This window comes from Xanthomonas sp. 3793 (assembly GCF_024806835.1).
Classification (GTDB): domain Bacteria; phylum Pseudomonadota; class Gammaproteobacteria; order Xanthomonadales; family Xanthomonadaceae; genus Xanthomonas; species Xanthomonas arboricola_F.
Window position 1 is genome coordinate 632430 of record NZ_JANTYU010000001.1, and the last position, 57671, is coordinate 690100.

At 66.8% G+C, this 57671-nt stretch carries 44 protein-coding genes, 1 tRNA gene and 1 pseudogene (2 of these 46 cut by a window edge); 17 read left to right on the plus strand and 29 right to left on the minus strand.

Going from position 1 to position 57671, the window contains the following annotated elements; translation table 11 throughout:
- From FHY18_RS02610 to FHY18_RS02630, 5 genes are all read right to left on the minus strand, one after another.
- Positions 1-320: the beginning of a S9 family peptidase gene (locus tag FHY18_RS02610; protein ID WP_259150815.1), read on the minus strand. It extends 1975 nt beyond the left edge of the window; only the first 320 of its 2295 coding nucleotides appear in the window; it begins with the start codon at positions 318-320; the stop codon falls past the left edge of the window.
- A 169-nt stretch (positions 321-489) separates the two neighbouring features.
- Positions 490-2073 (minus strand): family 43 glycosylhydrolase, encoded by a 1584-nt coding sequence (locus FHY18_RS02615; RefSeq protein ID WP_259150816.1) that lies wholly within the window; start codon positions 2071-2073, stop codon positions 490-492.
- On the minus strand, positions 2070-6431 hold the full coding sequence (locus FHY18_RS02620; protein ID WP_259152463.1) for an Ig-like domain-containing protein: 4362 nt from the start codon (positions 6429-6431) through the stop codon (positions 2070-2072). Before FHY18_RS02620 ends, FHY18_RS02615 begins: the two co-directional genes overlap by 4 nt.
- A 325-nt stretch (positions 6432-6756) precedes the next feature.
- Complete coding sequence (locus FHY18_RS02625; protein WP_259150819.1) at positions 6757-9576, minus strand: TonB-dependent receptor; 2820 nt, start codon at positions 9574-9576, stop codon at positions 6757-6759.
- 534 nt (positions 9577-10110) lie between these two features.
- The gene (locus tag FHY18_RS02630; protein ID WP_259150820.1) at positions 10111-12468 is read right to left on the minus strand and encodes a Tat pathway signal protein; all 2358 of its coding nucleotides are present in this window, start codon (positions 12466-12468) and stop codon (positions 10111-10113) included.
- Between the two features lie 708 nt (positions 12469-13176).
- Here FHY18_RS02630 and FHY18_RS02635 point away from each other — a divergent pair.
- Complete coding sequence (locus FHY18_RS02635) at positions 13177-14274, plus strand: DUF5694 domain-containing protein (protein WP_259150822.1); 1098 nt, start codon at positions 13177-13179, stop codon at positions 14272-14274.
- Between the two features lie 251 nt (positions 14275-14525).
- Here the strand turns inward: FHY18_RS02635 and FHY18_RS02640 are convergent.
- The 14 genes and pseudogenes from FHY18_RS02640 to FHY18_RS02705 all read right to left on the minus strand — a co-directional run bounded on the left by FHY18_RS02640 (position 14526) and on the right by FHY18_RS02705 (position 32611).
- Positions 14526-14778 (minus strand): annotated as a pseudogene (locus FHY18_RS02640) (hypothetical protein).
- A 280-nt stretch (positions 14779-15058) separates the two neighbouring features.
- Positions 15059-15355, minus strand: a complete 297-nt coding sequence (locus FHY18_RS02645; RefSeq protein WP_259150823.1) for a hypothetical protein — start codon at positions 15353-15355, stop codon at positions 15059-15061.
- Between the two features lie 116 nt (positions 15356-15471).
- A complete protein-coding gene (locus tag FHY18_RS02650; protein WP_259152464.1) occupies positions 15472-17112 on the minus strand; it encodes a DUF5597 domain-containing protein in 1641 nt (546 codons plus the stop codon).
- Positions 17109-19457, minus strand: coding sequence for a S9 family peptidase (locus tag FHY18_RS02655; protein WP_259150826.1), 2349 nt, complete (start codon positions 19455-19457; stop codon positions 17109-17111). Before FHY18_RS02655 ends, FHY18_RS02650 begins: the two co-directional genes overlap by 4 nt.
- The gene (locus tag FHY18_RS02660; protein ID WP_259150829.1) at positions 19447-21033 is read right to left on the minus strand and encodes an APC family permease; all 1587 of its coding nucleotides are present in this window, start codon (positions 21031-21033) and stop codon (positions 19447-19449) included. Before FHY18_RS02660 ends, FHY18_RS02655 begins: the two co-directional genes overlap by 11 nt.
- A 181-nt stretch (positions 21034-21214) precedes the next feature.
- Positions 21215-23080, minus strand: a complete 1866-nt coding sequence (locus FHY18_RS02665) for a DUF885 family protein (RefSeq protein ID WP_259150833.1) — start codon at positions 23078-23080, stop codon at positions 21215-21217.
- Complete coding sequence (locus FHY18_RS02670) at positions 23077-24894, minus strand: DUF885 family protein (RefSeq protein ID WP_259150834.1); 1818 nt, start codon at positions 24892-24894, stop codon at positions 23077-23079. Before FHY18_RS02670 ends, FHY18_RS02665 begins: the two co-directional genes overlap by 4 nt.
- A gap of 117 nt (positions 24895-25011) precedes the next feature.
- A complete protein-coding gene (locus tag FHY18_RS02675; protein ID WP_259150837.1) occupies positions 25012-26211 on the minus strand; it encodes a Xaa-Pro peptidase family protein in 1200 nt (399 codons plus the stop codon).
- Positions 26208-27803, minus strand: a complete 1596-nt coding sequence (locus FHY18_RS02680) for an aldehyde dehydrogenase family protein (protein WP_259150838.1) — start codon at positions 27801-27803, stop codon at positions 26208-26210. The genes FHY18_RS02675 and FHY18_RS02680 overlap by 4 nt, the downstream gene beginning before the upstream one ends.
- Positions 27804-27993: 190 nt before the next feature.
- Positions 27994-28902, minus strand: coding sequence for a dihydrodipicolinate synthase family protein (locus FHY18_RS02685; protein ID WP_259150839.1), 909 nt, complete (start codon positions 28900-28902; stop codon positions 27994-27996).
- Complete coding sequence (locus tag FHY18_RS02690; protein WP_259150840.1) at positions 28899-30212, minus strand: FAD/NAD(P)-binding oxidoreductase; 1314 nt, start codon at positions 30210-30212, stop codon at positions 28899-28901. The genes FHY18_RS02685 and FHY18_RS02690 overlap by 4 nt, the downstream gene beginning before the upstream one ends.
- Complete coding sequence (locus FHY18_RS02695) at positions 30205-30450, minus strand: (2Fe-2S)-binding protein (RefSeq protein ID WP_259150842.1); 246 nt, start codon at positions 30448-30450, stop codon at positions 30205-30207. Before FHY18_RS02695 ends, FHY18_RS02690 begins: the two co-directional genes overlap by 8 nt.
- Positions 30447-31673: an FAD-dependent oxidoreductase gene (locus FHY18_RS02700; protein WP_259150843.1), complete on the minus strand. Its 1227-nt coding sequence runs from the start codon at positions 31671-31673 to the stop codon at positions 30447-30449. The genes FHY18_RS02695 and FHY18_RS02700 overlap by 4 nt, the downstream gene beginning before the upstream one ends.
- Entirely contained in the window at positions 31673-32611 is a 939-nt protein-coding gene (locus tag FHY18_RS02705) for a proline racemase family protein (protein WP_259150849.1), read from the minus strand. The genes FHY18_RS02700 and FHY18_RS02705 overlap by 1 nt, the downstream gene beginning before the upstream one ends.
- 160 nt (positions 32612-32771) lie before the next feature.
- Here FHY18_RS02705 and FHY18_RS02710 point away from each other — a divergent pair, with 160 nt between their 5' ends.
- The 8 genes from FHY18_RS02710 (at position 32772) to FHY18_RS02745 (ending at position 38986) form a co-directional block, all read left to right on the plus strand.
- Positions 32772-33488, plus strand: coding sequence for an AraC family transcriptional regulator (locus tag FHY18_RS02710; protein ID WP_259150850.1), 717 nt, complete (start codon positions 32772-32774; stop codon positions 33486-33488).
- A 184-nt stretch (positions 33489-33672) separates the two neighbouring features.
- The gene (gene ftsY / locus FHY18_RS02715) at positions 33673-35292 is read left to right on the plus strand and encodes a signal recognition particle-docking protein FtsY (RefSeq protein ID WP_259150851.1); all 1620 of its coding nucleotides are present in this window, start codon (positions 33673-33675) and stop codon (positions 35290-35292) included.
- Between the two features lie 326 nt (positions 35293-35618).
- Positions 35619-36692, plus strand: a complete 1074-nt coding sequence (gene mutY / locus FHY18_RS02720) for an A/G-specific adenine glycosylase (RefSeq protein WP_259150852.1) — start codon at positions 35619-35621, stop codon at positions 36690-36692.
- 21 nt (positions 36693-36713) lie between these two features.
- On the plus strand, positions 36714-36992 hold the full coding sequence (locus FHY18_RS02725; RefSeq protein ID WP_259150854.1) for an oxidative damage protection protein: 279 nt from the start codon (positions 36714-36716) through the stop codon (positions 36990-36992).
- A 120-nt stretch (positions 36993-37112) separates the two neighbouring features.
- Positions 37113-37388, plus strand: a complete 276-nt coding sequence (locus tag FHY18_RS02730) for a DUF3658 domain-containing protein (protein ID WP_259150856.1) — start codon at positions 37113-37115, stop codon at positions 37386-37388.
- 380 nt (positions 37389-37768) lie between these two features.
- A complete protein-coding gene (locus FHY18_RS02735) occupies positions 37769-38125 on the plus strand; it encodes a metalloregulator ArsR/SmtB family transcription factor (RefSeq protein WP_259150857.1) in 357 nt (118 codons plus the stop codon).
- Between the two features lies 1 nt (position 38126).
- Positions 38127-38564, plus strand: a complete 438-nt coding sequence (locus FHY18_RS02740; RefSeq protein WP_259150858.1) for a YeeE/YedE thiosulfate transporter family protein — start codon at positions 38127-38129, stop codon at positions 38562-38564.
- Positions 38564-38986: a DUF6691 family protein gene (locus FHY18_RS02745; protein ID WP_259150860.1), complete on the plus strand. Its 423-nt coding sequence runs from the start codon at positions 38564-38566 to the stop codon at positions 38984-38986. Before FHY18_RS02740 ends, FHY18_RS02745 begins: the two co-directional genes overlap by 1 nt.
- 241 nt (positions 38987-39227) lie before the next feature.
- Here FHY18_RS02745 and FHY18_RS02750 read toward each other — a convergent pair whose 3' ends face one another.
- Entirely contained in the window at positions 39228-40853 is a 1626-nt protein-coding gene (locus tag FHY18_RS02750; protein WP_259150861.1) for a hybrid sensor histidine kinase/response regulator, read from the minus strand.
- A gap of 325 nt (positions 40854-41178) precedes the next feature.
- On the opposite strand from FHY18_RS02750, the gene FHY18_RS02755 reads away from it, so the two are divergent.
- Positions 41179-41838 carry a methyltransferase domain-containing protein gene (locus FHY18_RS02755; RefSeq protein WP_259150862.1) on the plus strand — a complete coding sequence of 220 codons (660 nt, stop codon included), beginning with the start codon at positions 41179-41181 and terminating at the stop codon, positions 41836-41838.
- A 25-nt stretch (positions 41839-41863) separates the two neighbouring features.
- On the opposite strand, the gene FHY18_RS02760 is transcribed toward FHY18_RS02755, so the two are convergent.
- On the minus strand, positions 41864-42463 hold the full coding sequence (locus FHY18_RS02760) for a hypothetical protein (protein WP_259150866.1): 600 nt from the start codon (positions 42461-42463) through the stop codon (positions 41864-41866).
- 372 nt (positions 42464-42835) lie between these two features.
- Between FHY18_RS02760 and FHY18_RS02765 the strand changes: the two genes are divergently transcribed.
- On the plus strand, positions 42836-44299 hold the full coding sequence (locus FHY18_RS02765) for a S41 family peptidase (RefSeq protein WP_259150868.1): 1464 nt from the start codon (positions 42836-42838) through the stop codon (positions 44297-44299).
- Between the two features lie 394 nt (positions 44300-44693).
- A complete protein-coding gene (locus FHY18_RS02770; RefSeq protein WP_259150870.1) occupies positions 44694-44846 on the plus strand; it encodes a hypothetical protein in 153 nt (50 codons plus the stop codon).
- Between the two features lie 64 nt (positions 44847-44910).
- Here FHY18_RS02770 and FHY18_RS02775 read toward each other — a convergent pair whose 3' ends face one another.
- Positions 44911-45186: a hypothetical protein gene (locus tag FHY18_RS02775; protein WP_259150871.1), complete on the minus strand. Its 276-nt coding sequence runs from the start codon at positions 45184-45186 to the stop codon at positions 44911-44913.
- Between the two features lie 270 nt (positions 45187-45456).
- Positions 45457-45532 (minus strand) — tRNA-Phe (locus tag FHY18_RS02780).
- Between the two features lie 180 nt (positions 45533-45712).
- Between FHY18_RS02780 and FHY18_RS02785 the strand changes: the two genes are divergently transcribed.
- The 5 genes from FHY18_RS02785 (at position 45713) to dxs (ending at position 52375) form a co-directional block, all read left to right on the plus strand.
- Positions 45713-46249: a lipocalin family protein gene (locus FHY18_RS02785; protein WP_259150872.1), complete on the plus strand. Its 537-nt coding sequence runs from the start codon at positions 45713-45715 to the stop codon at positions 46247-46249.
- A 108-nt stretch (positions 46250-46357) separates the two neighbouring features.
- On the plus strand, positions 46358-46831 hold the full coding sequence (locus FHY18_RS02790) for an LEA type 2 family protein (protein WP_259150874.1): 474 nt from the start codon (positions 46358-46360) through the stop codon (positions 46829-46831).
- Positions 46832-46869: 38 nt separating this feature from the next.
- Positions 46870-48663, plus strand: a complete 1794-nt coding sequence (locus tag FHY18_RS02795; RefSeq protein WP_259150876.1) for an acyl-CoA dehydrogenase C-terminal domain-containing protein — start codon at positions 46870-46872, stop codon at positions 48661-48663.
- Positions 48664-49321: 658 nt separating this feature from the next.
- Positions 49322-49978: an HNH endonuclease gene (locus FHY18_RS02800; RefSeq protein ID WP_259150877.1), complete on the plus strand. Its 657-nt coding sequence runs from the start codon at positions 49322-49324 to the stop codon at positions 49976-49978.
- A gap of 480 nt (positions 49979-50458) precedes the next feature.
- The gene (dxs, locus tag FHY18_RS02805; protein ID WP_259152465.1) at positions 50459-52375 is read left to right on the plus strand and encodes a 1-deoxy-D-xylulose-5-phosphate synthase; all 1917 of its coding nucleotides are present in this window, start codon (positions 50459-50461) and stop codon (positions 52373-52375) included.
- A 375-nt stretch (positions 52376-52750) separates the two neighbouring features.
- Here dxs and FHY18_RS02810 read toward each other — a convergent pair whose 3' ends face one another.
- The 6 genes in view from FHY18_RS02810 to FHY18_RS02835 are tightly spaced (each overlapping or abutting the next) and all read right to left on the minus strand, a layout consistent with a single transcriptional unit that may run on beyond the window.
- Complete coding sequence (locus FHY18_RS02810) at positions 52751-54025, minus strand: glycosyltransferase (RefSeq protein WP_259150878.1); 1275 nt, start codon at positions 54023-54025, stop codon at positions 52751-52753.
- A complete protein-coding gene (locus FHY18_RS02815) occupies positions 54015-54626 on the minus strand; it encodes a hypothetical protein (RefSeq protein WP_259150879.1) in 612 nt (203 codons plus the stop codon). Before FHY18_RS02815 ends, FHY18_RS02810 begins: the two co-directional genes overlap by 11 nt.
- A complete protein-coding gene (locus FHY18_RS02820) occupies positions 54604-55758 on the minus strand; it encodes a glycosyltransferase (protein ID WP_259150889.1) in 1155 nt (384 codons plus the stop codon). Before FHY18_RS02820 ends, FHY18_RS02815 begins: the two co-directional genes overlap by 23 nt.
- The gene (locus FHY18_RS02825) at positions 55749-56708 is read right to left on the minus strand and encodes an NAD(P)-dependent oxidoreductase (RefSeq protein WP_259150890.1); all 960 of its coding nucleotides are present in this window, start codon (positions 56706-56708) and stop codon (positions 55749-55751) included. Before FHY18_RS02825 ends, FHY18_RS02820 begins: the two co-directional genes overlap by 10 nt.
- On the minus strand, positions 56705-57553 hold the full coding sequence (locus FHY18_RS02830; protein WP_259150892.1) for an MBL fold metallo-hydrolase: 849 nt from the start codon (positions 57551-57553) through the stop codon (positions 56705-56707). Before FHY18_RS02830 ends, FHY18_RS02825 begins: the two co-directional genes overlap by 4 nt.
- On the minus strand, positions 57553-57671 hold the end of the coding sequence (locus FHY18_RS02835) for a 3-oxoacyl-[acyl-carrier-protein] synthase III C-terminal domain-containing protein (RefSeq protein WP_259152467.1). It continues 913 nt past the right edge of the window; only the last 119 of its 1032 coding nucleotides appear in the window; its start codon lies off the right edge, out of view — the gene reads right to left on this strand; it ends in the stop codon at positions 57553-57555. The genes FHY18_RS02830 and FHY18_RS02835 overlap by 1 nt, the downstream gene beginning before the upstream one ends.

Below are 57671 nucleotides of genomic sequence, written 5' to 3' on the forward strand. Positions count from 1 at the left end.
AGCGCTGCCGCATCCACCTTCTGCGCGCCGGCCTGGGTCAGTGCCGCCGCCAGGCGTGCATGGTCGAAGGCCAGCGTATTGCGGCCGCTGGCGGCCTCCACCATGCGGTACTCGATGGCCGGCGGCCGACCGCTGCGCGCAACCCCGCGCCTATAGAGGAAGCGCCCGGCATCGACCCAGGTCGGCGCACTGGGCGCATGCTCGACCAGCGCGGCGTAGTGCTGCGACAGGCCGAGCGCACGCGTGTAGTCCGCGGCAGTGGGAGCCGCTGCGGCTGAGGAGGTGGGACTGGCCGTCGACGTCGCTGCGGCAGCGGGCATCGCTGCGGATGCAGGCGCGGATGTTGCAGCCGCCGGCATGACCGATGCGGCAGCCAACGCCAACTGCAACGGCCAGCGCACGACGACAAGCCGCAACAGCGCGCGGCAACGGAGGGACAACGCGGGGATCGTACGCACGACATGCCTCATTCTGGTTGGGTCACTACGCTCACGGCGCATCGCAGCGGCTGCTGTCGGTGTCGCCGGCAGCCGGCAAAGGTTGCGGGTGCGGTGCCAGCACTTCCCACTCCTGCACGGCCAGCGCGGCGTAACTGCCGGGTTGACCGGAGGCATCCATCAGCAGGCGCACGCAACGTGTGCTGACTGCCGCAAACGACACCGCCTCGTAGCGATCGGTGCGGGTGCCGTAGCGCTCGCGCGTCTGCACCGGATGCCATTGCCCGCCCTGGCGGTATTCCAGGTGCCAGCGCGCCGGCGGCGCCACACCGACCTGCGCGCCGGCCGGGTGATCGGCCCAGAACATCACGCGGCTGCTGTCCAGCGTGACCGGCTGCGCCCAGCTGTACTGGAGCCAGTGCCGTGGCGGATTGTCGGGCGTCCAGCTGCCCCACAGCTGCGGCGGCAGCGGATTGGCCTTGACCACCCCATCGTTGAGCGCGGCCATCCAGTACTGCAGCGGAATATCCGGGCCGTTGGACGCGGTGGCCACGGCTGAGGGCGCCTGATTGCGCTGTGGCGGCAGCGCTGGCTGCGCGCGCCGGCTCGGAGTGACGGTGCGGATGCCGGCCGGCTGGGTGCTGTCGTCCCACTGCAGCGGATCGATCGCCACGCTGCGGCGGAAATGCCCGCCGCCACGCGCATCGGCGGTGTGATAGACCAGATACCACTGCCCCTTGAAGGCGACGATGCCCGGATGCGAGGTGGTCGAGGACACCGGCGGCAGCACGATGCCGCGATAGGTCCACGGCCCCAGCGGCGTGGGTGCGCTCGCATAGGCGATGCACGCGTGATACAGCGTGGGCGTACACGCCGACTCGCGGCCGGCAGTGTTGGCCGCGTAGGCCAGGTAATAGACACCGTTGCGCTTGAACAGCCATGGCGCTTCGAAATAGCCCTTGAGCGTGTCCACCGCGACAGGCGTGCCCTTGAAGCTCACCATGTCGCGCTCCAGCTCCACCCCGAACAACGCGCCGAAGGTGCCCCAGTACAGATACACGCGGCCATCGTCATCGACCAGCACCGTGGGGTCGATGTTCTGGATGGTGTTGCGGTTGGGCACCGACTGCGACACCACCGGCCCTTGCGGATGCGCATCGGTCCACGGGCCGAGCGGGCTGTCGGCCACCGCCACGCCGATCGCGAAGGGATCCGGACTGGATGCGTTGCGCTGCTGCACCGGCGCATACAGGTAATAGCGGCCATCCGGCCCGCGCACGATCTGCGCTGCGTAGGCATGGCGCTGGTCGGCCCAGGCGAACACCTGTTGCGGGCGCAGCAGATCACGGTAATGCGTCCACTGGCCGCTGGCCGGGTCGCTGCTGACGAACATCTGCCAGCCAGGCATGACGAAGGCGTTGCGATCCGGTGGCGCGGTGTCGCGCCCGGCCAGGATGTACAGCTTGCCATCGGCCACCAACGGCGCTGGGTCGGCCGAATAGGTGCTGCCATCGGCGAGGATCGGGTTGCCCGGCGCATGCAGCGGCACACCCCGCGGCGGCACCGCATAGGCGGCCAATGCGGCCAACCACAACGCGCCGGCCAGCGCCAAGGTGCGCGCCAGGCTGCCGATCACCGGGTCGATCCCTGGCGCCGGGTCGGCGTGCTGGCTGGCTTGATCTGCACGTTGAGGGGAACCGACACCGCCCCGGTGGGCGCACGCCCCTGCGCGGTGCCGGTCAGGCCGATCTGCCCGGGTTGCGCGTAACGCGCCGGCGCCAGCGCCGGCCATTGCACCGGCAGGCGCTCGCGCGAGCCGTCGTTGTATTGCACGCTCACAAAGCCCGGCAGCGTGGGCGCCTGCCCGGCCACTGCGCTCACCTCGGGCAAGGCCTGTACGGTGTTGATCTGCCCCGGCGGAGTGGCGCGTACCCAGACCATGGCCTTGACCGGAGCCACGCCCTCCACCAGCCCCTGCACCTCCACCGCACCCTCGCTGCCCAACCGCTCGACCGCCAACTCCGGCCACTGCACCGCCACCGGCAGCACGCTGCCATCGGCAAAGAAGGCATCGACCTGCGGCGGGAACACCGGCAGCTGGCCGGGCGCGGTACGCAGGTCGATCGCTTCCACGCGCGTGGGTAACTCCGAGTGCACCTGCCATTCGTCTACGCCGATGGGCATGCGCCCGTCGGCGCCGGGCTGGGTGGCGAGCACCGCACGCACCGCGGTGGCGACCACCGGCGCAAAGCGGGCGGTGCTGGCGGCACCGCTGGCAGCGGCGGCAATCGGGTAGCCGCCGTCGGCGACGATGTCCTGCCAGCGGCCGTCGTGCAGTGCCTGCAATGTCCAGCTGGCGGGCGCGGCCACCCCGCCGCGGGGCTGGTCGTTCCAGAAGTACAGCGTGCTGGACGACAGCCGCACCGGCCGCGGCCACTGGTACTGCAGCCAGAGCGTGGCCGGTTGTTCGCTCCCGTAACTGCCCCAGCGCCGGCTGCCCTTCGGCTGGCTGCCCGCTGCGGGAACGAACCCGTCGTTGAGCGCCTGCACGCGGTACTGCGAGCCGGTCAGTTGCGCGCTGACCGTGGCCAGCGCGTGCAGGGGCACGCTCTGCAGCACTGGCGCGGCGGGCGCGAGCAGTTGCACGTCGGCATGACCGTCCAATGCACCGTCGTTGGCCGCTAGCCGCACCGTGTACGCACCCGGACGCGTGAAGCGTACCGTCGTATGCACTGCGGCAGGATCTTCGAACACCGCATCGCCACCCTGCGGGCCTTGCAGCATCTGCCAGCGCACCTGCAACGCGCCGTTGGGCAAGCCGTCATCGCCCACCCGGCCGTTCACCATCACCGCGCCATCGGCACCGGGATCGTCCAGCTGCCATGCCTGCACCTGCGGCGGCGCATTGCCGGCAACCGCAGGCGCGGCCAGGCCACTGTCGAAGACCTGGAGTTCCTTGATGCCGGTGCGTGCACTGCCGGCATGGGTCACCACCACGCGCAGCGCCTGCGCACGCAGCGCCGGAAAGCGCACCCGGTTGCGGTTGCCCACGGCGATCGCCGCATCGCGCACCTGCCCGGGAACGGTCTTCCAGTTGCCGGCGCCGTCCTGGTATTGCACGGTATAGATCCACGGCGCGGCGTAGCCGGGATGGGTGCCCGACGGAAAACCATGCTGCACGCCTGCCGGGGCCGAGCTGCGATAGAAATACAGCACCACCTGATCCACCTGCCGCGGCTGGCCCAGGTCCAGCGCGATCCAGTCGCTGGCAGACGGCGAGCCGGCGGTGCCCCAGAACGGGGTATTCGCGGTACTGCCATCCACCGCCGCAGTGGCGGCAAACCCCGGCGTGGCAAAACTGGCGGTGACCTGTGCGCCTTCTGCGAGATTCGTGGTGGCGGTGGCCGGCAGCGTCGCATCCACGCCGGCCTTGCCCAGCAGTTGGGCAAGGCGCGAATCGGCAGCGATCGGCACCTGCGCCATCGACGCCAGTTGCGCCGGATGCGCCTCCAGCACCTGCGCCGCGCCGTTGCCATTGACCGCGTCCGGCGCTGCGCTCACCTGCCCGCTGGCCGGGTCGTAGATCACATGCGCAAGCCTGTCCACGCGAAACGCCAGCGTGCCATCCAGATACACGCTATAGCCCTGCGCGGCCCTGCCGTTGTAATGGCGCCCGTCGCGGTCCCAGACGATGCTCAGATTGCGATCGCGGTAGCGCAGGTTGTCGGCGGCGAAATGGTCCCAGCCGATGTCGATGGGATACAGCTCGATCCTGTCGTCGTTGCGTGGGCGCAGGCCCATCGCGTCCTCGATCATCGTGAAGTTGGTCGCCCCCAGCTGGGTGTGGTGAATCCACGAGCGGTACCCGATCTTGCCGCCATCGCCGGCACTGCCCCTGGCCCAGAATTCGTTCTGGTCGGGGTAGCGGTTGTCGCCGTCGATATAGGGCGCCCATGCATTCCAGTACAGCAGCTTGCGGTAGCTGCGCGCGCTCAGGAACGGGCTGGGGTAATCGCGCAGCGCCTCGCCGAACAGGCGGAACGCCACGGTGGCGTTGATGGTGGAAAAGTTGTTACTGCCCGAATCGGCGCCGCTGCCGCGCGCCTGCAGATCGACCTGATTGGCGGTATAGAACGGAAACAGCGGGTAATGCGCCGCATCGGCGAACAGCCGCAATGCGCGGACATACTTGGGGTCGTAGTCCGGCTCCCCCTGCTTGGGCATCAGGCCCACGCTGAAAGGGTAATAGTTGTTGGTTTCCTTCCAGTCCACCGGCAGGCGCGGCCCTTTGGCCTGGCGATGCTTGAGCAGCTCGCCGTGCAAGCCCACCGAGTCGGCGCTGTCGCTGTGGTCCTGCCACAACACGTCCAGCACCGCCTGGCGGATGCGTTGTGCGGTCGCCTGCATGCGCTGCGCGGTTGCGCTGTCGCCGGCCAGTTGCGCTGCCTGCGCCGCGGCCTGCGCATTGGCGTACACATAGGCGCTTTCGGTGCGATCCATGCGGATTTCGCCGTGCTTGGCCGCCCAGTCGAACGACACCGCATCGGCATCGTTGCCGGTCATCGCTGCCCAGTCGTATTCGATCAGGCCGTTGTGGTTGAGATCGTAGGCAGCCAGTACGCCGTCCACATCGCCGCTGCCGTAGCGGGCCAGTTTTGCGGCCAGTGCGCGCGGGCCTCCATGCAGCTGCATCGAGCGCCAGGCAGCGGCGGTGATGTATTGCGCGTAGGAGTTGGACCAGTTTTCCGGCGAACCGGGGTTGTCGGTGTACTTGCCGCCGCCCGCGGTCTCGCCTGCGCTGAGCCAGCTGCCGTAGGCGTAGCTCGGGTCGCGCAGGTATTTCAGATCGTCCAGGAACATCCCGGTGGTCAGCACGATGGCGTTGTTGTAGCCCAGCACGCCCTCGATGGCGACCGGAAACTGGTAGTCGTTGCCCGGCACGTTGGCATCGAGAAAGTTGAAGCGCAGCACCCACCAGCGATAGAACAGGCTCTTGGTGATGTTCTGCTCTGGCGTGTCCAGATACGGCACGTTGTCCACCCACCAGCGGTTGTAGCTGGCGACGTGCTGCCGGTAGGCCTGTTGCGGCGACTGCGCGGCGATGCGGGTGTACTCGGCCTGCGCCTGCGGCAGTTCGTGCGTGAGCAGGCCCAATTGCAGCTTCAGCGCTGGCGCCTGGCCGCTGGCAGGCACCGCCACCTCGCGTACCAGCTGGTTGCCGTCCACCCGGAAGCCATTGCCGGACAGGCGCGCAAACACCGTGGTGATGGCGTTGTAGGCATCGAACGCGCCGGTCAGCTCCGTGCCATCGGCATGCGGGGCCAGCGGCGAGAGCGCCTGCACCGACAGCGTATGCGCCGCGCCGTCCAGGCTGGACAGCACAATGCTGGCCACCGCCACGTTCTGCTCGGTGATGTACTTGACCAGATGCATCCGTACGCCTGCCGCAGCATCCTCGAACACGGTGCTGAAATAGCTGGGCGTCTGGCGGCGCTGTTGCGGGCGCTCGGTCCATTGCACTGCACGGTCGCCTTGCTTGGAGAGGATGCGCAACAAGGCGTCGTAGTCGGTGGCATGCCAGTACGCCACCTGGCCGACGAAGCCGGGAATCTCGGGCTTGTGCGTGGCCAGAAAGGCCGCGCGGCCTCGGGTGAACAGCCAATCGTTCTTGTCATCGTAGCCGCCGCCGGTGCCTTCGCGGACCAGCATGCGGTCGATCCAGAAATCGTTGCCCGCAGCCTGCCCTGCCCCTCGCGCGAGATCGGCAGCGTAGATCCTGGCAAGTTGCCCACCGGGTGCGAAGGCCACGCCGCTGTCGGGCACCGGATGCGCCAGCCCACGGAAATGCGGGTAGCCGATGTCCGCATTGGCGACAGCCATGGGCGCGTCTTGTGCCGGCTTTGCGATCGCCACCGCCATCCCCACCACCGTGCCGGCCCAGAGCAACCCGGCCAAACCCGCACGCATGCCGCGCCCGTTGCGACACGGCGACATCAACACACGCAACGTGCGCATGCAATGGCTTCGTAGAAGGCGCTTGGCAACTGATTGGCCTGTCGTTGGGAACGCTGCGCTAACCACCACGCCCAGGCGATGACCACCTGCCCGACCCTGCTTGCGCAGGGTCCTGGGCACGCAACCTCAGGCCCGATCTGGCGACGACGGCCCCGGCTAAAGTCGCGCGTACTCCCACGCTGGCCGGATGTCGGGCGTGGCAGCCACAAGCGCTGGCCGCAGGGCCACTGCCTGCGCTCGGCCTTGCGCACCAAAGCAGCACTGCTCGCCTTCCAGCACGCTCGGGATGCAGCTCCCATCCGGCTCAAAATTCCACCCGCAGCCGCGCCCAGAACGAGCGTCCCAGGGTGTCGTAGGTCGTGGCATCGGTATTGGCGGCGTTGGAGTAGCTGTAGAACCGCGGCGGCGCGCGATTGCCCAGGTTGTCCACGCCCATCGCCAGCGTGCTGTGCAGGGTTTCCAGCTTTCGGCTCAGCGACGCATCGTGATAGACCACCGAGCCGATCGGGAAATAGCGGCAGCTGCCGTCGGCATTGGTATCCAGGCAGAAGTCTTCGTACTGGCTCCCGTTGACGGTGTGGCCCAGGTAACGGGTGCTCCAGCTCGCATGCCACGGCCCCTTGTCCCAGGCAAGATTGGCCACCGCGCGCCAGCGCGGCATGTTGCCCCAGCTGGAATTTTCGCCGACGTAATTGTGCGTATCGCCAGCGAAGCGATAATCGGAAAAGAACGTCGCATCCAGACCGGCAGCGAAACTGCCCCACGCCGTGCCGGGCAGCGTGTAGTGGATGCCGGCATCGTAGCCGCGAATATCGACCTTGCCGGTGTTATAGGCAAAGGGCACCGACACGCGCGTCAGCTGCCCGGTCGCATCGCGCTGGATCAGCGGACAAAACGCCGCTTCTCGCCCTTCGAAACAATCGCTGACCACTTGCTGCAGGCTCACGCCGGTCAGCATGTCCTCCAGCACCACGCGCCAGCTGTCCACGTTGAGCGACAGGCCGCGCACCTGGTCCGGGTCGTACACCGCCCCGACGTTGTAGGAGCGGCCACGCTCGGGCTTGAGCTGGAAGCCGACGTTGTTGGCGCCGGAAGTCACCACGTTGAACTGCGCAGTGTTGCTGAAGCTGCCATCGTTGGGCACGTTGGCGCAGGCCGGATTGGGTGCAGCGCCGGCATAGCCGTTGCAGGGGTCCTCGAAATCGCCGGTGGTGTCGATCACCGCGTTATAGGGCGAGCCGTACAGATCGCCCAGCGCGGGGGCGCGGAAGACCTGCGAGCCGGTGGCGCGCACCAGCAGATTGGCGATCGGCCGCCACTCGATCGCCACCTTGCTATTGGTCGTGTTGCCCCAGGCATCGTATTTGGAATAACGCGAGCCCAGATTGAGATTCAAGCTGCTGGCAAACGGCACGTCCTTGAGCAACGGCACCAACAATTCGGCGTAGGCCTCGCGCACCGATTCGTCGCGTCCTTGCTTGAGGATGCAGCCATCGTTGTAATCGCAGTTGCCATCGGCATCGGCGGCGGCCACCTCGCTGCTGGTGCCCTGCGCGAACTTGTTGCTGCGATAGACCAGACCCACCGCTGCCTGCACCGCGCCGGCAGGAAGCTTGAACAGATCGCCGTTGGCGCTGATGTCGACAAACCGCATCTGGCTCTCGTCGATCAGGTCCACCGGCCGCTGGGTGCCGCGCAGCGCGGCGATGGTGGCCGGGTCGTTGGGGTTGAAGATGTTGATCGGCGTGCAGCCGGCGATCACTGCGCCGGGCGTGCCGCACTTGACCACACCATCGCTGTCCAGGAACGAGGCACCGGTGGCGTTGTTCAATGCCGAGGTGATGGAGAAACCGGTCCGCACCAGCGTGTCCTTGTAGCGTGCATACCCCGCCGCCGCATCCCACTGCCAACTGGTGCCTTGCACGCGCCCACGCAGGCCGGCCACGATGTTGGTCTGGAACATCGTGGCGGTATAGACGCGCGTGTTGGCCTGGGTGGAGCGCAGCACGTAGCGGTCCAGCTGATCGCCGAACGGGTTGTAGTAATTGTCGACCGCCCCCTCCATCTCCATGCCGAACGCAGGCAGCTGCGAGGTGGTCTCGCTGCGCGTCCAGAACACGTCGGTGTATGCCTGGATGTCCGGGGTGATGTCGAAGCTGCCATGCAAGGACGCGTTGGTGCGCTTGATCGGCGTGATCAGATACTGCCCGTCGTAGGCGTTGTAGCTGTCGGTCGCCGGATCGTACGGGCGGAACGCGGTTTGGTCGACCGGACCGGGCGGCACCCCGTCGGCCGGCGTCACGCGACGCCCATCGTTGAGGAATGCACGGGTATTGCCGCCGCGGACCTCGCTGACCTGCCCGTTGAAGAACTCCACCAACCTGGCGGCGTAGCGGCGGTCGCCGTTGAACACCGGGTTCATCGAGTTTTGCGAGAGCCCCACGATCAGCCCGCCGCGGTCCCAGGTCTTGCCCCACTCCACGCCCAGCGTGCGGCTGTTGGCATCGCCGTGCGTGCTCTGCGCGTAATCGGCCGTCGCCGCAAAGCCGTCGTACTTGTCCTTGAGGATGATGTTGACCACCCCGCCGATCGCATCGGAGCCATACACCGACGAGGCACCGTCGGTGAGCACCTCCACCCGCTCCACCATCGCCACCGGGATCGCGTTGACATCCACGCCCGGTGCGGACGCCACGCTGCTGGCCGGCCCGGCCATGCGATGGCCGTTGACCAGCACCAGGGTGCGCTCGGGTCCCAGGTTGCGCAGCGACACCAGCGCGCGGCCATGGCTGAAGCCGGAGTTGAGCGCCGGGCCTGGCATAAAGCCGGACATCGCCGGGAGCTGCTGCAGCAACTGGCCGAGCGTGTTTTGCCCGCTGTCTTCGATGCGCTGGCGGTCGATCACGATGACCGGGCTGGCGGTTTCCGCATCCACGCGACGCAGGTGGGTGCCGGTGACATTGACGCGGTCCAGCGTCTGGGTGGCATCGTCGTCGGTCTGGCCGCCTTGCTGCGCGAACGCCGGCGCGGTAGCGATGGACAAGACCAGCACGATCGCATCGATCAACGGACGACGCCTGGAGACACGGCACTGCGACAACAGGGCGGAGCGGCGTGGCGACATCGGAATTCCTTGTGCTTTTAGGGGAAAACAGCAAACCTGCGCGCACGGTCACGCCGCACTGCAGCAGCGCAGGACCAGAGACGAATCACGACACGGACGACATCAGTGAATTGCCGCGCGACGCGGCAACCGGCAAGGCAGGACGACGATGCTGCTGCTCTCCCCCTGAGAGCACGTAACCAATGCAGCGCAAGCCACGCAAAAAAATCTTGCAGCAACGACGCGCCAGCGTCTTGACGAATTTATCCGGCACGCGTGCGGAAATTCACGTGCTTTTGCCACACTGTCGACATAAAGCGCGGCGACGCAGGGCAAGCGGTTGTCGCTTATAACCGACAACTGCCGGATCGACCATGCGCGCCTGATGGCAGCGCAGTGGCGGTATCGATCGCTACAGGGCGAGCGTTATGGCATGCCCCCTGCAGACACCATGAAAAGTAACCTTGTTACCGACCGCGCAGGATCCGGCATTCGATGCCGAGCGCCGCACTCAGCAAGCGCCGCGCCTGGATGTCGGCACGGCAACGCCGTGCATCACCCGTACCAGGCCTGCACCTGCACCTCTGCAGCGCTGTGCGACAACCCAACCCGATCCGCATGCGGGCCTTGCAGACGGGCTGGTTGGCCATCGACCAGCACGCGTTGCAGCCGCGTACCGGCTGGCGCGCGCAGCGTCAGCCAGGTGCGCTCCGGAGCGCGCTCGGGCAGTTGTACCTGGGCATCGATGCGGCGTGCGGCGGTATCGGTGCGCAAGCGCAGCGTGACGGCGCCCCAGCGTGTCGGTGCCGCCGTCATGCCGACCGCTTCGCCGCTAGCCAGCCATGCACGCGGCACGGCGCGCGCCAGAAACAATTGCTCGCCCGCGCTATCGTCGCTGACCAGCATCCAGCGCAACAGCAGCGGGATGGTCATCTGCGCCGGCATGCAGAACAGCGGCATGCCACCGGTGATACCGCTGACCTCGCCTGCCGTCCAACTGCCACGCGTATGCACCTGGTACCGGTGCGCGTAGACGAACAGCAGATACTCTTCGATGCGATCCAGGCGCAACAGCTGCTGCGCATACCCGTAGGAAATGAAGCCCAGCAGATCGCGGCTACCCGGCTCCGGTGGCGCGATGTTGGCCACCACGCCGATGCTGGTGCCGCCATGGCCACGCAGGCAGTCGATCACCAGGTGAGCCAGATCGTCGGGCAGCACATCGGCCTGCAGCAACTCGGCATAGGCGCGATGCGGCCACTGCTGCTCACTGGGTTTTTCCTGCAGCAACGATTGGCGAAACGTCAGTCGGGTGCCCGGCAGCGGGCCGACATACGGTGGCGACAGATCGCGGCGCACGTTGGCGCGCAGGCTGGCGTGCAGCCGTGTGCGCAGTTGCTTTGCGCGGCGCTGCCATTGCGTTGCCACCGCCGCATCGCCACCCAGCGTGCCCCAGACCTGCGCGATGTCCTCCCACCCGCGAATGGTCAGCGCGCTGTTGGCGTAGTACGGCTTCCACCATAGCGACGGATCGGGGAACAGGCAGGCATCGGATTCGTTCCAGCCATGCAACAAGCCGTGACCATGCGCGTTGCGCGGCAACGCCAAGGCCTGGTCGTGCAACGTGCACAATACCTGCGCAGTGGCCGCGATCTTGGGCAGCAATCGACGCAAGCGCGCCGCATCGCCGGTGTAGCGCAGGTAGCGCGCCAGCAGCGACAAGGTCAGGCCGAATTGCCCCACCTCCGGCCCCCGCATGTTCGGCATGCCGTCGTCCTGCACGAACGCATCGAAATAGTTGTCCAGCACCGCAGCGGCCTGGGCAAAACGGCCCCACTCCAGATTGGCGTAGAGCGAGCTGGTAAAGGTGTCCTGGAAGCCGTCGTACTCGTTGCCGTAATAGTCGCGCTCCACCGCACCGTACTTCGGGTAGTCGCCACCCGGGCGCACCACCAGTTCGCGCGCGAAGGCGAACTGCGCCATGGCGTTCCAGCTGGCATCGGGGAGTTGCGCCTGCACCGTGCCCTCCATGGTCTGCTGCCAATACGCGGCGAAATCGATCAACGCTGCGTAGAAGTGCTCGGCAGTGGCCGCGGTGCGCACGCCGCCGAATGCGGGATAGCTGTTCGTGTAGTGCACCGCCACGATCTGCCCGCTGCGGACCTGCATGGTGCGGTGCCAGGTCTGCACCACGAAGCGGTCGCTGGCACGCACATCGGCAAACACCAGCACGTCGTACCAGGCATCGGCCTCGCCTTCGCGACGCATCACCTTGCGCACCGCCGGCATCCAGCCGCCCAACATGCCTTCTTCGCGCCGTTTGATCAGCGCCTCTTCGCCAAGTTCGGTGAAGGCATGTTCCGGCCGCGAAGTACGGCTACGGCCGTTGGGCAGGATCGGCATCGTGTCCAGGCTTTCGCGCGTGCCGACGAAGGTGGTCCACGGCCAGCGGCCACCATTGTCCTTGGGATCGAGCAGCGAGGCCGGCGGCGGCGCGACATCGCGCACCTGCGCCTCGTCCGGGTCGCCATCGCGCAGCAAGCGATCGGCGAGCAGGTCGGCATCGGCCATCGCCACCTGTGCCAGCGGCATGCCGAAGTACGGGGCCGCTGCAGCCGGATAGGCGGCTTCGGTGTATTTGTCCAGGCGCAGCATGCCGCTATCGGTCCACAGCGTGAGCTGGCCCTGCGGGTCGTCGAGATGCTCGTAGACGCTCCACTGCTTCTGCAGGTGTTCAAAACTGCACAGCTTGCTGCCCACGTGCGCGGCTGAAGGCAAGGCCTCCAGCCGCGGTCGCAGTGCTGCGGGCGATGCGGCCACGTTGGCCGACACCGCATGACCCGCCAGCGCCGCGCCTGCACCCACGGCCGCGGTCGCTGCCATGCCCTGCCGCAGAAAGGTTCTCCGGTCCATCGTCGCGCCCTTGAATGGTCTTGACGCATCCTGCGCGCCCGTGCCCGCGACGTCTTGTGGCAGCGCTCCGACGCAGGTGCGGAAATCTGCATACCGACCAAGCCGTTGGCGGGTACCGGGGTGCCTGCTACGACCTTGCGGCATGCGGGCAACGTTGGCCTCAGTCACATGGTCTGAGGCGTGCATGGACGCCGCTGGACCGGCTGCGTTGATGGACTCACCGGCATCTCTCAATGCCGCACAGTCGCTGAGTTCATACCGCAGTGCATGGCGCATCGATCCTGCCTGCCGGCGATGGATGGACCTTGGCGGTCACTGCAAACAGCGTGCGCTGCGTTGCCATTCGCCCACATGCGCGCTGCACGACGCACTACCAGTCGGCACGTGGCTGGGAGCAAGTCATCAAGACTTGCCTGACGTAGCCACCGACCTGTTGCACGCGGTGCCTGAAGCGCGCCGCGGTGGATGCTCCGGCACCGGGCAGGCACGACCGAAGGATGCGCCCGCGCCATCCCTGCCATTTGGCTGCATGATTTTCCGGCCGGGTTCGGTGCGGCGGTATCGGCCACACTCGCTGCACTTTTACTGCCGCAGGGTGGGCCTGCGGCGGCGCAAATACGATTACCCGCAAGGACCGTCATGCAGCCCCGAGCACCCCGCAAGTCGAACCGCGTCGACGCGGCAGCGTCGCGTCCTGCTACAGCATCCATGTCGACCACGTTGCTGCACTCCCGCCGATTGTGCATCGCGTTGCTGGCGCTCATCGCACCCGGTATCGCGCAAGCGCAGGTGGACCTGTCGCAGCTGGATGCCGAGATGGCCGCGCCACGCACCCAGGTGCTGGTCCTCGGCAGCGTGCACCTGTCGCAGTTGCCCGCCGGTAGCGACATCAGTACAGCACGGCTGCAACCGGTGCTGGACCGGTTGGCGGCCTACAAGCCGACCATCATCACGACGGAGGATCTGTCGGGCGAAACCTGCGATTTGATGCGATGGCATCCTGCGGTGTATCTGCCCGAGGACACTGCAAGCTATTGCCCGGACACCAGCGAGGCAGCGCACGCGACCGGGCTGGATGCTCCCGCCGCCATCGGCAAGGTGCGTGCAATGCTCAAGACCTGGCCGCGCCTGCCCACAGCGGCGCAACGCCGACAACTCACCGCGCTGTTCCTGGCCTCGGGCGATCCGGCGTCTGCGTTGGTGCAGTGGTTGCAGCTTGCGCAGGCCGAGCAGCGGGCCGGCGACGGGTTGGATGTTGCGCTGGTGGCACAGCTGCGCAGCGCAGAGAAACGCCCAAACGAAAGTCAGCAGATTGCTGCACGCCTGGCGGCACGCCTTGGCCTGCAGCGCGTCTACCCGGTGGACGATCACACCGGCGACAACGTGGACCTGGGTGACCCTGTCGCCTATGGCAAGGCGATCCAGGCCGCGTGGGACAAAGCTGCGCCGCGTGCGCAGGCCATGCGTGAGCGCGAAGACCAACTTGCCAGCGAAGGCAAGTTGCTGGAGCTCTATCGCGCAATCAACCTGCCGGCCAGTCAGCAGTTGGCGATTGCGGTGGATTTTCGCGCCGCATTGAGCGAAAACTCGCCGCAACACTACGGCTATCGCTACGTATCCGGCTGGGAAATCCGCAACCTGCGCATGGTGTCGAATGTCCGCGCCAGCTTTGCCGAGCAACCCGATGCGCGCGTGCTGGCAGTCGTCGGCGCCATGCACAAGCCCTGGTTAGACAATCTGCTGGGGCAACTGCAGGGCGTGGATACTGTCGACGCGGAAAAGGTGCTGGGCACCGACGGGAAGTGACCGGCAGTGCGTACAACGACTTCAGCGTGACGCCCTGAATCAAGCACCTGGTCGGTCGAGTATGCGACGCCTTCGCCGTTTGCGGGAGCAGCGTGTCCCGTGACGGCGGGCGGGCAAGGGCCCGGCAGCCAAGCACCAGACCGACTGCTCTACCGCTGATCCATCCGCACTTCCAAGCCCTCGATACGCAACCCACAACGCAGTCGAGACCTGGAATGGTGGCGTTGTTTGGCCGCGCTCGGATGTTTGAATCAACAGCTCGGTGCGTCGAGGGCGCGGTGCCCTCGCCGCTTGCGGGACACGCCGTGAATCCGTCCGTGGAGGCTCGATGGCGGCATCCATGCCGCCAACGGTCCCGCAAGCGGCGAGCACACCGCGCCAGACAGTTTGCTGGCTGCTTTACTGAAAACCATGCACACCGACCCTCTCGACAGGTCCTTGCCCGCCCACCGTCGCGGGACCTTACGCGGCATGGATGCCGCGTAAGAGCCTCCATGGACGGATTCACGGCGTGTCCCGCGATGGTGGGCGGGCAAGGACCCTGCAGCCAAGTGACAGATCAGCCGCTCTACGTTTGCAGGCTATCCGCATAGTCCGTTCGTCCGCAGACAAGACAAGCGCACTATTGAGTCGCTTCTCGATACCCGCATCAGCAGCAGCCATCAATCTGCTGACTCAGACATGCAGAGCGTGCATCTACCCAGGTGTCACCAGGCGGGACTAGCTCGCCGGCCGTGTACCCCAAGCACCAGATCGACAACCGGCGTTTGTCCCATCCAGCTGCTCAGGTCAGCACGTCCAGCAAGCTGCCCAGCATCTGGTCCGAGCGCCGCAATACAGTGGCATTGGCCTGGAAATCGTTGCGCGCCGACAGCCCGTCGACCAGATCGGTGACCGGCGCCGACGGATCGGACGCGTCATCGACCAGGCTGGCCGCCACACCGCCATTGGCCTGCGTGCTGGCGGTCACGGACTGACGCGGGCTACCGTCCACCGGTTGGCGGGCGACGTTGCTGGCGGCCACCTGCTGACGCAGCGCGGCGACCTGCATTCCGGAACTGGCGATGCTGCTGATGCTCATGGTGGCTCCGTTACGCAAGTGAGTGAAGGACCGCGGGAAATTCAATGGAGTGAGGCACTGCGGGCAAGGGCATGCTGGCAAACCTACGGACGGAGTCGCCGCAGCGCCTGCATCCGTCAATAGGTTCCGACCCGCACCCGCAACACCACCGGTTCGGGACTGCTGGAACCCCCGCGGCCGAAGTTGAGCCCGTAGTCGGTCTGGTCGCCGTTGAGCTGTTTTTCCGCCTGCCAGCGCCCGTCCACATACCGCCCCTGCTCCACCCGCAACAGTTGCCCATGACGGGTATCGGCTGCCTCGCGGAAAAATTCAATGCGCGCGGCCATGCCGGTGACCAGAAACTCCTCCGGCCCCAGCTGCGCCACCAGCAGCCGCCCGGCGTGGTCGTCGTTGCCCGGCAGGATCGCCGGCGCATCGCCCCACATCGGCGCCCCGAACGACACCTTGGCCTGCCAATCGCCAAAGCGCAGCGTGCGCTGCGGCATGCCAGGCTGCTCGGCCACGCCTTGCAGGCGGCCTTCGAATGCGGCCTGCGCCAACACGCGCTGCAACGGCGCCAGCAACTGGAAGTTGGCCGCATGCGCGGCGGTGGCGGCCCGATTGGCCTCGCTGTCCGGGTTGCCATCCATGCCGAAGATCGAGAAGCCCACCCCGCCCTGCCCCAGTACATGAAACAGGTATGGCGCCGTCGCCGCCTCGAAGCCGGTCTCCGACACCCAGGCCGGATTGTCCGGCCGCGCGTACTGGCCGATGACCTTGGTGTATTCGTTGTAGTCGCTGGTGTAGATGTCGGTGCCGATGAAGTCGATCGACGGGGTTGCCGCACGCCAAAGCGCGAACACATTCACCGTGGCGCCGCCGGACGGGTAATCCATGCCCGGGTAACGCTTGCCCTTGTAGCGCAGCCAGGTGTTGACGTAGAGCGGCAGCGGATACGCACGCTTGCCGGCCGCGGCCACCTGTTCGATATACGCGGCGGTGGCATGCGCGTTGAAGGCTTCTGCCGCCTCGGCACCGAACACCTGCTGCCAGCTGCCCTGCGGCTTGCCCAGCGCCTGCGCGATCGCCGCGGGCACCGGTTGTGCGAACGCCGCCTCGCCGGCCTGGCCGTGGTCGCGTACCGTGCCGATGGCGCCAGGCTCGTTTTCCACCTGCACCAGGATCACCGTGTGGCGCTCGCCATCGACCTTGCGCAGATGCTGCATCAACGCGGTGAACGCACGCGCATCGGCCTGCACGTTGGCATCCACATGCGGCGACAGCACATCCACCGGCTCGCCATTGGCATCGCGCATGCGCGGGTAGGTGGCGTCGTCGCGCTTGATCCACTCCGGCACGTAATGCATCTGGCCGTTCTTCCAGCTGCCGAACCACAGCAAGGCCACGCGTAGGCCGCGCTTGCGTGCGCCGGCGATCAACGCATCCACATTGGTGGTGTCGAAGCGGCCTGGCGCCGGCTCGAACTGCTCCCAGTACACCGGCGCTTCCACGGTGTTGGCATGCAGCGCCACCACCTCGTCCAGCGCCTGCGGCAATACCGCCGGCCACGCGCTGGAGTTGTGCAGCTGCGCGGCCAGGATCGTGTACGGCGCTCCGTCGACGAAGACCGCGTGGCGGCCGTTCTGGCTGACGAAGCGCGGCATTTCTTCTGCGCACGCTGCCGGTGCCATCGCGGCTGTCAGCAACGACAGCACACACAGGCAGACAACCGCGCGGCCACGCCAGCGCAAGGCGAATAAACGGGAAAACAGCATCAGCGAGCCTCCGGGGCGGATGAATTCCAGTGCGGCGTGGGCTGCCCTAGCAGGTGGCGCACGAAGAAGTCGTACTGGCGACGCTGCACGTAGTCGATCGGCCCGCTGGAGCGGCCCACCGAATGTTCGCCGCCCGGCACATTGAGCAGGTCGAAGTCCTTGCCGGCCTTGACCAGGGCGTCCACCACCTGCGCGGTGGACGCCGGATCCACGTTGCTGTCCTGCTCGCCGACGATCAGCAGCAGGTCGCCCTGCAGCCTGGCCGCGTTCACCACTCCCGAGGCAGCGGCATAGCTGGCGTCCACCGGCCAGCCCATCCACTGCTCGTTCCAGCTGATCTTGTCCATGCGGTTGTCGTAGCACCCGGCAAACGCCACGCCCACCTTGTAGAAGTCCGGGTGACGTTCCAGCGCGCCCAAGGTGCTTTGCCCGCCAGCCGAGGCGCCGTAGATGCCGACCCGGCCGATGTCGTAGGACCGGTCCTTTGCGGCGAGCGCACGATGCCAGGCAATACGATCGGGAAAGCCGGAATCGCTCAGGTTCTTCCACGCCACGTCATGAAAGGCCTTGGAACGGTTGGCGGTGCCCATGCCGTCGATCATCACCACGATGAAACCCAGATCGGCCTGCGCCTGCATGCCGATCTGCTTGTCGCCGCCGGAGTGATAGCCGAACGGCCAGAACGTCTTCGGCACGAAGGAGTCGTGCGGGCCGGCGTAGATGTTTTCGATCACCGGATACTTTTTGCGCGGGTCGTAATCGCGTGGCCGCACCACCATGCCCCAGATGTCGGTGCTGCCGTCGCGGCCCTTGGCAACGAAGGTTTCCGGCGCACGCCAGCCGGCGGCAAGCAAGCGCTCGATGTTGCCGCGCTCCACCTGCTGCAACAGCCGGCCATCGATGGCATGCAGCTCCATCACCGGCGGCAGGTCCGGGCGCGAATAGACATCGACGTAATGCCGCCCATCGTCTGCAATGGCCACCTCGTGATCGGCATCGACGGCGGTCAATCGGTGAAGGTTCCGTCCATCGAAATCCACGCTGTAGAGCTGCCGGTAGTACGGGTCCTTGCCCGCATCCATGCCGCTGGCGGTGAACCAGATGCGGCGCTGTGCATCGTCGACCTTCAGCACATCGCGCACCACCCAGGCCCCGCGGGTGAGTTGGCGCCTGGGCTTGCCGCTGCGTCCATCGAACAGATACAGATGCCGCCAGCCATCGCGCTCGGAGATCCACACGATCTCGTTGCCATGCGCGTCCACCTCGTGACGAAAGCTGCGGTCCGCATAGACGAAGGTACGCGCGTCTTCGGCCACGGCCACATGCGCCCGCCCGCTGCGGGCATCCACCGCAATCACGCGCATGTGCTGAAAGCCGCGCTGCACATACTCAAAGCTCACGCTGCGCCCATCTGCCCGCCATTGCAGCGGCGACAACGAATACGGCGTGGCAAACAGCGCGTTGTCCACCACGCGCCGCGTGCCATCCACCGCCAGCAGCACCGGCCGTTCCACATCCACCGCATCGCCCGGCTTGGGATAAAGCTGGGTATGCACTACCGGCTGAAGGCGTCCGGCAGGCGCGGCCTCCACACGCGTCACCCGGCGCGCAGTGCCCGGCCGCACCCGATACACCGCCAGCTGTTGCGAATCGGGCGACCAGGCAATGCTGTCCGGATCGAAATAATCCTCGGCGCGGCCATCGTCGGTGCGCTGCACCAGCTGACCATCGGCCACCCGGCGCACGATCAGGTTCCAGCCATCGGCCAGCGCTTCCCATTGCCCGTCGGGCGAACGGCGCGGGGTGGTGTCGGCCGCCACCTCCGGGTCGCGCACCACGCCAAAGCCGCGCGGTCGCTGCTGCGACTGCGGCTGCCTGTCGCGGGCATCGGGCGCGCATTGATACGTGGTCAACGTACAGCGCCAGGGAGCATCGTCGATGGCGAACACGATCGCGCCGTCTTCGCGCGTTCCTTCCTGCGAGTACGCAAACCGCTCGAACGGCAACGTCAACGCCGCATAGGCGGTGCCGGTGGCGGCCTGCAGCGCCTGTGCCACGCGCGCCTGGTCGAAGGCCGGTTGCTTGTGCAGCGTGGCCACATCTACGCGGACGAAGGCAAATCCGCCGGGTACGGTCTTGCGGTAATAGAACGTGCCATCGTCCTGCCATTGCGCCGGCCAGGCGACGTTTTCGGTCAGCGTGCTCCAGTGCGCGCGCAGGCCAAGCGAACGCTGGTAATCGGCCACCCAGGGCGCCGCCTGCGCAGTGGCGGCGAGCAACAGGATGCAGGCGGCCATGGCGCGCGAGACCTGCACTGCCCATGCGGGACGCCGCGCGTCACTCGCCATCGTCTTCTTCCAGCGCCAGTTCATCGCTGCGCAGGCCGCTGCGTGCGCCCCAGTGATAGATGAAGAACGCAATCACCGCCACGCTCAGCGTATCGAACGGATGCGCGATCCAGCCGTGCCCGCCGAACGTACCGGCCCAGGACACCGCCATCACCAGCACGAAGAACACGATCAACCACAACGACGCGCGCACCTGCCGCAGCAAGCGCGCCCTGCCCTCGCGCGCTGGCAGCCGATACAGCACGTACAGGACAAAGGCGAGCACTTGCAGGCCAAGCAGCCACGACAAGGTCGGCCAGGTGGACCAGTACACGATCAACGCGGCCACCATGAACGACAGCGGCCCCAGCACGCTCAGCCCGCGCACGAAGAAAGGCCGCGGCAAGTCCGGCGCGCTGCGGCGTAACGCAGCCACCGTCACCGGCGCCACCGCATAGCTCAGCACCAGGGCCGCCGACACCACACCGATCAGCGTCTCCCATGACGGGAACGGCAGCGTCCAGAAGATCGACAGGCCCAGGCTCAGCCACAACGCCGGACGCGGGATCCCCGATTGCGGATCCACCCGCGTCAGCACCGGCAGGAACCCGCCGCTGCGCGCCCAGCCATACACCACGCGCGGCGTGGCATTCATGTAGATGTTGCCGGTGCCGCTGGGCGAAACCATCGCATCGCAGATTACCAGCGCCGCCAGCCAAGCCATGCCCAACGCCAGCGCGATATCGTGATAAGGCAACGAAAACGCCTTGTCGATGCCGCTCCAGCCCTGCGCCAGTTGCGCCGCCGGGATGCTGCCCAGAAAGGCCAGCTGCAGCAGCACGTAGATCACCGTGGACAGCGCCACCGACAGGATCAGCGCGATGGGAATATTGCGCTGCGGGTCGCGCACCTCGCTGGCCACCGACACGATGGGGGTCAGGCCCAGGTAGGCAAAGATGATCCCGCCGGCGGAGATCGCCGCTTCCACCCCGGCCATGCCCGACGGCGCGAAACCATGCACGCTCAGGTTGCCTGCATTGAAGTGCTTCATCAGCAGCACGATTACCAGGATCGGCACCAGAAACTTGAAGATGCTGACGATGTTGTTGGCCAGCGCAAACGTCTTGACGCTGAAGTAGTTCAGCACGAAGAAGAGCAACAGCAAGACCAGTTGCGCCAACCAGCCCCAGACGCTGGGATGGCTGCTGCCTGGCTGACTCAGCCACGGGAACCACGCCGCCGCATATTGCCGCGCCGCTTCCACTTCGATCGCAATCAGGCTGGAAAACGCGATCAGGGTGATGAAGCCGGTCAACGAACCCAGCAAGCCACCGTGCGAATACTCCGGATAGCGCACCACCCCGCCGGCGCGCGGCAGCGCGGCACCGAGCTCGCAGTACACCAGCCCCAGCAACAACACCGCAATGCCGCCAAGTATCCACGACAGGATGCCGGCCGGGCCGGCGATAGAAGACACATGGCTTGCGGAAAACAACCACCCCGAGCCGAAGATGGAACCCAGGCCGATGAAGGTCAGGTCGGTCAGGCTCAGTCGCTTGTGGAACTTGCCTTGCGTGGTCGCACCGTGTGTGGTCATAGCTGGCCCCGAACGAATGGAAAGTGCGCGTGCTGCGGAAGATGGCGTGGTCGTGCGTGCCGTGTGGCGGTCAATGGATTTGCACTGTGCTCAGCACTGCACGGTGGTCTTGCGCAGGCGGGCGCGTGCCGGCAACAGCCACACGCGCCTGGCACCTGGGTGAAAACACGCGTGGAGAAACTCAATCATCGGCAGCGGCCCCTGCCCCTGCATCGGCCGTGTCTGCCGCAGCGTCCTCCGGATACGGCGACACGCCGCCATCGGCGATGAAGCGATCAATACGCGCTTCCAGCACCGGCAGAGGCACCGAGCCGGTCTGCAGCACCGCATCGTGGAAATGGCGCAGGTCGAATTTTTCGCCCAACGCCGCTTCGGCCTTGCGGCGCAGCTCCAGAATCTTCAACTCGCCCAGGTAATACGACAGCGCCTGCCCGGGCCAGGCGATATAGCGGTCCACCTCGGTGGTGACTTCGTGCTCGCTCAGCGCGGTGTTGTCGCGCAGGTAGGCTTGCGCCTGTTCGCGCGTCCAGCCCTTGTGGTGGATGCCGGTGTCGATCACCAGCCGGCACGCGCGCCACATCTGGTAGGTGAGATAGCCGAAGCGATCGTAGGGCGTGTCGTACATGCCCATTTCCTGCCCCAGGTACTCCGAATACAGCGCCCAGCCTTCGCCGTAGGCGGAGATGTAGGCGTAGCGGCGAAACTCCGGCAGCCCCCGCGTTTCTGCGGCCAGCGGCATCTGCAGCGCGTGGCCGGGCGAGGATTCGTGCAAGGTCAACGCAGTGAGGTTGTAGAACGGCCGCGATGGCAGGTTGTAGGTGTTGACCAGGTAGATGCCCGGACCGCCACGGCCCCCGGTGTAGAACGGCGCCAGTTCCGGTGGCACCGGCTTGATCGCGAAACGACGGCGCGGCAGGCGGCCGATGTAATCGCCCACCTTGGCATCCACCCGCTTGGCGATCCACGCGGCCTGCTTGAGCAGCTCTTCCGGCGTCTTGGCATAAAACTGCGGGTCGGTCCGCAGAAAGTGCAGGAACGCCGGAAACACCGCCTGCCCGGCCGGCGGCTTGAAGCCGCTCTCGGCGATGGTGGCATCCATCTGCTTGCGCAGCTTGGCGACTTCTTCCAGGCCGATCTGGTGGATCTGCTCGGGGCTCAGGTCCAGCGTGGTGAATTCGCGGATCTGCGCGCGGTAGTAGGCCTGGCCATCGGGCAAGGCCTCACCGGCAAGCGTGGGACGTGCGCGCGGCTGGTACTCGGTGCGGATGAAGTCCAGCAATCGCGCATAGGCCGGCACCACCTGCGCGTCGATGGTCTGCACTGCCTGCTGCCGCAATTGCGCCTGCACATCGGCAGGCAGCGTCGCCGGCATCTGTTTAAACGGCGCGTAGAACGCATTGGCCTCGCCCTTGGCCTGCGCCACATCGGCGATGGACGCATCGCGCCCGGTCAGCGTGACCTTGGGTTGGCTGAATCCCCGCGCAAGACCGGCACGCATATTGTCGGTGTGCTCGGCGAAGTAACGCGGGATATCGGCCAGCATCGTCAGATAGCGCTGGTAGTCCTCGCGCGTGCGCAGCTTGGCTTCGGCACTGAAGCCCAGGTCGCTCCAGAACGCCGAGTCGCTGTTGAACGGCATTTCCCAGGCGCGAAAGCGTTGCTGATCCAGCAGCACCTGCAGTTGCTGGCGGTACACCTGGTAGCTCACCTGCTCCTCGGCCGGCAACTGCGCTGCCGGAATCGCATCCAGCTCGGCCAAGGCCTTTTGCCAGTACGCGGTGCGCAGGTTTTGCGTGGCCACGTCCACCTTGGGCAGATGATCGGCCTGCTGCTCCTGCGTGGCCTGATTGTCTTCGTCCACCGCGCCGGAGAGCTGCGCCTGGCGCCAGCGCCATTCGCGCGTGTACAGCGCCTTGAAGCGTGCCGCTGCACTGTCTTGCGTGGTGGCTGCGGGCGCTGCGGCCTGCGCCTGCATTGCGGTGCCGCCCAGGCTGGCAGCGATCAACACACTCAATGCGCTCGCGCGCCAGACGCTGCTGGTCTTCATCCGCGTGCCTCCGGCGCCGCCTTGGCCTGCGCGATCCACTGGCGCACGCGCTGCTGCTGCATCGCCAGCGGCATCGCGCCGCCGCCAAGCACCGCCTCGTGGAAGGCGCGCACATCGAAGCGGTCGCCGAGTTCTTTTTCCGCCTCCGCACGCAGCGCAAGAATCTGCAGCTGCCCCAGTTTGTAACCCAGCGCCTGCCCCGGCCAGACGATGTAGCGATCGGTTTCGGACTGGATGCTGGGCTCATCGTCGGATGGATGGGCGTGGAAGAAATCCACCATCTGCTGGCGATTCCAGCGCTTGTGATGCACGCCGGTATCGAGCACCAGCCGATTGGCGCGCAGCAACTCGCCGGACAGCCGGCCGTAGTCGTTGTACGGGTCCTTGAAGAAGCCGATCTCCTTGCCCAGGCGTTCGGCGTACAGCGCCCAGCCTTCGATATAGGCGTTGTAGCCGGCCTGCTGGCGGAACGGCGGCAACGGCAGCGTCTGCGCAAGCGAGATCTGCAGGTGATGGCCGGGCACGCCCTCGTGATAGGCAGTGGTTTCGATATTGACCAGCGTGCGGCTGGCGTAGTCGCTGGTGTTGACCTTCACGATCGCCGGCTTGGTGCCTTCCGGATTGCTTTGCCAGTATTCGGCGCCGGGCGCAGCCCGCCGGAACGCCGGCATCGCCTGTACCTCCAGCGCGGTCTTGGGCAGATGGCCGAACAGCTTGGGCAACTCCGGCTCCATCGCGGCGATGTACTGGCGGTACTGCTGCAGGATCTGTTCGCCGGAGCTGGCGAAGTGGCGCTTGTCGGTGTCCACCGCCTTGCGGAAGCTGGCCAGGTCTGCAAAGCCCTGCGCCTTGGCGATCACCGCCATCTCGCCTTCGATACGCGCCACTTCCTGCAGGCCGATCTGATGGATCTGCTCCGGCGCCATGTCGGTGGTGGTCTGGGTATGGATGGCGTAGCGATAGCGGCGTTCGCCGTCGGGCAGCGACCAGATGCCTTCGGAACTGCGGCCTTGAGCGGCGTATTCGTCGCGCACGAACGCCGTCAGCCTGGCGTAGGCCGGACGCACCTGTTGCTCGATCGCCGCAAGCAGCTGCGTGCGCAGCGCAGCGCGTTGATCGGCCGGCACGGCGGCATCGAGCTTTTTCAGCGGCGAAGCGAACGGGCTCTGCTCGCCGGTCAGCGCGGCGATCTTGTCGATCTGCTCGGGCAGGCGCTCCAGCAGATACCGCGGCTGCACCAGTCCCTCCTTCGCACCCTGCCGCGACACCGCGATCACCTGATCGATCACCGTTGGAATCGTCTGCAGGCGCTTGATGTAATCCTGGTAGTCCTTGGGGTTTTCGAACGGAAACGCATCGCCGTAGCCGGCCAGCCCCAGCTGGACGCCACCGATCGGCTCCAGCGGCATCGCATAGGTTTTCAGGTCGATGCCTTCGAGCTTGTCGCGCAACTGGCCGAGCATCATCTGCAGGCTGAGCTGGCGTTGCGCATCCAGCGTCTTGCTGTCGATCGCTTCGAATTGCTTGAGCAGCTCGGCGGTGGCGCTGCGGTCGGCCTGTACGGCCTCCAGCGAGTAATCGCTCCAGCGGTCGTTATAGCGCTTGTCGCCGATGATGCTGGCGAACTCGGGGTTGTGCTGCAGCTGGTATTGCCACTGTTTGTCCAGCAGCGCATCGAAGGCTGTGGCGGCCTGTTCGCCGGTTGGCGCGGAGGGGGCCGCAACCGCCGTTTCCGTTGCCGGCGGCGCCGGCTTGCAGGCAGTGAACAAGGCGGCGGCCAGCAGGCCGATGGCGACAGGACGCAGGTGGTTCATGCAGTTGCTCCAAGATGCAATGGCGGCCGTAGGAGCGCGCTTGCGCGCGATGAGGCTTTATCGGTAACGCCAATCGCGCGCAAGCGCGCTCCTACGCGTGCGTGGGCCCATACAGGTTCACGCAAACGGTTGATCGATCGCCGGCGACGGTGGCGTAAACCACTGCGCGCCGGCATCGGTGACATGAAAGTGGTCTTCCAGGCGCACGCCGAACTCGCCGGGCACCACGATCATCGGCTCGTTGCTGGCGCACATGCCCGGCCGCAGTGGCTGCGCATTGCCGCGCACCAGATACGGCGCTTCATGGATCGCCAGGCCGCAGCCATGGCCGGTGCGATGCGGCAGACCGGGCAAACGATAATCGGGGCCGAGCCCGGCCGCCTCCAGCACCGTGCGCGCGGCCTGGTCCACTGCCTCGCAGGCCAGGCCTGGGCGGATCGCCGCAAACGCCGCCGCCTGCGCGGCCTGCTCCAGGTCCCAGATACGCCGTTGCGCATCGCTGGGCGTGCCGTAGCTCCAGGTGCGGGTGATATCGGAGTGGTAGCCCTGCACGGTGCAACCGGTGTCGATCAGCACCAGCTCGCCTTCGCGCAGCTGCTGCACGCCGGGAATGCCGTGCGGAAATGCGGTGGCATGGCCGAACTGCACGATGCAGAAGGTCGAGCCGTTGTCCGCGCCCAGCGCGCGATGCGCCTGATCGATGAAGCGCACCAGCTGATCGGTACCGATCCCCTCGTGCGCGATGCCGGCGGCCAGCCGCTGCACCAGCAAGGTCATGTCGCAGGCCTGCTGCATCAGCGCCAGTTCGGCCGGCGACTTGCACATGCGGCAGCCGTCGATGATGGCGCCGGCATCGCGGATGGCCGTGCCCAGATGCGCACGCAAGCCGGTATGCACGGCGAAGGCGATGCCCGGGTCCAGCGCCAGTGCGTGCGCATGGCGATCGTCCATCGCCTGCACCACCAGCGCGTAGGGGTCTTCGTGTTCTTCCCACAGGTATTTGGCCACCGGAACCTGCAGCACCGCATCCAGCGAGCCTTCCTCGAATGCCGGGCAGAGCAGCACCGGGTCGCCCTGCAGGGTCAGCAACGCGGCGACCAGCCGCTCGCTGGCGCCCCATGGCACGCCGGTGAAATAGCGTAATGAGGTGCCGGCGCCGATCAACAACGCATCCACGCCGTGCGCGCGCATCAGCGCACGTGCGCGTTCGATGCGCTGCGCGTACTCGGCCGCGGCGATCGGCGCGGCGCGCTGCGCCCACGGCACCAGTTGCGCATGCGCCTGTTCCAGCGACAGGCCACCGATCTGCGCGCTCATGTGCCCGCTCCAAGATCGGCCGTGCTCCACTGCCCATCGACCAGCCGCGCGACGCCGCCCGGATTGCGCTGGCGCAGTTCCGGCGGCAGCAAGGCATCGGGCACGGCGTCGTAGCTGTGCAAGGCGGCAAAGCGGCGGATCGCGCCCGGCATGCCCACCGCGGTGAATCCCGGATGCCCGGTGCTCGGGAACGGGCCACCGTGGTTTTGCGCCGCGCTCACCGCCACGCCGGTCGGCATCTTGCTGTTGATCAACCGCCCCACCCGCGCACGCAGCGCGGGGGCGATGGCCTGCCATGCCGCATCGTCGCTGCCATCGACGGCGCGATACAGCGTGCCGGTCAGGTTGCCTTCGAATGCGGTGGCCAACTGCGCCATCTGCGCGTCGTCCTGCGCACGCACCAGCAGGCTCACCGGGCCGAATGCCTCGGTCTGCAGCGCGTGCGGGTTGGCCAGAAACGCCGGTGCCTCCACGCTCAGCAAGGTTGGCGCATAGCGGTAGCCGTCCTCGCCGGTGTGCCCCCCCGCCAGCACCGCCGCGCCGGCGGCGCGCAAGCTCGCCACGCCACGTTGCACGCCATCCACCCCTGCGGCCGAGAACAGCACCATCGGCAGGGCCGCTTCGAAATGCGCCTTGGTGGCCGCGACGAATGCATCGCCCGCCGCGCCGTGCGGCACCACCACCACGCCGGGATTGGTGCAGAACTGGCCGCTGCCCAAGGTGCATGAGGCAAAAAATTCCTGCGCCAGGGCTTCGCCGCGCTCGGCCAGTGCGCCCGGCAACAGGAACACCGGGTTGACGCTCGAGAGCTCGGCATAGAACGGCACGCCAGCCGCATCGGCAGCAGCCTTCAACGCCAGGCCGCCCGCGCGGCTACCGGTAAACCCGATCGCGCCCAGGCGCGCATCGCCGGCCAGCCGAACGCCGACCGCGTTGTCGAAGTGATACAGCAACTGCACTGCCGCTGCCGGCAGGCCCGCCGCAAGCAAGGCTGTGTGCGCAAGCTGCGCCATGCGCTGGCTGGTGGCCGGATGCAGCGGGTGCGCCTTGGCGATCACCGGGTTGCGCGCGGCAATGGCCGAGGCGAAATCGCTGCCGGCGATCGCATTGAACGCGAACGGGAAATTGTTGGGGCCAAACACCAGCACCGGTTTGCCCAGCGGCGCCAGATGCGAGCGCAGATCGGCGCTGCTGTCGATGATGGGGGTGGTCCAGCTGTAGCTGCGCACCGCGTTTGCGGCCTGGCGCAACTGACCGCTGGTGCGCGGCAGCTCGTTGCCGCGCAGGCGCGTGGGCGCTGGCAATGCGGTTTCTGCATGCGCGAGTGCGACCAGGGTGTCGGCATCGGCATCCAGCGCATCGGCGTACGCGTCCAGAAACGCGGCAATGCGCTCGACCGGTGCGGCAGCCAGCTCGGCGGCGACCGCTTGCGCGGCGGTGAGCGCGGTTTCGATGTCCTCGGCACTGCTGACCGGAAACAGCGGCCCGATCGGCTCGCCCGTCGCCGGGTTGGCGGCGCGGAAACTGCCCGTCGCAGCGTGGCTGGGCTGCCATTGGCCGGCCAGCAGAATGGGTTGGATCGTCTCGTTCATTGCGGCACCTTCATTGCATGGAATCGACCTGTGCGCAGCATGCGACAGCGGCCGACCAAGGGGCCGATGCGGATGCCGCAGCAAACGCGACATCCGCATCGATCAGCGCACGTCGCTGCGCACACGGCGACGTGGTTGCGCGACACGCTGACAGATCGGCGTGTCGCGCAGCGTCATGGTGCCTGCGTGATCAGGACAACGTAGGCGCGGTGGCGATCGCATGGTCGATCACCTTGAGCGCAGCCTCGCGCTCGGCGCCGGCCACCACCAGCCGCGGTGCGCGCACATGCTCGCTCCCCAGGCCGACCTTTGCCTGCACCAGTTTGATCAGCTGCACGAAGGTGGGCACGGTATCCAGGCGCAGCAGCGGCAGGAACCAGTTGTACAACTCCTTGGCGGCCGGGTAACCGCCATCGCGCGCCAGCTCGAACAGCCGTACCGATTCGGCGGGATAGGCGTTGACCAGGCCGGCGATCCAGCCCTTGGCGCCCATGCTCAGGCCTTCGACGATGGCATCGTCCATGCCGACCAGCAGCGCCAGCCGATCGCCCAGCAATTCCTGCAATGCCGCGAAACGGCGCACATCGCCGGAAGATTCCTTCACCGCCTGCAGGTTGGGGAATTCGGCCGCCAGCTCGGCGATCTGCGCCGGGCCGAAATCGGTCTTGTAGGCGACCGGGTTGTTGTACAGGATCACCGGCAGATCGGTCGCGCCGATCACCGCGCGCACGTGCGCGCCCATCTCGCGCCAGTCGGTGGAGTAGACGTAGGGCGGCAGCACCATCAAGCCGCCGCATCCGATCTCCTTGGCGGCCTTGGCCAGCGCCACCGCTTCGCCGGTCGCCAGGCTGGCGATGCCCGGCACCACCGGCACGCGGCCGTTCAAGGCAGCGACCAGGGTGCGCAGGATCGCCAGCTTGTCGTCCACGCTCAGGGTGGCCGCTTCGCCCAACGAGCCCAGCGGCACGATCGCGGTGCAGCCGGCATCCACCAGCTGGTTGGCGTGCTTGCCGAGGAAGTCGTGATCGATCTCACCGGAGGCGGTGAACGGGGTGGTGATGGCCGGCAACACGCCGTGCCAGAACGTAGCGATGCTCATGGATGATTCCCTTGCGAGTCGGAAGTGAACGAGTCGGCCAGCGCCGCGAGGCGGACCGGGAACAACGGCGGCCGGCGGCCGGCGTCGGTGGAAAGATCGGGCGGGCAACGGCCGAGTTCGGCCAGTGCGCTACCGCAGATGCGGCCCTGACAGGCGCCCATGCCGCAACGCGAGGCCAGCTTGGCATCGCGTGCGTCGTAAAACGCGTCCAGCGCGCCCAGCGGCACGTCTTCGCAGCGGCAGACCAGCGTGTCCGGTTGCGCCAGCGCGCGGATGCGTGGATGCAGCGCGAACTGCTGTTGCAGCAGCTGCGCAAACGCGCGAACGGCGCGCCGACGCGGCTGCAACCGCAGTGCATGATCGGGTGCGCCGGCGGCCATGTGCCCGGCCATCGCGCCTTCGACCAGCGCGCAATCGCGCCCGCCGATGCCGCAGGCTTCGCCGGCTGCGAAGATCTGCACGACACTGGTGCGCAGCAACGCATCGACCTGCACCTGCTGATGCGCACCGCACGGCTCCAGCTGGCAACCCAGCAACTGCGCCAGTTCGACATTCGGCACCAGCCCGTACCCCACGGCGAGCTGATCGCAGGCCACGCGGGTACGCCCGGCAGGGCCGTCGATCTCGACCTCGCGCAGCTGCGTATCGCCATAGGCGGCCACCACCACGCTGCCGGCGCGATAGGCAACGCGATGCAATTGCAGCCGCAGCGCCACCGCCTGCGCAGCCTTGCCTGGCCAGCGCCACAACTGCGCAGCGAAGGTACGCAACGCTGCAGCGCCGGTCTGCTCGTGGATGCCGAGCACCTGCGCGCCATGTCGCTGCAAGGTGGCCGCACTGGCCAGCAGCAACGGCCCGCTGCCGGCCACCAGCACCCGCTTGCCGCGCAATGGCCAGCCTTGTTTGGCCAGCGCCTGCGCCGCGCCTGCGCCGGTAACGCCGGGCAAGGTCCAGCCCGGAAACGGCAACAGCAATTCGCGTGCGCCGGTGGCCAGCACCAGCGCGGCGTAATGCAGTTGCAGCGCGCCATCCGGGCCATCGGCCAAGAGCCAGCCTGGCTGGGCAAGCAGGATCTGCGTGCGGGTCAGCAGGCTGATCGCGGCATTGCCCTGCACCTGCCGCAGCAGCGCACGCGCATCGGCCGGCGCACCGTGGTGCACGTCGCTGCGCCACACCTGCCCGCCCGCGCGCGGCTGCATGTCCACCACGCCCACGCGCGCGCCATGGCCGGCGGCGGCCTGCGCCGCCGCCAGACCGGCTGGTCCGGCGCCGATCACCAGCACATCGAAATGCAGCACGCGCTCAGCCATCGGTACGCACCTGCATGCCCTCGTGCACATCCACCAGGCATGCGCGTTGCTGCGCAACGCCGTCGATGCGGACGCGGCATTCGAAGCACACGCCCATGCCGCATAACGGTGCCCGCGGCTGACCGCTGCTGGACTGGCGAAACTGCAGCGTCGCCTGCGCCACCGCGGCTGCCACGCTGGCGCCGGCGGGCACGTCCACCGGCTGCGCATCCACGTACAGGCGGACCATGGCGCTCATGCCACGGCCCCCTGCACGGCGCGCGCCGGGGCATACGGCGCCGGGTCGATGGCCGGCGTGCGCCCGAGCAGGCTATCCACGATCACCCGTGCGCTCCCCAGCGCCGTGGTGACCCCCAGCCCTTCATGCCCCGCTGCCACCCACACATCGGCCCGGCCGGGCACCGCCCCGAGATACGGGCGCCCGTCCGGGGTGGCCGGACGCAGACCCGTCCACACCCGGATCGCCTGCAGCTCGCGCAACACCGGCAGATACGCAAATGCCCGCTGCAGCATCCGCTGCAGCACCTGCATCGACAGCGCGCGATCGTGTTCGCCGAACTGGCGCGAGGAGCCGATCAGGATCTGCCCGGTCGGCCGCGGCTGCACATTGAAGGCCACGCTGGTGGTGTCGGCCCCATGCGCCGAATCGGCATAGCCCAGCTCCAGCAATTGATGCCGGATCAAACCGGGATGCCGGTCGGTGATGACCAGATGGCCCTTGCGCGGGCGCAACGCCAGCTCGGGCAGCAACCCCGGCAACGCGACACCGCTGGCGACCAGCACCGGCCCGGACAGCAGCTGGCCATCGTCCAGGCACACGCCCCGGGTTTGCAGTTGCGTCACCCGACGGCCGGCAAACAGCTGCGCACCGGCCTTGCAGGCCAGGCCCACCAGGTGGCGCGCCACCCGCGGCGGATACACCACCGCCTCGTTGGGCACCCGCATGCCGCCGGCCAGCCCGGCCACCAGCTGCGGCTCCAGGGCATACAACTGCTGCGCATCGATGGCTTCTGCGTGCAGGTCGGCCGCCGCCAGCCGCGCGATCTTGGCCGGCACCGCCGCCAGTTCGCGCGCATCGCGCGCCACCCACAGCGTGCCGCAGCGACTGAATTCGGCCTCGCTCAATTGCGCGAAGCGCTCCCACAAGCGCAGCGAATACGCCGATAACGCCAGCTCGGCCGGGTCGTCGTCCATCGCCACCAGATGCCCCATCGCCGCGGCGGTCGAACCGCCGCCGATCGGTCCCGGCTCGACGATCGCCACACGCAGGCCCTCGCCTGCCGCGGCTTCGGCACAGGCAGCGCCGACGATGCCGGCGCCGATCACGATCAGGTCGTAGCTGCGTCGCGTGGAGGCGGCAGATGGCTTGCAATCCGCACCGGCAGCGCGATGCGGTGCAGCCGCGGCCGAACCGTTCGACGGCGCAGCCAACGCATCCGGCGCGGGCGGCGACGCCTGCATCAGGCCACGATGCCCCAGGCGAACGGATCGGCCGGATCGACGATCAGCTGCGAGCGCGCGGTGATGTACGCCTGCCCGCTGATGCGTGGCGCGATGCCGCGGCCGCTCAGGCGATAGCTACCCTCGAACGCGCTGCCCAGAATGCCTTGCTGCACCCAGCGCTCGCCTTCGCCCAGCTTGCCGTCTGCGGCCAGACAGGCCAGCTTGGCGCTGGTGCCGGTGCCGCAGGGCGAACGGTCGTACGCCAGCCCGGGGCATAGCACAAAGTTGCGCGCCACGCCGCTGCCGTCCGGGGCGGCGCCATTGACTTCGATATGGTCGATTTCGCCACCCGCCTCACCCGTGATCCCGGCCGCTTCCAGCGCCAGCCGGATCGCTTCGGTATAGGCGGTGAGCTCGCGCTGATGCGCCAGGTCGAGCGCACACGGCGCCTGCTCGGTGATGAAGAACCAGTTGCCGCCCCAGGCCACATCGCCGCGCACCCGGCCGTGGCCGGGCACGTCCACTTCCACACCGGCGGCGGCGCGGTAACTCTCGACGTTGTCCACCGACACCGTGCCATCGTCGGCCAGTTCCACCCCAACAGTGCCCACCGGGGTTTCGATACGGTGCTGGCCCGGCGCGATGCGCCCCAGTTCGGCCAGCGTGCGCACCACCCCGATGGTGCCGTGGCCGCACATGCCCAGGTAGCCGACGTTGTTGAAGAAGATCACCCCGGTGCAGGCGGCAGGGTCGCGCGGCGGCAACAGCAAGGCGCCAACCATGGTGTCCGAGCCGCGCGGCTCGCAGGCGACCGCGCTGCGCCAGTGGTCGAAGTCCTGGCGGAAGCGTTCGCGGCACTGCGCCAGGTCGCCATCGCCCAGATCGGGGAAGCCGGCCAGGACCACGCGGGTGGGTTCGCCGGCCGTATGGGAGTCGATGACGTCGATGGTGTGCATGGCTCATGCTCCCATTGCCGGCCCGCGGACGACTAGCGTTCAATGCGAAGTGAAAATGCGGAAATCTGCACAATCGCCAACCCGCTTCACGGCCGCGCGTTTACGCTAGGATCAAGCCTGGGTTGCACCACCGTGCAGCCGTCAAATCGTGATCGCTACCATGACCCTGATGGACCTCAACCTTCCCGCACTGGAAATGCAGACGCTGTTCGATGCACTGCCGGACGTGGTGTTCTTCATCAAGGACAGCGAGGGCCGCTACACCCATTGCAACCTCACCCTGGTACGGCGGCTCGGGCGCAAGCTGCGCAGCGAGATCATCGGCCGCTCGCCGCTGGAAGTGTTTCCGTTGCCGCTGGGCGGCAGCTACATGATGCAGGACCGCCGCGTACTGCAGGGCGAGCTCATCGACAACCAGTTGGAGGTGCATCTGTATCCCAACCGCTTGCCGGGCTGGTGCCTGACCTTCAAACGCCCGCTATGCGAGGCCAACGAGGTGATTGGCGTGGTGGGTATTTCGCGCGATCTGGGTCAGCCCGATAGCCGGCATTCGGCGTACGAGCGGCTGAGCCAGGTCATGGAACACATGCAGTCCAACTTCGGCGACAACCTGCGCGTGCAGGCGCTGGCCGATCTTGCCGGGCTCTCGGTCGCGCAGCTGGAGCGGCACTTCCGTCGCGTGTTCCAGGTCACCCCGCAGCAACTGCTGACCAAGCTGCGCATCGAGTCGGCCATGCGCCTGCTGTACGGCGACGACAGCATCGCCAGCATCGGCCAACGCTGCGGGTTCGCCGACCAGAGCGCATTCGCCCGCCAGTTCAAGGCCACCGTCGGCATGACCCCGCGCGATTACCGTGCGCTCAAGGGTCAGCTGTGAAGAGCTGGTTGCACGCTGCAATCGGACGCTGACACATAGCTGGCACAAATGCCGAATTCGGCAGGATTGGGAGCGCCCTCGCAGCGCGTTCCGCTCGCCCTGGAGCAGTGCATCGCTGAAGGACGCGTCAAGGTGATCCGGGACCCGGATGGTAGAATTCCGGGTTTCCCCTACTGCGTTGCCAATGGCCAGTTTTTTCCGCCGCAACAAGCCCACCGCGCCCGACAGCTCGCGCACCTCGCGCTATAGCCTGGAAGAACTGGCAGCCGCATTCCCCACCGCACCCTCGGCCGCCACGCCCGCAGCGCCGGTCGAGTCCACGCCGCCTGCGCAGTCCGGCACAGTGCCTGCCGCAGCGCCGCCCATGACGCCTGCCCCGGCAGCGGAAACCGCCGCACCGGCGGCACCGGCCGATACGCTTGCACGCGACATTGCAGCCCGTACCGGCCAGGCGCAGAGCATCGCCGCCGTGCCGAGCGCGCCGGCCGCACCCACACCTGCCGCGCCGTCTGCGTTGCAGGCATTGCCGGACCCGGCCCCGGCTGCCGCGCCCACCGCACCGACCCCGGTGGTGGTGGCGCCCGTCGTTGTGCAGCCTCAGGGCGCACCGACGACGCCTGTCGCTCCCCCCACGCACCCTGCAACGCCATCGCAGGCGACCACGCCGTCGGCGCCGGCACCGGTGACTGCCGCGCCGATCGCCGCCCCGCCGGTGGTGGTGACGCCTGCCGCAACGCCGACCGCGCCCACTCCGCCCGCCGCAGTCCCTGCGGCAAGCGCGACACCGACCGTGACCGCACCGGTCATCGTCGGCAGCCCGACGCCTGCGACGCAGGACACCGACAGCATCGTCGGCCAGCACGACGCACTACCTGCCGCACCCGCCGGCAAACCGGGCTGGCGCGAGCGGCTGCGCAACAGCACCTTCGCACGCAGCTTCGGCGGCCTGTTTTCGCGCAACCCCAAGCTCGACGACGATCTGCTCGACGAGATCGAAACCGCGCTGATCACCGCCGACGTTGGCATCGGCGCCACCACCGCCTTGATCGAAGGCCTGCGCAAGCGCATGAAGTCGCGCGAGTTCGTCGACGCACAGGCCATGTTCAAGGCGCTGCGCACCGATCTCATCGCGTTGCTGCAGCCGGTGTCAAAACCGCTGGTGATCGACCGCTCGGTCAAGCCGTTCGTGGTGCTCACCGTCGGCGTCAACGGCGTCGGCAAGACCACCACCATCGGCAAGCTGGCCAAGCGCTTCAAGGATGAGGGCAATAGCCTGATGCTGGCCGCCGGCGACACCTTCCGCGCCGCCGCGGTGGCGCAGCTGCAGGCCTGGGGCGATCGCAATGGCGTGGCGGTGATCGCGCAAGGGCAGAACGCCGATGCCGCCTCGGTGGCCTTCGATGCGCTGCAGGCCGCCAAGGCGCGCGGTACGGATGTGCTGATCGCCGACACCGCCGGCCGCCTGCATACCCAGACCGGGCTGATGAACGAGCTGGGCAAGATCCGCCGCGTGCTCGGCAAGATCGACCCCGCCGCACCGCACGAAGTGCTGATGGTCATCGACGGCACCACCGGCCAGAACGCCATTTCGCAGCTGCGCCAGTTCCATGCCGCCGTCGGCGTCACCGGCCTGGTGGTGACCAAGCTCGATGGCACCGCCAAGGGCGGCGTGGTCTTCGCACTGGCGCGCGAGTTCAACATTCCGATCCGGTTTGCCGGCATCGGCGAACGCCCGGAAGATCTGCGCGTGTTCGACCCGGTCGCCTTCGTCGACGCCTTGCTGCCGGACGCCTTGGGCAGCTGAGTGGCTGACGCCTGCCCGCATCTGCAGCCCCTGTACGCAAGCGCGTGGCAGGCCGGCTGCACGGTGCAGCAGGTGTCGCAAGGCTGGTCGCGCGCCAAACGCGTGCTGGAGTTCGCGCACGACATGCCCGCCTCGCTACGTGCAACGCAGTGCAGCGATGTGGCGGTGTCTGACTCCCATGCACCTCGGGCCCCGCTTTGGGCTGTTGATGCAGGCTTGTTCTGCCGGCGGTGCCGGGTGGGTATGGCGTTTCCACTGCACTGAGCTCGCCACCGCACGACCGCGCGTGTGCCCCGCACCGCCCTCCTTCACCGCCAGCAGACCTCATGCCCGCAGATCTCGCCACTTCATCCGTCGACGCTTTCGTCGCCCCGTTGCTGCACTGGTTCGACGGCCACGGGCGTCACGATCTGCCCTGGCAACATCCACGGGCGCCGTATCGGGTCTGGCTGTCGGAAATCATGCTGCAGCAGACCCAGGTTGCCGTGGTCATTCCCTACTTCCAGAAGTTTGTCGCACGCTTCCCGACACTTGCCGATCTGGCGGCAGCCGACAACGACACGGTGATGGCCCACTGGGCAGGGCTGGGTTACTACGCACGCGCACGCAATCTGCATGCGGCCGCCAAGCAATGCGTCGCCTTGCACGATGGCGAGCTGCCGCGCGACCTCGATGCATTGCTCGCGCTGCCCGGCATCGGCCGCAGCACCGCCGGTGCGATCCTGAGCCAGGCGTGGAACGACCGTTTTCCCATCATGGATGGCAACGTCAAACGCGTCATGACGCGCTTCCACGGCATTGCCGGCTACCCCGGCCTGCCGGCCGTCGAAAAGCAGCTGTGGCAGCTGGCGGCAACGCATGTCGCGCATGTACCCGACGGCCGCCTGGCCGACTACACGCAGGCACAGATGGATTTCGGCGCCACGCTGTGCACACGCGCCAAACCGGCCTGCGTGCTGTGCCCGTTGCAGGATGCCTGCGTTGCCCGCCGCGAGGGCCTGGTGGAGGCGCTGCCCACGCCCAAACCGGGCAAGGTCCTGCCCGAGCGCGAAGCAACCGCCCTGCTGCTGGAAAACGCGCAAGGCCATGTCCTGCTGCAGCGCCGCCCACCCACCGGCATCTGGGCCTCGCTGTGGACGCTGCCGCAGGCCGACACCGACAGCGGCATGCGCGCCTGGTTCGCCACGCATCTCGATGGCGACTACGAGCGCGCCGACGAGATGGCGCCGATCGTGCACACCTTCAGCCATTACCGCCTGCATCTGCAGCCGTTGCGCCTGCGCAAGGTCGCACTGCGCGCGGCGGTGCGCGACAATGACGATCTGCGTTGGGTCGCCCGCGCCGATCTCGGCTCGCTGGGCTTGCCGGCGCCGATCCGCAAATTGCTCGACACGCTTTAAGCACGCCTCAAAGGAGTTCGCATGTCCCGCACCGTGTTCTGCCAGTACCAGCAATGCGATACCGACGGCCTGGATTTCGTGCCCTATCCCGGCGAACTCGGTCAGCGCATCTTCGCGCAGATCGGCAAGGGCGCGTGGCAGGCATGGCTTGCGCACCAGACCATGCTGATCAACGAAAACCGGCTATCGCCGCGCGACCCCAAGCATCGCGCCTTTCTCGAAGCCGAACTGCAGAAGTTCCTGTTCGAGCGCAATGCCGATAAGCCCGAGGGCTATGTGGCGCCACTTGGCGAGGAATAGTTGGCGCGCGGACTGGGATGTTGCGGGTGGGGGTCGGCAGCGAGGCAGCGAGTCGATCGCCGCAACGCGGGATCACGCATCCTGTGGCCAGGCCCCGGGAATAGGAAGTGGTGATTCACGATGACGAGCACTGGCCCATCCGGCATTGAGCCGCGCCCAATCGATGCGTTTATCACCGGGGCTGTCGACGCGCAGTGGCAAAAGGTCGCGATGGTCATTGCGAAAGCCCTCACCGACGAGCGGTTGAATCTGGCCGACGTCGCGGACGCGGCCGACCAGGTTGCGCAGCGCATTGCCGGCCTTGTTCGCGACGGTCGGCTCGAGGCTGCGGGCGATATGACCGACTGGCGACACGGCGAGGTGCGCCTTGCCACGCCTGCGCCACACGCACGCTGAAGCACCCGCCTTGACAACTGCGTCATGCAGCGCGCGGCTTCCAGCGCCCAAGCGCTGCTGACAACACGACTGCACTCACCGCCAGACGGCGCGCACTGCGCGCGGTGCGGCACGCACCCGGCGTTCTACGCACCGCCCACACTCACCTGACGACTGCTCGCCACGCCTTCTAAGCCGCGTCAGGTCACCAAGCCCGAGTTGCGGCACAGCTCATTCGCCCGCTGCGCTGCGCGCGTACCGAGCGGTTGAGCGCCTGCGTGCATTGCCGACCTGCGCTGGTGTGGCAGCGCGGAGGTCGAGATTCCGGTACGCGGCCGGCCACATCCTCCGCCCCTCACATTCTATTGCTACACATTATATTTTTAAGTAGATTGAATGGCATGCCGACCCATGCCACGCCTGCACTGCCACGTTTTCGCGCCGATCCTGCCAGCATGCAGCGCCTGCGCGCGTCGGCCGGGCGCGCCTGTGGCTTGCTCAAGGCCATGGCCAACGAGGATCGCCTGCTGTTGCTCTGCCAGCTGGCCCAGGGCGAGCGCAATGTCGGCGAACTGCAGGCAGCCACGGCCATCGCGCAGCCCACGCTGTCGCAGCAACTGGGCGTTCTGCGCGACGAAGGCCTGGTCAGTACCCGTCGCGCGGGCAAATACATCTATTACCAACTCGCCAGCGACGACGTGCTTGCGGTGATGCAGGCCCTGTATGCCAGCGTCTGCGGCACAGCGGAGCCAGACTGACATGGTTGTCGACTGGAGCAATTTCACCCCCTTGAGCGCAGTGGCCGGGGGCGGCCTGATTGGCCTTGCCGCCGCGTGGCTACTGGTGTTTGAAGGACGCATTGCCGGCGTCAGTGGCATCGTCGGCGGCTTGCTGCAGCGCCAGGGCCGCGATGAACGCAATTGGCGGGGCGCGTTCGTGCTCGGGTTGCTCGGTGCCGTGCCGCTGTGGGCCGTCGTGCGGCCGCTGCCTTCCATGCAGTCGCAAGCGACATGGTGGTGGTTGATCGGCGCAGGCTTGCTGGTGGGATTCGGTGCGCGCGTGGGCGGTGGCTGTACCAGCGGGCATGGGGTGTGCGGCATCGCGCGTGGCGCACGGCGCTCGCTGATCGCCACCGCCGTGTTCATGGGCGCGGCGATCGCCACCCATGCCCTGCTCGCCACGTTGCGGGGCGTCTGATGAATCGGGTTCTCAGCAGCGCGATCGCCGGGCTGATCTTCGGGATCGGCCTGTTGCTCTCAGGCATGGCCGATCCGGACAAAGTCCTGGGTTTTCTCAATGTCGCCGGCCGCTGGGACCCTTCGCTTGCGTTGGTCATGCTCGGCGCCATCGGCGTCGCGGCGCCTGCGTTCTGGTGGGCGCGGCGACGTGGTCGAACACTGCGTGGTGCATCGCTGCAGTTGCCCAGCCACCGGCAGATCGACGGCCCACTGCTATGGGGCAGCGCGCTGTTCGGCATCGGCTGGGGATTGGTGGGGCTGTGCCCGGCGCCGGCACTGCTGGGCGCGGCTGCACTGCAGCCGTCCAGTCTGGTGTTTGTGTTGGCGATGTTGATCGGCATGCGGGCTGCACCTGCTGTATCGACGGCGCGCCGAACCTGATCCGCCTCGCAGATCGCACCGCTAACCGCTGCAACTGCATCGCCGGTCATCGGCAGTGCAAACCACGGCCAAGCCTTGCGTGCATTCGCACACCCTCCAACGCAGGTTTACCGATGGTCGCGGGGTTTCCACGGTCACGCTGCGTGATCACTGCGGTCTTGCAGCAGCAGCCAATCGGCCACCCCGACCGCATCGGCGACGCTGCCGCAGCGCGGTAGCGTCACCGGGTACGAGGACGTCCTCAGCCCACGCCGGTCGGCCCATCCAGCAACATGCGGATGCGCTTGAGCAATTCCTTCTGCGTGTAGGGCTTGTTGACCACATCGAATTCCGCCCCGCCCACGTCGGTGCGCTGGATGCTGGCATCGGCATAACCGGTGGTGAGCAACACCTTGATCCTGGGCAGCAGGCGGCGCGCTTCGCGCGCGAGCACTACGCCGTTCATGCCGCCGGGCATGATCAGATCGGTGAACAACGCATCCACGTCCGGGTGCTGCTCGAGCAACTCGATCGCTTCGCGCCCACTGGCTGCGGAGAGGATGTGGTAACCGGCGTTTTCCAGGAACATCCTGGCCACCACCGCCACGTCCTGTTTGTCTTCCACCACCAGGATGGTTTCGTTGCCGCCCTTGTCGATGGCACGGCTCTTGACGGCCTGCAGGTCGTTTTCGAACTCGCTGGATGCCGGGAAATACAGCCGCACCGTGGTGCCTTCGCCCATTTCGCTGTAGATGCGCACGGTGCCGCCGGACTGTTTGACGAAGCCGTACACCATCGACAGCCCCAGTCCCGTGCCCTGCCCCTCGTCCTTGGTGGTAAAGAACGGCTCCATGACGCGGCTGGCGACCTCCGGCGGCATGCCCGAACCGGTGTCGCTGACGGCAATGCTCACATAGCGGCCCGGCGCCAGCTGGTGATGCATGGCCAGATCGTGGCTGGTGATTTCCACATTCTGGGTCTGCACCGTCACTTCCTTGCGCTCGGATTGCGCCATCGCATCGCGTGCATTGATCAGCACGTTCAACAGCGCCACTTCGGCCTGGGTGGTGTCGATCTGACAGTTCCACAGCCCCTCTTCCAGCGACTGCCGCAGGCTGATGCCGCCCCCGAGCGCGCGCTCGGCCATGTTGTTCATGCCCGACACCAGGCCATTGAGATTGACCACCCGGCCCCGCAATTTCTGCTTGCGCGAAAACGCCAGCAATTGCTGCGTCAGGGTGGCCGCCTTTGCCGCAGCGGTTGCGGCATGTTCGGCGCTGAAGGCGATGCGCTCGGCGTTTTTGGCGGCATCGCCGGTGACCATCATCTGGATCACTTCCAGATGACCGGACATCACCTGCAGCAGATTGTTGAAATCGTGCGCGATGCCGCCGGTCAACTGCCCCAGCGCTTCCATCTTCTGCGCCTGACGCAGGGCGTCCTCGGCATCGCGGCGACGGCTTACGTCCAGCTGCGAACCGAAGAAGTAGACCAAGTTGCCTTGCTCGTCGAACACCGGCGAGACGAACAGCGCGTTCCAGAACGACGAACCATCCTTGCGGTAATTCAGCACCTCGGTGGCAAATTCGCGGCGTTGTTCGATGGACTCGCGCACGTCCTGCACGCTGGCCGGATCGGTATCCGGGCCCTGCAGAAAACGGCAGTTGTTGCCGATGATCTCATCGGCCGAATACCCGGTCATTTCCAGGAACGCACGGTTGGCGAACACGATCGGGTTATCGGGCAGGTGCGGGTCGGTGACCGTCATCGGCATCCGCGTGGTTTCCACCGCGGCAAAAAAGATATCCGAGCGATGCTTCTCCACAGGCAGGCTGCGAGATTCGCTGATATGAGGCGCCCGTAGCTCTCCGTGACGGGTATCGTTCAAGTGATGTTCTCCGCGGGGCCATTCCCGTGATGACAGTTTAGTTGGGTCCGGTGAGCTAATCCCTCACATCGATGAGCCTTTCCAGTACGGCTGCGCGCGCCAATGCAACCAAATGCAGCCCTCCCGCGTAGCGGCGCATTGCGGGCAACGCAGCTGCTTAACGCAACACGTCGGTGCCGCCAGGCACCTGCGTGCGCCCACGCTGCTTTGCCGTAGCATGCCCATGCAGTTCGCAGCTCCTGCGCCGTCGTCCCGCCGTGTCGGATGCGTCGCGCGCGCCTTCTCCCACGCCGGCGTGCGCGCCAGGCGACCAGGCGACGCCACCATGCCGGGCTATCAGACCCAGATCCACGAGCTGACCTTCGGGCAGCAGACCTACGTCATCCGCGCGTTGACGGACAAGCAGCAATTTGCCGACCCCGACGACGCAGCCGCCGACGCCGGCATTTCCTCGGCGCAGTGGAGCCTGTTCGGCCAGGTGTGGCCGGCAGGCCGGTTGCTGGCCGAAGCGATGGCGACGCGACAGGTGGAAGGCCGGCGCATTCTCGAGCTCGGCTGCGGCCTGGGTTTGGCGAGCCTGGTCTTGCGCAAACGCGGCGCCGACGTGGTGGCCAGCGATCACCACCCGCTGGCAGAGGTGTTTCTGGCGTACAACGCCGCGCTGAACGCGCTGGATTCGGTGCCGTACCGCCGACTCGACTGGGACGCGGGCGCCTCGAACATGGGCCAGTTCGACATGATCATCGCCAGCGACGTGCTCTACGAAACCCGCCACGCCACCATGCTGGCCAAGCTGATCCCGGGGCTGGCCAGGCCCTCGTGCGAGATCGTGGTGAGCGACCCTGGCCGCGGCAACGCCAACGCGCTTTCGCGCATGCTGGCCGATATCGGGTTCTCGCTGATCGCCGGCGAACGCCAGGCCTCGGCACAGGTGGCCAAGGCCCCGCGCCTGTTCGTCTATCGCCGCAAGATGGACAACTGGTGACCGGCAGGCGGCCGAGGGCACCGCCTCAGGGCGCAGGCGTGTAGTCGGACAACAGCACCGGCTTGCGCGGATCGGCCTTCATCTCCTTGTGCTCGCTCAGGCGCAGCGCATCGGCGTCGGGTGTGTCGTCGGTATTCAGTTCCCAGGCCTCGATCACGCGCTTGTGGAACAGGAATGCACGGCGCGTGCGGTCGTAGCGGAAGGTGATGTAGTCGGTCCAGTGCTGGCCGCAGGCCACTCCATTTTGCACGGTGAAGTAGGCGCCCTTGGCCACCAGGCCTTGTTCGTCATCCAGAAACGGATCGCACTGGCCGCCCTCGTCGGCCTTGAAGATCACCCGCGTATTGCGTGCAGCTTCGACAACGCCACCGTCTGCGGTCGCAACCAGAACCACCAAGGTCCGCGCCGGCGCCGCGCGGCCATCCGCACGCAGCGTCTGTTCTGCGGATGCACGCAACGCGACCACATAATCCTGCCGGCCGTCGCCAGTGAGATCTGCGCTGGCAACACGCATCACCGACTGCCCGGCAGGCAATACTTTGGCAGCACCTGCAGGCAGCGTGGCGGCGCCAGCTGGCAGCGCCATTGCCATTGCCGCCGTCCACCACCAGCATCGCATTGTCATGGCCGTTCCCTCATCTGGTCTGCGTCGAGCGCGCAAGCATAGCCGGCCATGCTTGCAGTCGCGCGATGCCTGCGGTTCGACCACACGCTCGATGACGATGCCTACCTGGACACCGCTCAGGAGCGGACAGTAACGCCCACCCTCCCAACGACCGACGGCGACCACCACTGCACGACAGCGTTCAGTCGCGTCTTGTAAGACCCGCTCAGTGGAAGCCTTCGACATCGTGCGCCAGAGGTCACCGTGCCGTATAGCACCCCATCACCACGCAACAGCGCCTTATCATCGACGCAGGCAAAGCCGCGCTGCAGGCGCGCCAAGCTCGCATCGCCCGACCGGGCAACAGCCCTGCACCGCACTTTTTGGAGCTCCATGAAACGATTCTTCGCCTGTCTCGTACTGGCCACATGCTGCCTTTGCGCCACAGCGTCGGCCGAAGAGCTCGGCGCGTATCTGCGTACCCACTATCCCTCGTTGAGCTATGTCGAGCGCTACCGCGCCACGCATCCGGAAGACGCGCTGGGCAGCGCTGACGCATGGGCGGCAGGCGCCAGACTTGCGCCCGAAACCACAGCAAGCGATGTCTCGCGGCGCCTTGTCGGCCTTGCGGATCAGCACGTCGCGCTCGCCGGGGCCAAGGCGGGCAAGACTGAGACCTTGGGCGTTCTGTTCAGAACCTCAAGCGATGGTCACATGATCGTGTGGCGCATCCTCGATGCGCGCATCACCGGCCTCGCGCAAGGCGACAAGGTTCTGCAGATCAACGGAATACCCACGGCGGCATGGCTGAAAAGTGCGGCCGACCTGACGTTCGGCGGCAACGCGCGCGCGCGGCAAGCCGAAGCTGCCCTGTCGCTCGCACTCGGCACCCCAGCAGCGCATCAGGTGGCCGGCGCCGGCAAGACGGTAGCACTGCGCGTGCAGAGGTTTGCGCAGGCGCCGCGCCAGGTTGCGCTGCATTATCAGCCCATGACCCAGGAGCTTGCGCGCACGCTGGCATCGGCGGTCGACATGCCCGATCTGCCGGAGGTTGCGCAAATCGGCAACACCAGGGTGGGAAGCATTCGCCTGGGCGCGTTTGCGCCGCAGTACAACGCCACGTTCACTCAGGCGGCGGAAGCCAGGGAGACCGCAGCGCCGCAGACCAACGACCCGGACGCCCCCATGCTGGCCGGGTTTTGTGCGGTAACCCGGGAGCTGATCGGTCGCTACGATGCCATTGCCGCACGCTCGGATGTCATGCTGATCGACTTGCGCGGAAACATGGGCGGGTTCGCACGCGAAGTGCGCGGATTTTCCTGGGCGCTCACCGGACGCAAGCCGGTGAAGACTTACGAGATGCGCGCGTCGGGAATGCCGGGAAGCGTGCGCCTGGAAGCGCTGCAGGACGATGCCAGCTGCGGTAGCGTCGCTTCGCACAAGCCGCTCATCGTGCTGGTGGATGCAGGTACCCGATCGGCCGGTGAATTGCTGGCCACCTACCTCTGGGCCAGCGGCGCCACGATCATGGGCGAGCGCACCATCGGTGCCGGAGGCGGTCGGGATTCGGAAAGCCAGGGTGTTGCGTTGGGCGATTCCGGATATCGCGCGCTTGTCAGCGAAAATTTTTATGTTTTCGATCCGACGGAAGACCTGCGCGTTGGCGAGATGGACGAAGCGACGCTCGTTGATCGCGTGGCCGCAGACGGTTTTCGCCCGAGCCGAACGCACCCGTTCGCTACCCAGTCCATCGGCGTCGTGCCTGATGTGCCGCTTGCGATCGATGCGGCTGACTTGAACGATGGCGGTCATGGCCTCTTGCTGCGCGGTCTGGTCGCCGCCGGATTGACCAAGTGATTCTCCGCCGCTCCAACGCAGGTCTGTGCGTACATACGCGCTGATCGCGATCATGCAGCGTTGTATCGTTCGACGGATGCAGACACTCCACAGGCCATGGCAAGGCAATCGCGCGGCTACAACTGCCCAGCGGCCGCCAGGGCCTTGCTGCCTGCGCTCTTGGCGCGGTCGTCCTGGCGAGGTTGCGATCGCGTACAGGCAAGCGGGCATGTTGCAACCCAGCCATGCAGAAGCGCGCAGACCAGTCAATCAACCACTGCGTGACGTAAACCAGAATGCATTCCGTCGCCAGCACGAACAACGCCTGCGCGCGGCGTTTCAGCATCTCAAACGGTGGCCTGACCACTGCCGGTGCGATGGCGCTGGAGGAACCCGGCGCATCCGACCCAGGCCCGTGTCAGCGCGACCGGCATACCTGGGCAACACCGCACCGCCAAGGCTGATGGCCGCGCGCAACTCATGCTCGCGCTGGCGCGTCGGCCACGACAGCCACCGCATCCTGCACAACGAACTGGAAACGCAACTGCATTGCGTGGTGCTGCTCTAGCGGAACGCCAAGCGACGAACTGCAGCGACGGCTGGGGTACATCGACGTACTGCCCGAAAATGCGCTACTGCCCATCCAGCTCGCAGGCGCGGTACTCCTTCGGGTCGAGAAAATCCGCCAGACAGGACCCCACCCGCAATGCTTGTTCGCGCGCATCGCCACGATAGTCGCCCTCGCCCGCCCCTTCGATGGTGGCGATCGGTGCCGCGCGATCGCGGTGATAGACGAATGCGGTCGACAACCAGCGCGTCTGCCCGGGCGCCTGGCTTTCCATCGTCTCCACGCGGAACTCGCCGCAATACCCGTGGATCAATGTGCGTCGAAGTGTCTTGTGCGTCATGCGCAAAGTATCGCCATGCAGAGTTGAAGATGACGTGGAAACAGGCGCCAACCGCCCTGCGCATCCATCGCGCCTGCCGCCGCACGACGCGTCAAAAGACACAAGAAACCCCTACCGGTATTCGCATCGTCTGGCGTCGAAACAGCCAGCAACCGGCGCAGCCAGCTGCCAGTGCTGGCAACCAGTACACAATCAATCAAATCGAGAGGAGGTGTTACCGTCATCAACAGCGCGAAGGAACAACCCACTTGCGCTGCAAGACTGAAAAAATGGTGGCCGAGGACGGAATCGAACCGCCGACACGGGGATTTTCAATCCCCTGCTCTACCAACTGAGCTACTCGGCCACTAACCCAACACTGCTGCCAGCGTTGCGAGGACGCGCATCATAGCGAGCAGGCGCAGTTTGGGCAAGCGTTGTGACGAACTTTGTTGCAGCATGGCGTCAGGACCTGCGTTTCCTGCGCCGGTTCACGCCGCGCGGCGGGAGCGATGGCCTAGCCTGCGCGCATCGACCGGAGATCGCCATGCGCCTGCCTCGCCTGCTGTTGTCGCTCCTCGTCCTGCTGCCGGCTGCTGCGTTTGCGCGGCAACCGGTGCGTGCGGTGACCCAGCTGGATATCTCGCGCTATGCCGGGCAATGGCACGAGATCGCGCATCTGCCGGTGTCGTTCCAGAAGAAGTGCCGCAGCGACATCACCGCCAGCTACACCTTGCGCGACGACGGCCTGATCGGCGTGCGCAACGGCTGCCGCACTGCCGATGGCAGCCTGGCTCAGGCCGACGGGGTGGCAAAACCGGTCGCCGGCCACGCCGGGCAATTGCAGGTGCGCTTTGCGCCGGAATGGTTGAGTTGGTTGCCGCTGGTCTGGGCGGACTACTGGGTGATCGCCCTCGACCCGGACTATCAGTGGGCGGTGGTCGGCGAGCCGGATCGTAAATACCTGTGGATCCTGTCGCGCTCGCCACAGATGCCGCGCGCGCAGCTCGATCAGCTCAAGGCACAGGCCACGCAGATGGGCTATGACCTGTCGCCACTGATCGTGGCAGCGCCCTTGCCGTGAATCCGGGCATCGGCTGACCGGCAGCGCAGCGTCCGCGCCGACGGCAAGGCAGCGTCCGTACTGCGTAGTATTCTTGGCGCCGCCTTACACCCGCCAAGGACCACTTACATGCGTGCCTATCGCCTTCTGATCGTGTCGCTGGCCTGCGGCCTGCTGTTGAGCGCCTGCGGTGGCGCGGTCCGCCGCGTGTCCGAGCCGGCGGCCAGCATCCAGCAGCTCACCGTGCGTGCCGACGGCTCCTGGTCGGTGGACTTGCGCCTGCAGAACTACAGCAGCATCCCGATGCAGTTCGAGCGCGTAGCGCTGGAGATCTCTGCCGGCGAAGAGCTGGCCGGCAAGCTCGACCAGGCGGTGGGGATGTCGATCGGCCCGGAAACCGCCGACGTGGTGACCGTCACCCTGCAGCCGACCTCCCTGGGCCGCATCACCGTCGCCGACGTGCTTGCCGGCGGCCGCTCGCTGCCGTACTCGCTCAAGGGTACGGTGTGGGCCACCCCGCAGGACAAGAAACAACGCGAGTTCGCGGTGCAATCGCGCAACACGCTCAGCCCCGCCCCCGGCCTCAACGGCGTGCTGCGCTGACGCGCACGCCTCCTGCACCCTCTTTGCAAGGATCCCGCATGAGCAGCTACACCGCCCCGCTGACCGATTTCCGCTTCGCCCTGCACGATGTGCTCGGCGCCGAAGCCTTGTTCGCCCGGCTCGGCTACGGCGACGCCAGCGCCGACATCATCGACGCCGTGCTTGAAGAAGCCGGCCGCTTCACCACCCAGGTGCTGGCACCGCTCAACAGCGTGGGTGATGAGATCGGCTGCGCCTTCGACAAGAGCACCCACGCGGTGACCACCCCGCCGGGGTTTCGTGCGGCCTACGACCAGTTCGTGGCAGGCGGCTGGAACGGCCTGACCGCCGAGCCGGAGTTCGGTGGCCAGGGCATGCCGCACACCCTGGGCGTGCCGCTGAGCGAAATGATCAACTCGGCCAACCTGGCGTGGGGCAACTTCCCGCTGCTCTCGCACGGCGCCAGCGAAGCGCTGCGCCAGCACGGCGAGGCCTGGCAGCAGGAAGCGTTCCTCAAGCCGCTGACCGACGGCCGCTGGACCGGCACCATGTGCCTGACCGAGCCGCATTGCGGCACCGACCTGGGTCTGCTCAAGACCCGCGCCGAGCCCAATGCCGACGGCAGCTACGCCATCACCGGCACCAAGATCTTCATCACCGCCGGCGAGCACGACCTCACCGACAACATCGTGCATCTGGTACTGGCCAAGTTGCCGGACGCGCCGGCCGGCGCCAAGGGCATCTCGCTGTTCGTCACCCCCAAGTTCAAGGTGGATCGCGACGGCAACATGGGCGAGCGCAACGCGCTGCATTGCGGCTCGATCGAGCACAAGATGGGCATCAAGGGCTCGGTGACCTGCGTGATGAACTTCGAAGGCGCGCAGGGCTACCTGGTCGGCAAGCCGCACAAGGGCCTGCAGGCGATGTTTACCATGATGAATACCGCGCGCCTGAGCGTGGGGCTGCAGGGCATCGGCCTGTCCGAGCGGGCGTATCAGAACGCCCTGCGCTACACCCGCGAGCGCCTGCAATCGCGCGCGCTCAGCGGCGCCAAATTCCCCGACAAGCCGGCCGACCCGATCATCGTGCACCCGGACGTGCGCCGCATGCTGCTGACCATCAAGTCGCTGACCGAAGGCAGCCGCCTGCTGGCGCTGCACGCGGCCAGCCTGGTCGACGTGGCGCACCGCGGCGCCAGCGAGCAGGAACGCGCCGATGCCGAGACCCTTGTGAGCTTCCTCACCCCGATCTCCAAGGCCTGCCAGACCGAATGGTCGATCGAAAACACCTACCACGCGCTGCAGTGCTTCGGCGGCCACGGCTACATCCGCGAATACGGAATGGAGCAGCTGGCCCGCGACGCGCGCATCACCACCATCTACGAAGGCACCACCGGCATCCAGGCGCTGGACCTGATCGGCCGCAAGACCGCCGCCAGCCAGGCCGCCGGACTCAAGCTGTTCCTGGCCAATGTGGAAACCTTCGCCAATGCACAGGAAGGCAACGTCGCGCTGGCCGAGTTCATCAAGCCCTTGCGCGACAAGTGCAGCGAATGGGCCATGTTGACCCGCGATGTGCTGGACCGCGCCGCACGCAATCCGGACGAACTGGGCGCCGCCAGCTACGACTATCTGTTCTATTCCGGCTACGTGGTGCTGGCGTACTGGTGGGCGCGCAGCGTGGCGGCGGCGGATGCCTCCACGCACAGCGAGGACTTCAAGCGCGCCAAACGCGAAACCGCACGTTTTTACTTCGCCCGCATCCTGCCGCGCACCTTGACCCACGCCGCCACCATCCGCAGCGGCGCGGCGCCGTTGATGACGCTGGAAGCGGAGCTGTTCGGCGGCGCCTGAGCAAGCGCCATCATCGCGGGCTGCCGCTGCCGTAGCAGCGGCCCTGGCCGCGACGAGGCGGTACCGATCAGCAAGGCGTCGCGCCCAGGTGCGCTCCTACGGATATACATCGCGGGATTCTTCCGCTTTCGTAGGAGCGGACCTGGCCGCGACGAGGCGGCGCCCGACCGGCAAGGCGTCGCGCCCGGGTGCGCTCCTACGGATATAAACATCGCGGGATTCTTCCGCTTTCGTAGGAGCGGCCCTGGCCGCGACGAGGCGGTACCGACCGGCAAGACCTCGCGCCCAGGTGCGCTCCTACGGATATACATCGCGGGATTCTTCCGCTTTCTTAGGAGCGGCCCTGGCCGCGACGGGGCGGTACCGACCGGCAAGACCTCGCGCCCAGGTGCGCTCCTACGGATATACATCGCGGGATTCTTCCGCTCTCGTAGGAGCGGACCTGGCCGCGACGAGGCGGTACCGACCAGCAAGACCTCGCGCCCCGGCGCGCCGCTACGGGTAAACAAGGCCTTTAGCGCGCCCGCAGACTGCTCACGCAGCACGGCGGCATCGCGGCCGAACCAGGCCTTGCTGACCGATTGATTGCAAGACACGCGCCAAAGCCGTTCGCTGCGATACACAAACTGTCAACGATCGGGTATAAGCTGTTTTCCCGATGGAGACAGACACGCACGTAGGTGATGTGATCGTCCCCGGAGGCATCCCTGCCCCGGTCGCGGGCAGCGCTGTCGCTGCGATCCAGCAACTTCCCACCTTGCGCCTGCTGTCTCTCGATGCGCACGGCCGCGTGCTGGACTGGATCAACTGGCAGGATGCCGCCTGCCTCTACGCGCGCGATGCGGTGTCCTGGACGCTGGGCGAGCCCTGCATGCAGATCCACGGCGGCATTTCGCGGCTCACAGGCGAGCGCAGCACACTGGAACTGCACCCGATCATCGCCGCACGCGGCCACGCCCGCTCGCGGGCGCTGGACCCCACCCCAACCCTCAGCAACACGGCGTTGTTCGCACGCGATTCGCAGCTGTGCATGTATTGCGGCCAGCACTTCAGCCGGCCGCACCTGACCCGCGACCATGTCATGCCGGTCTCCAAGGGCGGGCGCGACAGCTGGGAGAACGTGGTCACCGCCTGCTTCCAGTGCAACTCGCGCAAGGCCAACCGCACGCCGCAGCAGGCGCATATGCCGTTGCTGGCGGTGCCCTACCGGCCGAGCTGGATCGAGCACCTGATCCTGTCCAACCGCAACATCCTGTCCGATCAGATGGCCTTCCTGCGCGCACAGTTGCCCAAGCGTTCGAAGTTGTCGCTGTAAGGCTGCCTGGTGCGCGCACGCACAACGACGCAGCGAACGACTCGCGCAACGGCAGCCCCCTGCAGCTGATGGCTGCATGATCGGGCGAGCGCCTTGCGCGCCTGCAACCGATGTGGTCACCAGTCGATGACTCGCCTGACCCGGCTTGCCTTGCATTCCACCTGCGGCGTCTTCGCCGATTACGGCACAAAGCAGCCGCCGCCGCTTTGACCGACACCACGCACGCGCGCCTGAGCGCCCAACCCGCGAGTGATGCCAACGACGGCATCGGCACTCCCCACGATGTGCCGCCTGCGCAGTGCCCGATGCGCGGTCATGCCGTCTCCAGGGTGCGGCAGATTGCCGCAGCCCCCGGCAACGCCCGCGCAGGCCAGCAGCGACGGCACGTCCGACCCTCACCGCCCGCTGACAGCTGAACCGGTTTGCTTGCCGGGCCTTCGCATGGGGAGGACAATATGGCTTCAGAACATTGACACGATGATGATCGACTCCACCCGCTACCCGCGTCTGTCCCGCATCCAGACCCCCGACGACCTGCGCAGCTTCGACGAAGCCGAGCTTGCGGCAATCGCCGAGGAGCTGCGTGCCTATCTCATCGAATCGGTCGGCAAGAGCGGCGGGCACTTCGCAGCCGGCCTGGGCGTGATCGAACTCACCGTCGCCCTGCACTACCTGTATCAGACCCCGGTCGATCAGCTGGTGTGGGACGTCGGCCATCAAACCTATCCGCACAAGATCCTCACCGGTCGGCGCGACCAGATCCACACGGTCAAGCAGAAAGACGGCGTGGCGCCGTTTCCCAAGCGCGAAGAAAGCATCTACGACACCTTCGGCGTGGGCCATTCGTCCACCTCGATCTCGGCCGCACTCGGCATGGCAATCGCCGCGCAGCGCAACGGCGACGACCGCAAGGTGGTCGCGGTGATCGGCGATGGCGCGATGACTGCGGGCATGGTCTACGAGGCGCTCAACCACGCCGGCGGCATGGACCCGGAGCCGAACCTGCTGGTGATCCTCAACGACAACCGCATGTCGATCTCCGAAGCGGTCGGCGGGCTGACCAAGATGCTGGGCCGCGCCAGCGGCAGCCGCACCCTCAACGCCATTCGCGAGGGTGGCAAGAAGATCCTCGGCGACAAGAAGAACAACCCCACCGCGCGCTTCGTGCGGCGCTGGGAAGAACACTGGAAAGGCATGTTCGTGCCGTCCACGCTGTTCGAGGAAATGGGCTTTCACTACACCGGCCCGATCGACGGCCATGACCTGCCCGGCCTGGTCGGCGCGCTCAAGACGCTGAAGACTCTCAAGGGTCCGCAGCTGCTGCACGTCATCACCACCAAGGGCAAGGGCTACGAGCTGGCCGAAGGCGACCAGATCGGTTATCACGCCGTCGGCCCGTTCGACCCCAGCAAGGGCCTGGTGGCCAAGACCGGTGCCAAGAAGCCGACCTACACCGATGTCTTCAGCGACTGGGTCTGCGACATGGCCGCCGCCGAGCCCAGGCTGCTGGTGATCACCCCGGCCATGCGCGAAGGCTCGGGCCTGGTGCGTTTCAGCAAGGAATACCCGCAGCGCTACTTCGATGTGGCGATCGCCGAGCAGCACGCGGTGACGTTGGCAGCCGGCATGGCGACCCAGGGCGCCAAGCCCGTGGTGGCGATCTATTCCACCTTCCTGCAACGCGGCTACGACCAGCTGGTGCACGACGTGGCGGTGCAGAAGCTCGACGTGCTGTTCGCGATCGACCGCGGCGGCGTGGTCGGCCCGGATGGCGCCACCCACGCCGGCAACCTGGACCTGAGCTTCCTGCGCTGCGTCCCGCACATGGTGGTGATGGCACCGGCCGACGAAGCCGAATGCCGTCAGATGCTGAGCACCGGCGTGCATTATCAAGGTCCGGCTGCGGTGCGCTATCCGCGCGGCACCGGCCCCGGCGCTGCACTGGACACCACTCTGACCACGCTGCCGATCGGCAAGGCGCAGTTGCGACACGGCGGCACACGCATCGCACTGCTGGGTTTCGGCGCAAGCGTGGACGCCGCAGAAGCGGTCGGCCGCGAGCTCGGGCTGACCGTCGTCAACATGCGCTTCGTCAAACCGCTGGACAAGGCCATGCTGCTGGAACTGGCCAAAAGCCACGAAGGCTTCGTCACCATCGAAGACAACGTCGTTGCCGGTGGCGCCGGCTCGGGCGTAGCCGAACTGCTCAATGCCGAAGCCATCACCATGCCCATGCTGCACCTGGGCCTGCCGGACAGCTTCCAGCACCACGCCAGCCGCGAAGACCTGCTGGCCGAAGCCGGCATCGACCAGGCAGGCATCCGCGCCGCCGTGCTCAAGCGTTGGCCGCAACTGATGGCCGGCACCACCGCACCACGCAACGCCGCTGCTGGTTAAGCGCGGCGCCATCCACGCGACCGGGTTCGCCGGTCGATGGACACGCTGGGTCAGCGGGATTTCAGACGATCCAGACGCGCGACGCGCTCGCGCGGCGTCTTGATTCAATGACGACTGCTCGCTGCGCCTGACTCGCCACGCCGTGCGCGCGATCGGCCCTGCCTGCGCTGTGTCCTGTGTGCGCCAGGCGATCTCGATGGCATGCCTGCGCGGTGACGGGTATGCGCTGGCCCGCCGTGCAGGCGCAAGGCTGCCCGCAGGCCTACCCGACCCGGTCAATCAGCGACAGCACCAAGTGCCATGCCTTGCAGGCAGATCGCTACTCAGCAGCTGCGCCGTTGCGCATTGCAGCCGCAAATCAACGCACGCGATGCCTTACGACCGCGCTGGCAGGTCGCCGACGCTCGGCACAGTCCCCGTCCGCGCGAAGGTCTCCACCAGCCCCACGATGCGGGCTTGTGCGGCGATGTGCTGCAACTCCGCCTGCAGACGCAGCACATCCGACGATGCTCCCGCAGCCAGCGCCTCGCGCAGCACGTCCGGCAACGCACTCAGCCCACGCAGCCAGCGTGCAGCACCTGCGGCATGCAGACGCGCCGCGTGATCGAATTGATCGTAATCCAGCGGGTACACGATCGACGGCAGTCCAGCCGCCAGGCAGGCATACAGGATGCCGGCACCGCCGTGATGCACGACCAGCGCGTAACGATGCAGATGCTGCGCGTAATCCACATAGGGCAGGCGCTGATAATTGCCCTGCCCTGGCTGGTACGGCGCAGTCGTATCGCCATCGCTGAAATGAAAGATCACCTCGGGAAATTGCGGCGCCAGCGCGCGTAGCACGCCATCCATGCGCTGCTTGACCCATTGCAGATGCGTGCCCAGCGTGACCAGCACATGCCGATGGCCTGGAACGAATTCGGGTGCTGCCACCGTGGAAGGCGGCGTGCACAGCTGCGGCCCGACAAAGCGCAGCGCCGCCGGCCAGCGCTGCGCGAATTCGAAAGAAGGCAACCCCAACGCCAGAATGCACTGCGGCGAATACACCGCCTCGCTGCGATCGCTGCGGTATAGCGCCGGCAAGCCGCAGGCCCGCATCTGGCGCCGATAGCAGGCATGCAGGCTGCGCTTGAAGCCGCGTGTGAGCCGCCGCGCCAGCGCATGCCATGCACGCTGGTGGGCGCGGGTTGCAGGCAGCAACCCACCGAAATAAGCGGGTGGGCCGTCGGCGGTTTCGATCACGCAGGGCGACGGCATGCTGGTCCACCACGCGATCCCCATCGCCTGTGCCGTGAGCCCGGCGCTGGGCAGGGTGAAATCGGCGATCACCAGATCCGGCCGTCGTGCGTTCCAGCGCTCCTGCAGTGCGGTGCCCACGCGTTCCATCAGGCCGAGCGCATCGTGCAGCTGTCGGCGTAGACGCAGCGGGTGATGGCCCACCGCGTGCGGCGGGTTGGCGATCTCCAGCAACACGCGGTCGGCTTGCGCGTCCAGGACGCCTGCACCACGCAATCCACATGCCTGGATACGCGCCTGCGCAGCTGGCGTGCTGATCACGTGCACATCGTGATGCGGCGCGAGCTGCCGGGCGATGGCCAGAATCGGATGCAGATGCCCGCTGTACGGCGGGGCGACCAGATCAATGCGCATGCACCCTGCCCCGCAGCGTCTGCTGGATCGCGGCGACGAACGCCTGGCACTCGGACAGCACGTCCGCAGTGGTCAGATAATCCATATGCCCGCACGCCGGCGCCAGCTGCACCGGCCCGCGAAACAGCGCACGCGAAATCCAGTCGCTGCGCCCCTGCACGCTATGCAGATGCGCGAACGTGGCCGGCTCACGGCACACCGGGCCGTAGGCGAACACGGCCAGACGCGCGCGCAGGTTCTGCGGCAGCTGCAGCGCGGTGAGCACCTGCAACCCGCAACTGCCGGCCAGCAGCACCGTCATCGGCGCTTGCGCAAGCAAGGCCTGCACTCTCATGCGATCGCTGTGCGGCACGCGCGCACTACGCGCAGTCAGGTACTGGCGTGCGTTGGAAACACTGGCGCGCCACAGCGCAACGCGACGGTGCGGCGCCAGGTCGCTACGGTATGGGTAATTGCATGCAATCAACTGCCGGCCATCGCCGTGCAGCTGCTGCAGAAAATCGCGTTGCTGCGCGCTCAATGCACAGCTTGCCGGATCGCTCTGCCCGGTGAGAAAGGCGATCTGCATTGCCGGCGCGTCACTGCGCACGGAAGCGACCATCCGCCAAAACGCGGTAACGCCGCGTGCGCCAGGCGATGCTGCGTACGCAGGCCGCGTGCAGCAGGTGCAGTGGCTGCAGGCATTCGGTCAGGACCGACAGCACCGGCCGGTGGTGTACCGCACCGGTGCTGCGCCACTGCACCAAACACAGCAGCAGCGCGCGCAGCAGCAAGATCGTCGCCCCGCACGCGATGGACCAGCCACCGGGCTGCACGCAGATGCCGAGCAACAGGGCCACCAGCAACACCGGCGGCAACCCCTGCAGCACCGAGATGGCACCGGCAAGACCGCTGCGCTGACGGCGCAGCAGAATCAAGGCGAACAGCATCCAGCGGTGCATCTGACGGGCATAGCTGGGCAGATCCGGCATTGCGGTGCGCATCACCACCGGCGCCGTGGATTGCCACAGGCGCCCGCCGCGTTCGCGGACCAGCGTGGCAACCGCCAGATCGTCGGTCAGTTGCTCCAGCAATGCGGCAAAGCCGCCCCAGGTACGCAGTTGCGCCGTGCGCGCGGCGTAGCACATGCCATTGATGGTCAACGGCGCTGCGAACGGCAACCAGCCCAGATAGGTGAGCGCCGCATTGTTGTTGACGAACTGCGACAGCAGGCGGCCAGCGAAAGTGTCGCTGTCGCAGTAATAAGGCAACGCGGTCACCACGTCGGCGTGGCTCAGATCCTGCAACAGCTGCAACAGCGCCGGCTCGCTCAGCTGCGCATCGTCATCCAGGATCAGACAGATCGGCGCCTGCACCTGGGCCAGGGCGTATTCGAGCTTCCACGCCTTGGGATTGATGTTGGCTGGCGCCGCGGGCACCAGCACCCGCGTGATACGCACCTGCGGATACTGCATCACCAGCATGTCTGCGACCGCGTTCCCCGCCGCATCGTCCGCATCCAGCAGCCACCAGAACTGCGCGAACGGCAGCGCCTGCAGATTGGCCGCCAGCACGCCATGCAAATGCGCGTCACCACCAAGGATCGGCTGCAGGATCGCCACCTCGGCCGGGCTGCCGGCAAGAGCGCGTGCTGGCCGCGCGCGCGCCTCACGCATGACCCACAGCACAGCCGCCGACTTGCACAGCAGCAGGCTCAGGTACAGCGCTGCCAAAGTCAGCAGGGCTACGTCCACTGCGCCGCCTGCCAGCGCACGAAGGCCTCGATGCCCTCTTCCACGCCGACGCTGGGCGCCCCAAGATCGGCAAGCGTGCGTTGCGGGTTGAAGGTCTTGGAGTAGGCAAACGCACCGACGCCAAACCGCGTGATCGGCGGCTCGCCGCGCAACCGCAGCACACGATAAAGACCCTCCACCACGCTGGCCATGCGCAGCGCGGTGCCGATGCGCACCTGTCGGTGCGGCAACGGCAGCTGCAGGCGCGCCAGCACATCCAGCACCAACTGCTGCAGATCCACCGGCTGCGCATTGGTGAGGTTGTAGGCGCGCTGCAGCTGCGGTGCGGTGGCCGCGCGGTAGAGGTAATCGCAGAGCGTGTCGATATAGATCAGATCGCCGATCACCGGCCGGGTCTGGCCGACAAAGCGCGGCAACGCCCCCTTGCGCGCAGCGGCGATCACGCGCGGGAACAACACCGTATCGCCCGGCCCGAACACCGCGCGCGGGCGCAGCACCGATGCCTGACCTGGATAGCCCTCCAGCAAGGTCTCGCCGAGGTATTTGGTGCGTGCGTACATGTTGACGAAGTCCGGTCCGATGGGACTGTCTTCATCCAGATCGTATTGATGCGCCTCGCGGTAGAACACCGAGCTGGAAGACACATACAGCAAGCGAGGGCAGCCGTTGCGCAGGCAGAAATCGACGACATTGGCGGTGGCCTGCACGTTGTGCAGCTGGAACTGCGCACGGCTCCCCCACGGGGACGCCAATGCTGCCGCGTGGATGACCACATCCGGCCGCCAATCCAGCGAAAACGGCTGGCTCAGATCGATGCGGTGATAATTGGGCAATTCGCTGGCACGCCGCCCGATGCCGTGAATCTCCACGCCGGCTTGCCCCTGGAACCGGCGCAGGAACGCGCCGCCCACAAAACCGGATGCGCCGGTCACGAGAATACGCAGGCTCATCGCCACTCCGGTTGGTAACGGTCAAGACTGGGTTGGCAGTGCGAGGGCAGGATCGCCAGCTCCGGATGCGCCTGCGACAACCCGTGCAACTGCTGCACGGTGCGACGGAACGCGCTCCAATCGTGCATCAGCAAGCGGGTGGGCCACGCCGGCCACTGCAGCGTCGCCCAGGTGGCCGACGACCACACCGCATCTGCGCAGAGCAGCACCTCGCGGTCATGCTGGTCGCGTAACCACACGCCCATTTGCCCGGGGACGTGGCCGGGCAGCGGTACGGCGAGCACGCTGCCATCTTCGAACAGGTCGTACGCCGTGCCCAGGCCCTTCCAGGCGCCGATCAGCTCGCGCTGCGGCGCCTGCTCGGCAAAGTGCAGGCGTCGATCGAAATCCGCCGGAAGCAGTTGCGGCAGCAAGGCACGGCGCAATCCACCCAGGCGCGAGCAATTTCGCAGTTGCGCGTAGTCCGCACGCAGACAGCTGAAGCGCGCGTTCGGCAGGTCGCGCAGGCCGCCCACATGGTCGGCATGGAAATGCGAAATCAGGCACCAGCCGATCTCGTCCAGCTGCACGTCGCGACGTGCCAGCTGCGCGCGCAGGGTTTCATGCGCAGGCAGGGTCACCGGGGTGGTCCAGCGATACAGCCGCTCCGGCCAGGGATCGGTGGCCTGGAAAAAATGCGTGGCGTAGCCGGTGTCGTAGAGCATCGCTCCACGCTGCGGGTGCCGGATCAACACGCTCAACGCGGGAAATTCCACCGCATGCCAATGGCCGTCTGCACGCACCATGCGCTCGCAATGGCGGCAGTGGCCAACCCGCAACAGCTCGAGAGAAACGCGCACGCGCATCAGTAGCGCAACACCATGCCGCCGATCGCCAGACCGGCGCCGGTGCCGAGAAGCGCGAACACCTCGCCGCGGCGCAGTTGCCCATCGACGCAGGCGTGATGCAAGGCATGCGGGAGCG

Excerpts from the sequence above, each read along its gene's own strand:
- FHY18_RS02620 (WP_259152463.1), bottom strand. The coding sequence starts at position 6,431 with ATGTCGCCGTGTCGCAACGGGCGCGGCATGCGTGCGGGTTTGGCCGGG.
- FHY18_RS02625 (WP_259150819.1), bottom strand. The coding sequence starts at position 9,576 with ATGTCGCCACGCCGCTCCGCCCTGTTGTCGCAGTGCCGTGTCTCCAGG.
- FHY18_RS02630 (WP_259150820.1), bottom strand. The coding sequence starts at position 12,468 with ATGGACCGGAGAACCTTTCTGCGGCAGGGCATGGCAGCGACCGCGGCC.
- FHY18_RS02635 (WP_259150822.1), top strand. The coding sequence starts at position 13,177 with ATGTCGACCACGTTGCTGCACTCCCGCCGATTGTGCATCGCGTTGCTG.
- FHY18_RS02645 (WP_259150823.1), bottom strand. The coding sequence starts at position 15,355 with ATGAGCATCAGCAGCATCGCCAGTTCCGGAATGCAGGTCGCCGCGCTG.
- FHY18_RS02655 (WP_259150826.1), bottom strand. The coding sequence starts at position 19,457 with ATGGCGAGTGACGCGCGGCGTCCCGCATGGGCAGTGCAGGTCTCGCGC.
- FHY18_RS02660 (WP_259150829.1), bottom strand. The coding sequence starts at position 21,033 with ATGACCACACACGGTGCGACCACGCAAGGCAAGTTCCACAAGCGACTG.
- FHY18_RS02665 (WP_259150833.1), bottom strand. The coding sequence starts at position 23,080 with ATGAAGACCAGCAGCGTCTGGCGCGCGAGCGCATTGAGTGTGTTGATC.
- FHY18_RS02670 (WP_259150834.1), bottom strand. The coding sequence starts at position 24,894 with ATGAACCACCTGCGTCCTGTCGCCATCGGCCTGCTGGCCGCCGCCTTG.
- FHY18_RS02675 (WP_259150837.1), bottom strand. The coding sequence starts at position 26,211 with ATGAGCGCGCAGATCGGTGGCCTGTCGCTGGAACAGGCGCATGCGCAA.
- FHY18_RS02680 (WP_259150838.1), bottom strand. The coding sequence starts at position 27,803 with ATGAACGAGACGATCCAACCCATTCTGCTGGCCGGCCAATGGCAGCCC.
- FHY18_RS02685 (WP_259150839.1), bottom strand. The coding sequence starts at position 28,902 with ATGAGCATCGCTACGTTCTGGCACGGCGTGTTGCCGGCCATCACCACC.
- FHY18_RS02690 (WP_259150840.1), bottom strand. The coding sequence starts at position 30,212 with ATGGCTGAGCGCGTGCTGCATTTCGATGTGCTGGTGATCGGCGCCGGA.
- FHY18_RS02695 (WP_259150842.1), bottom strand. The coding sequence starts at position 30,450 with ATGAGCGCCATGGTCCGCCTGTACGTGGATGCGCAGCCGGTGGACGTG.
- FHY18_RS02700 (WP_259150843.1), bottom strand. The coding sequence starts at position 31,673 with ATGCAGGCGTCGCCGCCCGCGCCGGATGCGTTGGCTGCGCCGTCGAAC.
- FHY18_RS02705 (WP_259150849.1), bottom strand. The coding sequence starts at position 32,611 with ATGCACACCATCGACGTCATCGACTCCCATACGGCCGGCGAACCCACC.
- FHY18_RS02710 (WP_259150850.1), top strand. The coding sequence starts at position 32,772 with ATGACCCTGATGGACCTCAACCTTCCCGCACTGGAAATGCAGACGCTG.
- ftsY (WP_259150851.1), top strand. The coding sequence starts at position 33,673 with ATGGCCAGTTTTTTCCGCCGCAACAAGCCCACCGCGCCCGACAGCTCG.
- mutY (WP_259150852.1), top strand. The coding sequence starts at position 35,619 with ATGCCCGCAGATCTCGCCACTTCATCCGTCGACGCTTTCGTCGCCCCG.
- FHY18_RS02725 (WP_259150854.1), top strand. The coding sequence starts at position 36,714 with ATGTCCCGCACCGTGTTCTGCCAGTACCAGCAATGCGATACCGACGGC.
- FHY18_RS02730 (WP_259150856.1), top strand. The coding sequence starts at position 37,113 with ATGACGAGCACTGGCCCATCCGGCATTGAGCCGCGCCCAATCGATGCG.
- FHY18_RS02735 (WP_259150857.1), top strand. The coding sequence starts at position 37,769 with ATGCCGACCCATGCCACGCCTGCACTGCCACGTTTTCGCGCCGATCCT.
- FHY18_RS02740 (WP_259150858.1), top strand. The coding sequence starts at position 38,127 with ATGGTTGTCGACTGGAGCAATTTCACCCCCTTGAGCGCAGTGGCCGGG.
- FHY18_RS02745 (WP_259150860.1), top strand. The coding sequence starts at position 38,564 with ATGAATCGGGTTCTCAGCAGCGCGATCGCCGGGCTGATCTTCGGGATC.
- FHY18_RS02755 (WP_259150862.1), top strand. The coding sequence starts at position 41,179 with ATGCCGGGCTATCAGACCCAGATCCACGAGCTGACCTTCGGGCAGCAG.
- FHY18_RS02760 (WP_259150866.1), bottom strand. The coding sequence starts at position 42,463 with ATGACAATGCGATGCTGGTGGTGGACGGCGGCAATGGCAATGGCGCTG.
- FHY18_RS02765 (WP_259150868.1), top strand. The coding sequence starts at position 42,836 with ATGAAACGATTCTTCGCCTGTCTCGTACTGGCCACATGCTGCCTTTGC.
- FHY18_RS02775 (WP_259150871.1), bottom strand. The coding sequence starts at position 45,186 with ATGACGCACAAGACACTTCGACGCACATTGATCCACGGGTATTGCGGC.
- FHY18_RS02785 (WP_259150872.1), top strand. The coding sequence starts at position 45,713 with ATGCGCCTGCCTCGCCTGCTGTTGTCGCTCCTCGTCCTGCTGCCGGCT.
- FHY18_RS02790 (WP_259150874.1), top strand. The coding sequence starts at position 46,358 with ATGCGTGCCTATCGCCTTCTGATCGTGTCGCTGGCCTGCGGCCTGCTG.
- FHY18_RS02795 (WP_259150876.1), top strand. The coding sequence starts at position 46,870 with ATGAGCAGCTACACCGCCCCGCTGACCGATTTCCGCTTCGCCCTGCAC.
- FHY18_RS02800 (WP_259150877.1), top strand. The coding sequence starts at position 49,322 with ATGGAGACAGACACGCACGTAGGTGATGTGATCGTCCCCGGAGGCATC.
- dxs (WP_259152465.1), top strand. The coding sequence starts at position 50,459 with ATGATCGACTCCACCCGCTACCCGCGTCTGTCCCGCATCCAGACCCCC.
- FHY18_RS02810 (WP_259150878.1), bottom strand. The coding sequence starts at position 54,025 with ATGCGCATTGATCTGGTCGCCCCGCCGTACAGCGGGCATCTGCATCCG.
- FHY18_RS02815 (WP_259150879.1), bottom strand. The coding sequence starts at position 54,626 with ATGGTCGCTTCCGTGCGCAGTGACGCGCCGGCAATGCAGATCGCCTTT.
- FHY18_RS02825 (WP_259150890.1), bottom strand. The coding sequence starts at position 56,708 with ATGAGCCTGCGTATTCTCGTGACCGGCGCATCCGGTTTTGTGGGCGGC.
- FHY18_RS02830 (WP_259150892.1), bottom strand. The coding sequence starts at position 57,553 with ATGCGCGTGCGCGTTTCTCTCGAGCTGTTGCGGGTTGGCCACTGCCGC.